This window comes from Ancylobacter sp. G4_0304 (genome assembly GCF_047501495.1).
GTDB lineage: Bacteria > Pseudomonadota > Alphaproteobacteria > Rhizobiales > Xanthobacteraceae > Ancylobacter.
The window spans coordinates 1-55,842 of sequence record NZ_JAZDRM010000014.1; the positions used below are offsets into that span (position 1 = coordinate 1).

Annotated in this window: 58 protein-coding genes and 2 pseudogenes (1 of these 60 only partly in view); 33 read left to right on the forward strand and 27 right to left on the reverse strand. The window is 63.9% G+C overall.

Annotated features, from left to right (window positions below):
* Positions 1-239 precede the first annotated feature (239 nt).
* Positions 240-1,670: a PLP-dependent aminotransferase family protein gene (locus VRZ77_RS09785; RefSeq protein ID WP_414592469.1), complete on the reverse strand. Its 1,431-nt coding sequence runs from the start codon at positions 1,668-1,670 to the stop codon at positions 240-242.
* 60 nt (positions 1,671-1,730) lie between these two features.
* Between VRZ77_RS09785 and VRZ77_RS09790 the strand changes: the two genes are divergently transcribed.
* Positions 1,731-2,186, forward strand: coding sequence for an Lrp/AsnC family transcriptional regulator (locus VRZ77_RS09790; RefSeq protein ID WP_414592470.1), 456 nt, complete (start codon positions 1,731-1,733; stop codon positions 2,184-2,186).
* 200 nt (positions 2,187-2,386) lie between these two features.
* Here VRZ77_RS09790 and scpB read toward each other — a convergent pair whose 3' ends face one another.
* The 8 genes from scpB to VRZ77_RS09830 all read right to left on the reverse strand — a co-directional run bounded on the left by scpB (position 2,387) and on the right by VRZ77_RS09830 (position 11,781).
* On the reverse strand, positions 2,387-3,109 hold the full coding sequence (gene scpB / locus VRZ77_RS09795) for an SMC-Scp complex subunit ScpB (RefSeq protein ID WP_414592471.1): 723 nt from the start codon (positions 3,107-3,109) through the stop codon (positions 2,387-2,389).
* Between the two features lie 4 nt (positions 3,110-3,113).
* Positions 3,114-4,070 carry a DUF1403 family protein gene (locus VRZ77_RS09800; RefSeq protein WP_414592472.1) on the reverse strand — a complete coding sequence of 319 codons (957 nt, stop codon included), beginning with the start codon at positions 4,068-4,070 and terminating at the stop codon, positions 3,114-3,116.
* Between the two features lie 227 nt (positions 4,071-4,297).
* Positions 4,298-5,305, reverse strand: coding sequence for a TniQ family protein (locus VRZ77_RS09805; RefSeq protein WP_414592557.1), 1,008 nt, complete (start codon positions 5,303-5,305; stop codon positions 4,298-4,300).
* Between the two features lie 29 nt (positions 5,306-5,334).
* On the reverse strand, positions 5,335-6,216 hold the full coding sequence (locus tag VRZ77_RS09810) for a TniB family NTP-binding protein (protein ID WP_414592473.1): 882 nt from the start codon (positions 6,214-6,216) through the stop codon (positions 5,335-5,337).
* Entirely contained in the window at positions 6,209-7,828 is a 1,620-nt protein-coding gene (locus tag VRZ77_RS09815; RefSeq protein ID WP_414592474.1) for a Mu transposase C-terminal domain-containing protein, read from the reverse strand. Before VRZ77_RS09815 ends, VRZ77_RS09810 begins: the two co-directional genes overlap by 8 nt.
* Positions 7,829-8,326: 498 nt before the next feature.
* Positions 8,327-9,271, reverse strand: a complete 945-nt coding sequence (locus tag VRZ77_RS09820) for a TniQ family protein (protein ID WP_394092601.1) — start codon at positions 9,269-9,271, stop codon at positions 8,327-8,329.
* Between the two features lie 36 nt (positions 9,272-9,307).
* On the reverse strand, positions 9,308-10,186 hold the full coding sequence (locus VRZ77_RS09825; RefSeq protein ID WP_394092600.1) for a TniB family NTP-binding protein: 879 nt from the start codon (positions 10,184-10,186) through the stop codon (positions 9,308-9,310).
* A complete protein-coding gene (locus tag VRZ77_RS09830) occupies positions 10,183-11,781 on the reverse strand; it encodes a Mu transposase C-terminal domain-containing protein (protein ID WP_394092599.1) in 1,599 nt (532 codons plus the stop codon). Before VRZ77_RS09830 ends, VRZ77_RS09825 begins: the two co-directional genes overlap by 4 nt.
* A gap of 137 nt (positions 11,782-11,918) precedes the next feature.
* Here VRZ77_RS09830 and VRZ77_RS09835 point away from each other — a divergent pair, with 137 nt between their 5' ends.
* The gene (locus VRZ77_RS09835) at positions 11,919-13,073 is read left to right on the forward strand and encodes a site-specific integrase (protein WP_414592475.1); all 1,155 of its coding nucleotides are present in this window, start codon (positions 11,919-11,921) and stop codon (positions 13,071-13,073) included.
* 99 nt (positions 13,074-13,172) lie between these two features.
* On the opposite strand, the gene VRZ77_RS09840 is transcribed toward VRZ77_RS09835, so the two are convergent.
* Positions 13,173-14,009 (reverse strand): N-acyl homoserine lactonase family protein, encoded by an 837-nt coding sequence (locus VRZ77_RS09840; protein ID WP_414592476.1) that lies wholly within the window; start codon positions 14,007-14,009, stop codon positions 13,173-13,175.
* A gap of 84 nt (positions 14,010-14,093) precedes the next feature.
* Here VRZ77_RS09840 and VRZ77_RS09845 point away from each other — a divergent pair, with 84 nt between their 5' ends.
* On the forward strand, positions 14,094-14,708 hold the full coding sequence (locus VRZ77_RS09845; protein WP_414592477.1) for a TetR/AcrR family transcriptional regulator: 615 nt from the start codon (positions 14,094-14,096) through the stop codon (positions 14,706-14,708).
* Positions 14,698-15,192: a hypothetical protein gene (locus VRZ77_RS09850; protein WP_414592478.1), complete on the forward strand. Its 495-nt coding sequence runs from the start codon at positions 14,698-14,700 to the stop codon at positions 15,190-15,192. Before VRZ77_RS09845 ends, VRZ77_RS09850 begins: the two co-directional genes overlap by 11 nt.
* Positions 15,193-15,282: 90 nt before the next feature.
* Here the strand turns inward: VRZ77_RS09850 and VRZ77_RS09855 are convergent, their stop codons facing one another.
* The 5 genes from VRZ77_RS09855 to repA all read right to left on the reverse strand — a co-directional run bounded on the left by VRZ77_RS09855 (position 15,283) and on the right by repA (position 20,154).
* Positions 15,283-15,765, reverse strand: coding sequence for an RES family NAD+ phosphorylase (locus VRZ77_RS09855; protein WP_414592479.1), 483 nt, complete (start codon positions 15,763-15,765; stop codon positions 15,283-15,285).
* Entirely contained in the window at positions 15,762-16,193 is a 432-nt protein-coding gene (locus VRZ77_RS09860) for an antitoxin Xre-like helix-turn-helix domain-containing protein (protein WP_414592480.1), read from the reverse strand. The genes VRZ77_RS09855 and VRZ77_RS09860 overlap by 4 nt, the downstream gene beginning before the upstream one ends.
* A 174-nt stretch (positions 16,194-16,367) precedes the next feature.
* Positions 16,368-17,687, reverse strand: a complete 1,320-nt coding sequence (gene repC, locus VRZ77_RS09865) for a plasmid replication protein RepC (RefSeq protein ID WP_414592481.1) — start codon at positions 17,685-17,687, stop codon at positions 16,368-16,370.
* Positions 17,688-17,844: 157 nt separating this feature from the next.
* A complete protein-coding gene (gene repB, locus VRZ77_RS09870; RefSeq protein WP_414592482.1) occupies positions 17,845-18,843 on the reverse strand; it encodes a plasmid partitioning protein RepB in 999 nt (332 codons plus the stop codon).
* Positions 18,844-18,921: 78 nt separating this feature from the next.
* Positions 18,922-20,154 carry a plasmid partitioning protein RepA gene (gene repA, locus VRZ77_RS09875; protein WP_414592483.1) on the reverse strand — a complete coding sequence of 411 codons (1,233 nt, stop codon included), beginning with the start codon at positions 20,152-20,154 and terminating at the stop codon, positions 18,922-18,924.
* A 327-nt stretch (positions 20,155-20,481) separates the two neighbouring features.
* Here repA and traI point away from each other — a divergent pair, with 327 nt between their 5' ends.
* The 13 genes from traI to VRZ77_RS09940 all read left to right on the forward strand — a co-directional run bounded on the left by traI (position 20,482) and on the right by VRZ77_RS09940 (position 31,355).
* A complete protein-coding gene (gene traI, locus VRZ77_RS09880; protein WP_414592484.1) occupies positions 20,482-21,120 on the forward strand; it encodes an acyl-homoserine-lactone synthase TraI in 639 nt (212 codons plus the stop codon).
* Positions 21,117-22,088 (forward strand): P-type conjugative transfer ATPase TrbB, encoded by a 972-nt coding sequence (gene trbB, locus VRZ77_RS09885; RefSeq protein WP_414592485.1) that lies wholly within the window; start codon positions 21,117-21,119, stop codon positions 22,086-22,088. Before traI ends, trbB begins: the two co-directional genes overlap by 4 nt.
* A complete protein-coding gene (locus tag VRZ77_RS09890) occupies positions 22,078-22,476 on the forward strand; it encodes a TrbC/VirB2 family protein (RefSeq protein WP_414592486.1) in 399 nt (132 codons plus the stop codon). Before trbB ends, VRZ77_RS09890 begins: the two co-directional genes overlap by 11 nt.
* The gene (locus tag VRZ77_RS09895; RefSeq protein ID WP_414592487.1) at positions 22,469-22,765 is read left to right on the forward strand and encodes a conjugal transfer protein TrbD; all 297 of its coding nucleotides are present in this window, start codon (positions 22,469-22,471) and stop codon (positions 22,763-22,765) included. Before VRZ77_RS09890 ends, VRZ77_RS09895 begins: the two co-directional genes overlap by 8 nt.
* An 8-nt stretch (positions 22,766-22,773) precedes the next feature.
* Positions 22,774-25,236, forward strand: a complete 2,463-nt coding sequence (locus VRZ77_RS09900) for a conjugal transfer protein TrbE (protein WP_414592488.1) — start codon at positions 22,774-22,776, stop codon at positions 25,234-25,236.
* Positions 25,237-25,264: 28 nt separating this feature from the next.
* Positions 25,265-26,017, forward strand: coding sequence for a P-type conjugative transfer protein TrbJ (trbJ, locus tag VRZ77_RS09905; protein ID WP_414592489.1), 753 nt, complete (start codon positions 25,265-25,267; stop codon positions 26,015-26,017).
* Positions 26,014-26,244 (forward strand): entry exclusion protein TrbK, encoded by a 231-nt coding sequence (gene trbK / locus VRZ77_RS09910; RefSeq protein ID WP_414592490.1) that lies wholly within the window; start codon positions 26,014-26,016, stop codon positions 26,242-26,244. The genes trbJ and trbK overlap by 4 nt, the downstream gene beginning before the upstream one ends.
* On the forward strand, positions 26,238-27,437 hold the full coding sequence (gene trbL, locus VRZ77_RS09915) for a P-type conjugative transfer protein TrbL (RefSeq protein ID WP_414592491.1): 1,200 nt from the start codon (positions 26,238-26,240) through the stop codon (positions 27,435-27,437). Before trbK ends, trbL begins: the two co-directional genes overlap by 7 nt.
* A gap of 15 nt (positions 27,438-27,452) precedes the next feature.
* Entirely contained in the window at positions 27,453-28,115 is a 663-nt protein-coding gene (locus tag VRZ77_RS09920; RefSeq protein WP_414592492.1) for a conjugal transfer protein TrbF, read from the forward strand.
* A gap of 17 nt (positions 28,116-28,132) precedes the next feature.
* A complete protein-coding gene (gene trbG, locus VRZ77_RS09925; protein ID WP_414592493.1) occupies positions 28,133-28,978 on the forward strand; it encodes a P-type conjugative transfer protein TrbG in 846 nt (281 codons plus the stop codon).
* Positions 28,978-29,433: a conjugal transfer protein TrbH gene (gene trbH / locus VRZ77_RS09930; RefSeq protein WP_414592494.1), complete on the forward strand. Its 456-nt coding sequence runs from the start codon at positions 28,978-28,980 to the stop codon at positions 29,431-29,433. Before trbG ends, trbH begins: the two co-directional genes overlap by 1 nt.
* A 10-nt stretch (positions 29,434-29,443) precedes the next feature.
* Positions 29,444-30,754, forward strand: a complete 1,311-nt coding sequence (trbI, locus tag VRZ77_RS09935; protein WP_414592495.1) for an IncP-type conjugal transfer protein TrbI — start codon at positions 29,444-29,446, stop codon at positions 30,752-30,754.
* A gap of 292 nt (positions 30,755-31,046) precedes the next feature.
* Positions 31,047-31,355: a transcriptional repressor TraM gene (locus VRZ77_RS09940; protein ID WP_414592496.1), complete on the forward strand. Its 309-nt coding sequence runs from the start codon at positions 31,047-31,049 to the stop codon at positions 31,353-31,355.
* Positions 31,356-31,358: 3 nt separating this feature from the next.
* Here the strand turns inward: VRZ77_RS09940 and traR are convergent, their stop codons facing one another.
* The 5 genes from traR to traA all read right to left on the reverse strand — a co-directional run bounded on the left by traR (position 31,359) and on the right by traA (position 38,053).
* Positions 31,359-32,063, reverse strand: a complete 705-nt coding sequence (gene traR, locus VRZ77_RS09945; RefSeq protein ID WP_414592497.1) for an autoinducer-binding transcriptional regulator TraR — start codon at positions 32,061-32,063, stop codon at positions 31,359-31,361.
* A gap of 323 nt (positions 32,064-32,386) precedes the next feature.
* Positions 32,387-32,989: a conjugal transfer protein TraH gene (locus VRZ77_RS09950; RefSeq protein WP_414592498.1), complete on the reverse strand. Its 603-nt coding sequence runs from the start codon at positions 32,987-32,989 to the stop codon at positions 32,387-32,389.
* 18 nt (positions 32,990-33,007) lie between these two features.
* On the reverse strand, positions 33,008-34,243 hold the full coding sequence (locus VRZ77_RS09955; protein WP_414592499.1) for a conjugal transfer protein TraB: 1,236 nt from the start codon (positions 34,241-34,243) through the stop codon (positions 33,008-33,010).
* The gene (gene traF, locus VRZ77_RS09960; protein WP_414592558.1) at positions 34,164-34,745 is read right to left on the reverse strand and encodes a conjugative transfer signal peptidase TraF; all 582 of its coding nucleotides are present in this window, start codon (positions 34,743-34,745) and stop codon (positions 34,164-34,166) included. The genes VRZ77_RS09955 and traF overlap by 80 nt, the downstream gene beginning before the upstream one ends.
* Positions 34,745-38,053 carry a Ti-type conjugative transfer relaxase TraA gene (gene traA / locus VRZ77_RS09965; protein ID WP_414592500.1) on the reverse strand — a complete coding sequence of 1,103 codons (3,309 nt, stop codon included), beginning with the start codon at positions 38,051-38,053 and terminating at the stop codon, positions 34,745-34,747. Before traA ends, traF begins: the two co-directional genes overlap by 1 nt.
* Positions 38,054-38,308: 255 nt before the next feature.
* Here traA and traC point away from each other — a divergent pair, with 255 nt between their 5' ends.
* The 4 genes from traC to VRZ77_RS09985 all read left to right on the forward strand — a co-directional run bounded on the left by traC (position 38,309) and on the right by VRZ77_RS09985 (position 41,098).
* Positions 38,309-38,605 (forward strand): conjugal transfer protein TraC, encoded by a 297-nt coding sequence (gene traC, locus VRZ77_RS09970; protein WP_414592501.1) that lies wholly within the window; start codon positions 38,309-38,311, stop codon positions 38,603-38,605.
* Between the two features lie 4 nt (positions 38,606-38,609).
* Positions 38,610-38,825: a type IV conjugative transfer system coupling protein TraD gene (traD, locus tag VRZ77_RS09975; RefSeq protein WP_414592502.1), complete on the forward strand. Its 216-nt coding sequence runs from the start codon at positions 38,610-38,612 to the stop codon at positions 38,823-38,825.
* Positions 38,812-40,698 carry a Ti-type conjugative transfer system protein TraG gene (traG, locus tag VRZ77_RS09980; RefSeq protein ID WP_414592503.1) on the forward strand — a complete coding sequence of 629 codons (1,887 nt, stop codon included), beginning with the start codon at positions 38,812-38,814 and terminating at the stop codon, positions 40,696-40,698. The genes traD and traG overlap by 14 nt, the downstream gene beginning before the upstream one ends.
* Before the next feature lie 118 nt (positions 40,699-40,816).
* Complete coding sequence (locus VRZ77_RS09985) at positions 40,817-41,098, forward strand: WGR domain-containing protein (protein ID WP_414592504.1); 282 nt, start codon at positions 40,817-40,819, stop codon at positions 41,096-41,098.
* A 38-nt stretch (positions 41,099-41,136) separates the two neighbouring features.
* Here the strand turns inward: VRZ77_RS09985 and VRZ77_RS09990 are convergent, their stop codons facing one another.
* From VRZ77_RS09990 to VRZ77_RS10000, 3 genes are all read right to left on the reverse strand, one after another.
* Positions 41,137-41,451 (reverse strand): DUF736 domain-containing protein, encoded by a 315-nt coding sequence (locus tag VRZ77_RS09990; RefSeq protein WP_414592505.1) that lies wholly within the window; start codon positions 41,449-41,451, stop codon positions 41,137-41,139.
* Between the two features lie 603 nt (positions 41,452-42,054).
* Positions 42,055-42,348 carry a type II toxin-antitoxin system RelE/ParE family toxin gene (locus VRZ77_RS09995; RefSeq protein ID WP_414592506.1) on the reverse strand — a complete coding sequence of 98 codons (294 nt, stop codon included), beginning with the start codon at positions 42,346-42,348 and terminating at the stop codon, positions 42,055-42,057.
* On the reverse strand, positions 42,345-42,653 hold the full coding sequence (locus VRZ77_RS10000) for a type II toxin-antitoxin system RelB/DinJ family antitoxin (RefSeq protein WP_414592559.1): 309 nt from the start codon (positions 42,651-42,653) through the stop codon (positions 42,345-42,347). Before VRZ77_RS10000 ends, VRZ77_RS09995 begins: the two co-directional genes overlap by 4 nt.
* Positions 42,654-43,517: 864 nt before the next feature.
* Here VRZ77_RS10000 and VRZ77_RS10005 point away from each other — a divergent pair.
* Positions 43,518-43,706, forward strand: a pseudogene (locus tag VRZ77_RS10005) (ATP-binding protein); the annotation flags it as partial.
* Positions 43,707-43,770: 64 nt separating this feature from the next.
* Here VRZ77_RS10005 and VRZ77_RS10010 read toward each other — a convergent pair.
* Genes VRZ77_RS10010 through VRZ77_RS10020 form a run of 3 tightly spaced genes read right to left on the reverse strand, consistent with a single transcriptional unit; the run spans position 43,771 to position 45,289 of the window.
* A complete protein-coding gene (locus VRZ77_RS10010) occupies positions 43,771-44,175 on the reverse strand; it encodes a 3-hydroxyacyl-CoA dehydrogenase NAD-binding domain-containing protein (RefSeq protein ID WP_414592507.1) in 405 nt (134 codons plus the stop codon).
* The gene (locus VRZ77_RS10015; RefSeq protein ID WP_414592560.1) at positions 44,172-44,669 is read right to left on the reverse strand and encodes an acyl-CoA thioesterase; all 498 of its coding nucleotides are present in this window, start codon (positions 44,667-44,669) and stop codon (positions 44,172-44,174) included. The genes VRZ77_RS10010 and VRZ77_RS10015 overlap by 4 nt, the downstream gene beginning before the upstream one ends.
* Entirely contained in the window at positions 44,666-45,289 is a 624-nt protein-coding gene (locus VRZ77_RS10020) for a TetR/AcrR family transcriptional regulator (protein WP_414592508.1), read from the reverse strand. Before VRZ77_RS10020 ends, VRZ77_RS10015 begins: the two co-directional genes overlap by 4 nt.
* A 154-nt stretch (positions 45,290-45,443) precedes the next feature.
* On the opposite strand from VRZ77_RS10020, the gene VRZ77_RS10025 reads away from it, so the two are divergent.
* Genes VRZ77_RS10025 through VRZ77_RS10035 form a run of 3 tightly spaced genes read left to right on the forward strand, consistent with a single transcriptional unit; the run spans position 45,444 to position 48,560 of the window.
* Positions 45,444-46,532 (forward strand): catalase family protein, encoded by a 1,089-nt coding sequence (locus VRZ77_RS10025; protein WP_414592509.1) that lies wholly within the window; start codon positions 45,444-45,446, stop codon positions 46,530-46,532.
* A gap of 40 nt (positions 46,533-46,572) precedes the next feature.
* The gene (locus VRZ77_RS10030) at positions 46,573-47,184 is read left to right on the forward strand and encodes a hypothetical protein (RefSeq protein WP_414592510.1); all 612 of its coding nucleotides are present in this window, start codon (positions 46,573-46,575) and stop codon (positions 47,182-47,184) included.
* Positions 47,088-48,560, forward strand: coding sequence for a Dyp-type peroxidase (locus VRZ77_RS10035; protein WP_414592511.1), 1,473 nt, complete (start codon positions 47,088-47,090; stop codon positions 48,558-48,560). Before VRZ77_RS10030 ends, VRZ77_RS10035 begins: the two co-directional genes overlap by 97 nt.
* 216 nt (positions 48,561-48,776) lie before the next feature.
* Here the strand turns inward: VRZ77_RS10035 and VRZ77_RS10040 are convergent, their stop codons facing one another.
* Positions 48,777-49,676 (reverse strand): LysR family transcriptional regulator, encoded by a 900-nt coding sequence (locus VRZ77_RS10040; protein ID WP_414592512.1) that lies wholly within the window; start codon positions 49,674-49,676, stop codon positions 48,777-48,779.
* 144 nt (positions 49,677-49,820) lie between these two features.
* Here VRZ77_RS10040 and VRZ77_RS10045 point away from each other — a divergent pair, with 144 nt between their 5' ends.
* The 8 genes and pseudogenes from VRZ77_RS10045 to istA all read left to right on the forward strand — a co-directional run.
* A complete protein-coding gene (locus VRZ77_RS10045) occupies positions 49,821-50,594 on the forward strand; it encodes an SDR family oxidoreductase (protein ID WP_414592513.1) in 774 nt (257 codons plus the stop codon).
* 72 nt (positions 50,595-50,666) lie between these two features.
* Complete coding sequence (locus VRZ77_RS10050; protein WP_414592514.1) at positions 50,667-52,043, forward strand: aldehyde dehydrogenase family protein; 1,377 nt, start codon at positions 50,667-50,669, stop codon at positions 52,041-52,043.
* A 20-nt stretch (positions 52,044-52,063) separates the two neighbouring features.
* Positions 52,064-52,324 carry a hypothetical protein gene (locus VRZ77_RS10055; RefSeq protein WP_414592515.1) on the forward strand — a complete coding sequence of 87 codons (261 nt, stop codon included), beginning with the start codon at positions 52,064-52,066 and terminating at the stop codon, positions 52,322-52,324.
* 6 nt (positions 52,325-52,330) lie between these two features.
* A pseudogene (locus VRZ77_RS10060) lies at positions 52,331-53,035 on the forward strand (low temperature requirement protein A); the annotation flags it as partial.
* A 56-nt stretch (positions 53,036-53,091) separates the two neighbouring features.
* Positions 53,092-53,532 (forward strand): low temperature requirement protein A, encoded by a 441-nt coding sequence (locus VRZ77_RS10065; RefSeq protein WP_414592516.1) that lies wholly within the window; start codon positions 53,092-53,094, stop codon positions 53,530-53,532.
* Between the two features lie 13 nt (positions 53,533-53,545).
* Positions 53,546-54,124 carry a DUF924 family protein gene (locus VRZ77_RS10070; RefSeq protein WP_414592517.1) on the forward strand — a complete coding sequence of 193 codons (579 nt, stop codon included), beginning with the start codon at positions 53,546-53,548 and terminating at the stop codon, positions 54,122-54,124.
* Between the two features lie 122 nt (positions 54,125-54,246).
* Positions 54,247-54,639 (forward strand): hypothetical protein, encoded by a 393-nt coding sequence (locus tag VRZ77_RS10075; protein ID WP_414592518.1) that lies wholly within the window; start codon positions 54,247-54,249, stop codon positions 54,637-54,639.
* A 363-nt stretch (positions 54,640-55,002) separates the two neighbouring features.
* On the forward strand, positions 55,003-55,842 hold the 5' portion of the coding sequence (istA, locus tag VRZ77_RS10080) for an IS21 family transposase (RefSeq protein WP_244450770.1). It continues 690 nt past the right edge of the window; only the first 840 of its 1,530 coding nucleotides appear in the window; its start codon is at positions 55,003-55,005; its stop codon lies off the right edge, out of view.

Here is a 55,842-nt window from a genome sequence, read left to right on the forward strand (position 1 = left end):
GGCGCGCGACATGCCCACGGATCCGCGCAGCGGCCGCCTCGATCTCAGCCAGGGTGACCGGGAGCGTGCTGGCGGTTGGACTGAATGAACCGATGTCGGCGAGATGCGCCATGTCTCATTGCTCCCTCTCACCTGTGATGGTGGGAGGAGCACAAAATCATGTCAATTATTATATTGTAATGATTCAATCATCGAATGTCACGGCCGACTTGGGCCGCGACTCCGCGCGCGGCAACCCGTCAGCCGATCGCGCCAATGTCGAACACCGGCGGAAGCTGGTCGAATGTCCTGCGAACGGTCTCCAGCACCTTGCCCAGGGCGACGTGAGACAATTGCCCGCCCAGGCATATCCGAATGCCGCCGCCATGATTGGGCCCGGCGATGAAGGGGTCGGAAGGCGTCACGGCCACTCCGCGATCCGCCAGTGAGCGCACCAGCCCATCCTCCGTCCACGGCGCCGGCACACTCAGCCAGGCGCAAAGCGACAGCGGATGGCTCGATGCGACATAGGGGCCGAGCGTCGCGGCGACGATCTTCTGGCGCGCGCGCGCCTCATCGCGCTGGACCGAAAGCAGATGGTTCGCCGTGCCATCCTCGATCCAGCGTGTTGCGATCTCCGCCGGCAGATAGGTGCCGCTCCAGCTCGTCACGCGCAGGATCGAGGCGGCGCGGATCGAATAGTGCGGCGGCACCACGAGATAGCCGACCCGCAGCCCCGTCAGCACGGTCTTGGTGAAACTCGTGACGAAGAAGCCGAGATTGGGCAGCATCTCGGTGATCGAGGGAAGCTCCGCATCGATCAACGGCTTGTAGACCTCGTCCTCGACGACGAACACGCCGTAGCGCTGCGCGATCTCCGCGATGGCCTGCCGGCGCTCCGGCCCGGAGACGTGGCTGGTGGGATTGTTCAGCGTCGGAATCAGCACCAGCGCCCGCACGCTTCCCGCCCGGCACGCCGCCTCGAAGGCATCGGGGAGCAAGCCCTCCTCATCCGTCGGCAAGCCCTTGAGGCTGAAGCCGAGAATATTGGCGAGGCCGATCACGCCGTGATCCGTCAGGTTTTCCGTCAGCACGATATCGCCGGCGCGAATGATGCAGGTCAGCGCCAAGAAAAGTCCGTGCGCGGCGCCGTTGGTGACCAGGATGCGTTCCACCGGGACATCGACACCGAGCGGCTTCAACCAGACACGAGCGGCCTCGCGATGCTGATCGAGCCCCGCAATGGGCCGGCACGGGCGCATGAAGGCGCTGTTGTCGTCCGCCGCCAACGCCGCCAGCGCCGCGCGTGACGCTTCCTCATGGGCTTCGGTATAGACCCCCCGAACGATGGAGAGGTCGATAGCCTCGTCGGGGTTGCGGTCGAGCATCAGGCGGCCGGCCCGCTCGGTGACGCGCGCCTTAACGAAGGTGCCCCGGCCGATCTCGCCGCTGAGATAGCCGAGCCGCTCGGCCTCCTTGTAGCCGAGGCTCACCGTCTGGACCGATATCGCAAGCTTGCGGGCCAGATCACGATGCGTCGGCATCCGGTCCATCGGCTTCAACACGCCGGCATCGATATCGGCGATGATGCGCCCGGTCAGCGCCGAGTGCTTGGTCTCGCCGCGCTGCTTCGCCAGTACAGGATGCCATTCCACGGTCGTGTCGTTCGGCCGGTCAGCTTGACGTAGCATTAAAATTGTCTCGTTTTTAGCAGACGTCTTTCATGACATTATGCATGGTCAATTGCCAACATGAAGCTCGATGCCATTGATCTGAAGATCGTCGAAGCGCTGCGCCGCGACGGTCGCATGACCAAGCTCAGGCTGGCGGCGGCGGTCAATCTCTCGCCGGCGGCCTGTTGGGAACGACTGCGCCGGCTGGAGACCAGTGGCGTCATAAAGGGATATGCGGCGATCATCGATCTGGACGCTGGCGCGCCCCGCACCATCGTCATCGTCCAGATCAGCCTCAAAAGTCACCAGCAGACCGATTTCCGCCGCTTCGAGGAGGCGGTGGCCAAGGAATCCGCGATCGTGGCGTGCGATGCGACGGGTGGCGGCGTCGACTACATCCTGCGCGTGATGGTGCCCGATATCGATAGCTATCAGCGGCTGATCGACCGGCTGCTGGACCCTCAACTGGGAATCGAGCGCTATTTCTCCTACGTAGTAACGAAAAGCGTGCAGCTGGAGACGAGGTCAAACTGAAAAAAAATCGCCCATCTCCAAGGATGCGCGGGTGATGGATCTCGGCCTCGCCGTCGCGTTGAGCGAGACCGCGCCTCAGCGTATTCTACAGAGCCCAGTTTGCCGAGAGCGCGCAAGACCAGAGCGTGCGGAACGCTGACCTTGAAATTCTGAGAAATAAGTTCTCTGCGGAAGCCGACCATGTACAGGTCAGCAGTGGGTCAAAAGCGGCCCCAATCATCCTCCGTAAGGGCTGGCGCCTCGATATCCAAAGTGCTGTCCTCTAATTCGCCGCTCGAATCCTCCGCCATGTCCCGCGCGAGCGGAAAATCCCCCGCCAGCAGACGGTCCCGGCTCAGCAGTCCTGCATCTTCCAGCGCCTCCATGTCGGGCAAATCGCGCAGCGTGTTCAGGCCAAAATGGGTCAGAAACGCCTTAGTTGTCACATAGGTGTAGGGCGCGCCCGGTGTAGGGCTGCGTGGACCCGCCGTGATAAACCCCAGCCTTCGCAAGGCCCCGATGACGTCGCGGCTGATCTCCTTGCCGAAAAACTGACCCAACTCGGCGCGGGTGATCGGCTGATAGAAGCCGATGCACATCAGCACCAGAGAGTCCGATTTCAACAATGGTGGGGTCTGCGTGCCCAGACCAGTGGCGGTGCGGATGGCGTCGGCAAAGCCCTTCTTGGTGCGGTGCTGCCAGCCGCCGGCAACCGCGGCCAACTCATAGGGCCGGCCCACCAGCTCGGCACGGATGTCGTCGAGAAGGAGGTCAAGATTGCACGCCCGTCCTACCACCCGTGCCAGCGCCTCGCGGCTAACTGGCTCCGGGGAAGCGAAAATCACCGCCTCGACCCGGCCCATCCATTCGCGCCAGCGCAGCTCGGCCGGCAGCTCGGCCAGCTCAAGATCCAGTCCTTCCTGGCTTGGTTTGCGCCGTGCCATGATGTCAGAGCCCGTAAAGTTTGAAGGCGGAGCGACCGGAGAGCTCGCGCACCGCATCAAGGGCCAGCAGACGCTCAAACAGCCGGCGTGAGCCCCATCGCGTCAGCTGGGCGGTGTGTAGCGTCCCTGGCACCGCATCGTCGTCCAGCAGCCTCTGGATCGCCTCCCCGGCGCCCTTGGCGCGCAGTTTGGGCACAGTCGCCTCGAGCCGCGCCGCGCGCGGCGCGATCTCGGCCGCCAGCCGGCAGGCCTCGGCCGCGGCCTGCGCCAGCGCCACACAGACGCCGCGTTCAAAACCTTCTTCGCCGGGGCGAATGCGCCTGCTGCGACCGCCCTCCTCCCGAAAAGCGCTGCTGCGCGCCTGGCTCACCAATAACGGCACCGGCAGCGGCCAGCGCAGCTTGAGCGCCATCACCTGGTCCGCCAGCCACCAGCCGAGCAGTTCAGCGTCCGGGCGGATCGCCATCACCTCGATGACGATAGCGGCGGCGGCGATTGGTGCTGGCTCGCTGGAGCGGCCCAGCGCGGCGACCCGCTCGATCAGCGGCTCGAGCTCGTCGCCCCCGTGAAGTCCCAGCCAGCCGACGGTTGATTTGAGAGAGGCGGCATCGATTCCGGGTGAGCGGTCGGCCAGCTGCTTCCAGGCCTCAAAAATTCGACCGGCGGGACCGGGATCGCCATTGGTGGGGCGCAAATACCAGGCGTCGCGCAACGCCGCTTCATCCTCGGTGCGACCGGCCATGGATACCGCCGTCGCAGCACAGCGCAGCGCCAGCCGTTGACGCCAAGCCCCCGCCCACGGTCGCACGTTACGCACCAGATTATCTAATGAATTCAATGCGGCACCGGCGAGGAAGGCAGCTTCCACATCGCTGGTCACCGGGCCACGCGGCCGCGCCCAGCCCGGTACGCTGGGCAGTGGCGCGAGTGCAGGGAGGGCGCGATGAGGCGTCGGAATCATCAGCGCAGCCTAGCCGATCTGTGCGGTTTAAGCCATCTGATGGCTTAATATACGCACACCCTGTCGTCGAGTTAGAATGAATGATAAGATTGCATTATCGGTCGTTTTTCTTTTTATAGAGGAGATGACCGATGTCACTCGGCCGAGATGGCTGGAATCGCTGTCAGCAGTGTCGGATAGGCGGAATTTGTGAGACTCAAGGGCTTGGGCGGACATCTCGCGCATAATTATGAGACTCCCGGAGCACCCTTGTGAGACTGGCTGAGTCGGAATTTATGAGACTGGCGGGCTTTCCGGGACGGCCGGGCCGTTGCGACGACCGCTGAGGCGGCGTCTCTGGCGACACGGAGGCGCCCGAGCCGGGCATAGATGCACCGCCGCAGCGCCGGCGGCCACGCCCGCAGGACCTCCCGCAGCCGCTCGTCCCCTTCCTGATCGCTCGCCAGCAGCACCGAAGCGGCGCATCCAACGGGATCCGCGCACAGCCGCCCGACGCCAACGGCCAAGGCATAGTTCTGCAGCAGCGAGCCTTGCGCGAGCGAAAACAGGCCTGGGCGCACCGGCTTGGCGAGCACAGGCGCCACCCGATCGTACTCGGGCACGACGACCTGAAGTGCCTGCCGGGCAATCGGCCGCGTGAGGAAATCGTGATTGGCCCGGCGCGCGGCGAGCGACAGGATCGGCTGCTCGGCCAGCGACGGGGGCGAGGACCTGCGATGCCGCGTCGTCAGGAGGTCCAGCAGCGCGGGCACCGCGGGCGCGCCCTCCTCCTTCCCCTGCGCCCAATCGGCCAGCCGCAGCGCTCCGCTCCGCGCACTGGGATCGAGCCTGGTCAACTGTGTTTGCGTCAGCCGCGCATCCAGTCCTGTCCCAGCCTTCCCTCCGAACCGGACACCGTGTTCATCGCACCAGAAATTCCAGGGAAAGGCCGTGGCCTTGCGGTGGAGCCCGGCCGGACAACGCGGACAGACATAGCGGCTTGCCGCGGCGATCATCAGGCGCGCCTGCGGCGTGATCTCGTCGAAAGTCAGCCTCCGCAGCCCCTCAACGGTCATGCCGGTGCGGCCAGCCAGCACGGCCCCCTCCCCTGCCCCGAGGCGCCATTCGAGCTCGCGAACGCTGAAGCGGCCGAGGCCGCAATGCGCCAGAAGCGCCTCCGCCGGCATGCCGTAGAGCCGCGCAAGCCGCCCCAGCCAGGACGACAGACGCTCGTCGGGGCCCGGCCGCGGCACCACCGGCAACGGAGCCGGTGCCGGTGGGTCCCTCACACGGGCTCTCCCACGAGAGCCAGCACGCTGCGCTTGTCTGCGACCGCGCCGGGCGTGATCCTTTCCTCGCCGCTCTCGATCGCGGCGATGGCGAGCGCGCTCACCAGCAAGAAGATGCCGGCCGTGATCCCTCCCGTCACCTCGATGAGGCGCTTCAGCGTCGCATCGGCGAACTCGCTGGGCTGCCGCAGCGGCAAACTGCGCTGCAAGCTGCCGATCAGACCGCCGAAATCCTCGTCATTCTGCCAGGGCGGCAGCGCGAAGGCCTCGAACCGGCGCACCAGCTGATCATCGGTGCGCAGCGCGTTTCGCGCCTGCTGCGTACCGACGCAGACGAGCGGAATCCGCAGCTCATTGCCGAGAAAACGCAGCATGTTCAGGAAGCGGGTCTGCTCCCGCACGGTGCCGGCCTGCAGGCTGTGCACCTCGTCGATGACCAGCAGCCCCGGCCGGATCTCGGACAGCAGGCGCAGCGTCAGGCTCTCCAGTACCGACAGCGTCGCCCGCGGCGGTTCAGGTGCCCCGATCGCCGCCAGGAGCCGCTTGTAGAAACGGGCTTCGTCGGGGCCCGGCACCATCTGGACGGCGATGACCGGCATATGCATGCGCCCCGTCACCGTATCGAACTGCGAGGGGTGGTCGCGGGCGAACTTTTCGACGATCATGGTCTTGCCCATGCCGCTGGCGCCGACGATGAGCAGGTTGGGCATGCGCGCCCGTGGCGGGAAGGCAAGCAGGGCTTCGAGCTTCTGGAGCGCCTGTTCGGCGCGCGGATAGTTGATCCAGCGGTCGGCGCGAATGCGCCGGATGCGCTCGTCCGCGCTCAGCGCGGCGATCGGCCGGCTAGCGGGGAAGAGATGCGAGAACGCCTCAGTCATCCTCCCATTCCTCCACCGCGAAATAAGGCAGTTGCAGGGGCTTTTCGTCCTTGTTCGGCCCCACCTCCGGTGTCACGTCGATGATCCTGTCCGGTGCGAGATGCGCGCGCCGGGCGACATCCCTTCGCATCGCCTTGGTCAGGCGCGTTGCCTCATCGACCAGGGATCGCTGGGCGAGGATTGTGGAGAAGATGAGCTCCTCATCGACGGCCTCGCGGCCTTTTTCCCGCAAGGCGCGCACGGCAGCCCGGTGCTCCCACAGCCCAATAGGCGGGCGGGTCCGATCGGCTGGACGCGCTTCCAGATACCCCTGCCCTGTCGCCACGAACACGCAGGACAGGTCGCGCGGATCAAATTTGACGGTCAGTCGTTGCCGGTCGCGCCCCATCAGCCAACGCAGCTCGTCCGACCAGTAGCGGATGTGAAACAGGTGCAGCCCGTCGCGCTGCAAAGTGCGCTGCTCGAAAGGCAGAAAATCAATCAGGAACCGCCGCGGATCCGACGGAACCCGCACCGTGACGTCGCCGATGCGGGCTTGCCAGGCGGCGGCCGGCGGCAGATCCAGGGCCTTGTGGATGCGGGCATGATAGGAGCCGATGATCTCGAGGGCGAGATAGCGTTCCAGGTCGCGCAAAGTCATGACCGCCTCAGCCTCCGGATCGAGGTCGCCGCGTTCGTCGATGTTCGAGAAATGCGAGCCCGGAATGAGGTGAACGGCACCCATCATCGTGCCGATCAGCCGCTCGATATGGCCGCCGAAACGCGGCGTGCCAGGTGGACGGTAGCTCAGGTCGATGCGATGCTCGCCGCAGGCGCGTTCGAAGGCGCGCGCATGGAATTCGGCGCCGTTGTCGACATGAATGGTCCCAGGAATTCCGTGCGCCGGCCACGCCGCCACGATCCCCCGTGAGGTCAGCCAGGCCGTCTTGTCCATCACCGCATGGGTCAGGCACAACGCCACGGCTGCCAGGGACGGCGCTTCCAGCGACAGGTAGAAGCCCATCGCCATGCGGGTGTTGACGTCGACGGCCAGCGTGAGCGTCGGCCGGCCGATCGGCAATCGGGTTACCGGATCGACGACCGTGACGTCGACCTTGGTGTGGTCGATCTGGAGGATTTCAAGCGGAGCCGCCGCCTCCAATCCGCCTGGCGTCGCCAGAAACACCGCCTCCGATTTGCCGGCGCCCTCCCGTCGGCGCATCAGATCGGCCTGATCTTTCATTTTCAGCCACCGGCCGAGACGGCGGATCGATGGCGGCTGCAGGCCTTGAAGCTGGCAGTCCGCCGCAACCTCCTGCTGAAAGCGCGTCAGGGTGGGCTTGCGGCGCGTCGCATAGAGCTTCCGGAAATGCTGCTCGACGATCGTGAGCACCACCGGATCCAAAGGCTGCATGCCAGCGTTTGGGCCACGCCGGCGCGGCAGGAGTGTGCTGGTGCGGTCATCCTGCCGGAACCGCTTCAGCCAGCGAAACAAGGTTGCCCGGCTGACGCCAAGCGCGTTCAGGGCGTCGCGGACTTCCGCATCGCCAAGGTGCTTCGATAGGTTCGACAGGATCTCGGCGCGATGTCGCCCCTGCGCCCAGGCCTCAGGATCGATGTCATCATCGTTCATGGACAGCCTCGCCGTCTGGCTGCAAGCTGGTCTCACAACTACCGACTCAATACCGTCGCCAGTCTCAATTACCTTGAATCGGTCTCATAATGACGACACGGCCAAGTCATTGAAATTGCGCAGGCGCCAGTCTCATCAACCCCGGTAGTCCGACAAGCAGACCGGAATTAGTGAGACTCGGCCGCCGTCGAGCCGCTTTTTGAAGCGGTTTTCGTGAGACAGGCGCAGTCTCACGATTTCCGGCTTGGATGAACATTGTCTCGGGAATACCGCCCCGGTCAGCACGGAAGCCCGGCCAATCGCGGTTCGCGCATCGTGAAGAGGGCCTGCTGTTCGGTGCACATCGCCGGATGCAGACGCAGATCCGCACTTTATCGACCTCGTCAGGAGCCCGCTGAGGCCGATCGAATGATTTCGACGAGGCAAAGGTCGGAAAACGGCTAGTGGCAGCCTGCGGGCTTCTGAGTGGCTTTGGCGGACCTCCAGCTTTTTTGGGGCTCAGGAGAGCGCTCGAACCCGTTGATGGCTGAGACGGGCACCTGTCACCGCTCTTCCGGCATTCCCTCTTTGCCGGGTGCAGGGAGCAGCACGCCCGACAGCGTGGCGGATTGCCGCCGGCCATCCTTCGATCAGATCCATCACCTTCTTTCGGCCGAACTCGTCGGAAGCCTCCAGGACACGAATGATCGTGCCGACCGGATTCTTCAGAACCCGGGCAACGCCGATGGCAAGCGCGTACCGCTCTGCCCGTGGCGCATTCGGCACATCGGCGATGGTTGAAGACAGACGCGGATCGCTAGTCGGCACCGCAGCCCTGAATTCCGGCACCACGACACTCAGAACCGGACGCCGGCAGGGTCGCGACAGAACGGAAGGATCGTGCTGACGCGGGAGCGGCAAGTACGCGAGTTCCCACGGTGCCGGAGGCGACAATTTCCGAGACGGCAAAAGCAGCAGCGACAGCACCGAGCCGACAGGAATCGCGGCAATCTCCCTCTCCATTGCCCATTGAAGCAGGATTTCCGCGCCCCGACGGCCTGATGCTTCATCGCCGAGCGCGCTGACGCCGCTCATTTCGCCGCCGAAGAGTGGCTCACGGTGACGATCACACCAGAACGCAAAGGCAAACGACCAGCCTCTCAGACGCTGCGGTCGTTGCATGCCGCGCGAGCAGGCCGGACAAATCTCTCTGGAGCTGGGTCGAAGCAGGCTGCGATAGCGCGGCGATGCGCCACGGAAGGTCATGGCGAACAGACGTTCGGCCGAACGGTTCGTCGCGACTGCGATGCGCTCCATGTCGGCCTGAACAGGCTCGAACTCAAGCTGCAATGCCGGACGAACGCAACCAATATGCGCTTGCAGCTCGTCCAGGGACACCAGATAGACGTCGGCGATCCGCTCCAGCCAGGAACTCAGCCGCTCGTCTCGAAAGGGCGGCGGCACGATAGGCAGCGGCGCCCTTCCCTGCCCCGTCACGGTTTAGGCCGCGGCGAAGGTCGCCGGCGCGGCGACACGATGATCGAGGATCGCAGTCGGCGTGATCCGCTCGGTTCCCGAGAGGATGGCATCCGTGGCGAGCTCGATCACCATCCGGAAGATCGATGCTGTGATGCCGCCATTGGCCTCGACAAGCCGCTTGAGCGCGCTGTCCGTCATCTCGGACGGCAGGCGCAGAGGCAAGGAGTAGAGGAGACCTCCGATCAGGCCATGGAAGTCGGCATCGTGCCGCCACGGCGGCAAGCCGTACGGCTCGAAGCGGCTGTTGAGATGGGCATCGCCGCGGATCGCATCACGCGCCTCGTGCGAGCCAAGGCAGATCAGGGGAATCCGCAGTTCGTTACCGAGGAAGCGCAGCAGATTGAGCATTCGGCGCTGTTCCCGGTAGGTGCCAGCGATCAAGTTCTGCACCTCGTCAATGATCAGCATGCGTGGCGCGGTCTCCTGAAGCAGCCGCAGCGCCTGCGTTTCGAGCTGCCCGAGTGTGGCGCGGGTTGGCGGCGGCGCGCCAATCACCGACAGAAGGCGATGATAAAACCGCCCCTCATCCGGGGAGGGGACCATCTGCACGACGATGACAGGCCGGTGATGGATTCCGCTGCGCTGATCGAACCGAGGCGGATGAGCGCGCACGAACTTCTCGATAATCATCGTCTTGCCCATGCCCGAGGCGCCGAAGATCAGCAGGTTGGGCATGCGGGCGCGCTTGGGAAACAACAGCAGCTCTTCGAGCTTGTCGAGCGCCTGGCGGGCACGCGGATAGTCGATCCATCGATCCACCCGGATGTGCTCGATGCGCTCCCGCGCGGGCAGATCGGCATAGGCCTGAACGGCGGGATCGAGATGCGGATAAGCCGTCATTCCCATACCTCCACCGGAAAATGCGGCAAGGCGATCACCGGCTCGTCCGCCGGCGCGCTGGCTGGAAGCGCTGGTATTTCTTGCAGATGAGCGCGCCTCGCGCGCAGCCTGCGGGCTTGCGTGGTCTCCTGGATCGCCTGATCCACCAGCGCACGCTGAGCGGCGATCGTCTGGAAGATCGTTTCCTCATCGATCTCCCGGCGGCCGCGCGCCCGCTGCACGCGCAACGCCGCCTTCTGCTCCCACAGCGTGATGGCCGGGCGCCCGGAATTGCGCGTGGGCACCATGATGTAGTTCTCGCCCAGCTTAACGAAGACCCGATGCAAATCTCGCGGATCGTACTTGACGAGAACCTTGTCGCTGCACCGGCCGATCCAGGGCGCAAAGCCGTCCGACCAGTAGCAGATGTTGTTGATGTGGATGCCGGTTCGCCGCAGTACACGCGGCTCAAATGGCAGAAAATCGATCAGGAAGGCGAGCGGCTCGCGCACCTGCCGCGGAGGGCGCCCGGATATGGCCTCGTTCCAGGCCGCGCCGGGCGGCCGGCCGATACCGCGGTGCAGATCGGAATGGTAGGCGATGATTTCCAGCGCCAGCCAGGCCTCAAGCTCGCGCATGGTCATCACGGCGCGCGCCTCGGGATCATAGTCGCCCTTGTCCAGCACATTGGAAAAATGCGTGCCGGGCAGCATATGGACCGCCCCCATCATCGTGCCGATCAAGCGCTCGACATGCCCGCCGAACCTGGGGGTTCCCGGCGGACGGTAGGAGACGGCGATATTGTGATCATCGCAGCCGCGTTTGAAGGCGCGCGCATGGAATTCGGCGCCATTATCGACATGAATGCACTCGGGCAGGCCGCTCGTCGGCCAATCCAGCGAAATCCCCCGATCCTGCAGCCAGCGGGTCTTGTCGACGATCGCGTGCGTCAAACAAAGCGCCACCGACGTCACCGACGGCGCCTCCAGAGACAGGTAAAAGCCCAGCACCATCCGGGTGTAGACATCGATCGCGATGGTGAGGATCGGTCGACCGATCGGCTGCCTCTCGATCGGGTCGACGACTGTCACGTCGACCTTCGTATGATCGATCTGGACGATCTGCAGCGGATGCTGCGCTGAAAGCTCGCCGGGTAATGCCAGGAACTGCGCGTCGGCCCGAGCCTTTCCCTCGCGACGGCGCGTCATAGCTTCCGTATCGAACGTCGCAAGGTATCCTTTCAGGCGTCTGATTGAGGGCGGCGCCAACTCGCTCACCCGGCAATCGGCCGAGATTCGCTTCCACAGGCGCGTCAACGTGGGCTTCTCGGGTGTGGCGTAGAATGTCGTGATGTTGCGGTCGACGATCGCCTTCAGGGTAGGATCAAAGGCGTCGATTCCGGCACGGCGCCCTGGCTTTCGACTAATGAGCGCAGTGGCGCGCTCCTCCACCCGATACCGCTTCAGCCACCGAAATAAGGTCGCGCGACTGACGGCAAGCTCCGCCATAGCGTCCGCGACATCGGCTGCACTCGGGCGTTGTGGCATCCGTCGCAGAACATCTGCATGCCTGAGCGCGCTTTGCCATTCCTGTTCGTCGAGCTGGTCGCGTTCCATGCCTCTTCACGCGGATTGTCGATCAATCTAGTCTCACCATAACTGAATCGCGTGACGGTTCCGTCTCAGCAGATCCGACTCGGTCTCACAAATTTCTGAATCGGCTAACCCATTGAAAATAAGCGATCGCCAGTCTCATGAAAAACGGTCGGCTGACACAAACCGCCGAAAATCGCCCTTCGGAGCGCTCCGCGTCATCTCAGGACCCGGGCACACCCGTCGTTGTTTCCGATGGGAGGACAGCGGACGACACCAGCGCCCTCCCCTCGCCGCTTCCGGCAGATGTCCCTGCCCTCCCTGCCCTCCCCGCGCATCTCGAACGGCTAGCCGGCCGCGCCCGCGATTACGTCGAGGCGTCGAGCTCGGCCAATACAAGGCGGGCCTATGCCAGCGACTGGGCGCATTTTTCCTCGTGGTGCCGGCGTCAGGGGCTCGAGCCGCTTCCCCCCTCCCCGCAAGTCGTCGGGCTCTACATCACCGCCTGCGCCTCCGGCGCCGCGATTCCCGGCGGCAAGGCGAACTCCGTCGCCACCATCGAGCGCCGGCTCTCCGCCATCACCTGGAACTACGCCCAGCGCGGCACCCCGCTCAATCGCCGCGACCGCCATATCGCCACCGTGCTCGCCGGCATCCGCAACACCCATGCCGCCCCGCCCCGGCAGAAGGAGGCGGTGCTGCCGGAAGACCTCATCTCCATGCTGGAGGTGCTGGAGCGTGGCACGCTGCGCGGTCTGCGCGACCGCGCCATGCTACTGATTGGCTTCGCCGGCGGGCTGCGGCGCTCGGAGATCGTCGGGCTCGATGTCGGGCGTGACCAGACGCAGGACGGGCGCGGCTGGGTGGAGATCCTCGACAAAGGGCTGCTGGTGACGCTGCGCGGGAAAACCGGCTGGCGCGAGGTGGAGATCGGCCGTGGCTCCTCCGACGCCACCTGCCCGGTGGTCGCTCTCACCACCTGGCTGAAGCTGGCAAGGATTGCCCATGGTCCGCTGTTCCGCCGCGTGACCGCCCGGGGCAAGGATGTCGGCGTGGACCGACTGAACGACCGCGAGGTCGCCCGCCTCGTCAAGCGCACGGCACTGGCCGCCGGGGTGCGCGGCGATCTGACCGAAGGCGAACGGGAGGAAAAATTCGCCGGCCATTCGCTGCGCGCCGGTCTCGCCTCTTCCGCGGAAGTCGACGAGCGCCACGTCCAGAAACAGCTCGGCCACGCCTCCGCCGAGATGACCCGGCGCTACCAGCGCCGCCGCGACAGATTCCGCGTCAATCTCACCAAGGCTGCCGGGCTGTAGACAAGGCCCCTCCCCTGTCAGCCCCAATTGCCGCACACCCCAGCCACGCGAGGACCAGCGGGATCATGGACAGGAGCCGGATAGTGCCAACCGGCGCCTTCACGCGAGTACTTCCTTCGCAGCCAGCCGTCGGGCGGCATCGGGATCGTGGGCCGGCAGGAGGATCGTCGGCTGTTGGCCGGCGAAGGCCTTGATTGCGCGAAGCGTCGCGAGCGCCGTCGAGGGATCATTGGTGACGCCGTCGGTGCGCTCGGCGCGCAAATTCTCCTGCGAGTAGGTCGCGTCGCCGGCGAGAAAATAGGTGACGTCGTCGTCCCGCACCACCACGGCGCAATGCCCCGCCACATGGCCGGGTGTCGGCACCAGCGCGATCCGGCCGTCACGTGTCAGCGGATGCGAAGCCGGGAACGAGCCTATGGCGGGGCCGTCCATCTGCACCAGTTCCGGCTTCAGCCAGATCGGCCAGCGCTGAGGCAGGCAGCCCATCATCATGCCGCGCAGCCCGGTCGACACCGCGTGGTTCTCGCCCGGGCCGATGATGCGATTGTGCGGGAAATGGTCGAGCCCGCCAGTGTGGTCGTGATGGAAATGGGTGAGGACGACGGCGGCGAGATCCCGCGCCGGGTCGAGGCCCATGTTGCGTAGGCGAGGGCCGATCTCCTCCTCCGGCGCGACCCGGATCGAGACCTGCCGGTAGAACGGATTCCAGCCGGGCAGATAGCCCGGCACCGAGTTGCGCCACGTATCGCCGGTGTCGACCAGGAAGCGGCCTTCCGGATGCTCGATCAGGAAGCACAGGATCGGCAGTGGCTCGACCCATTCCCGATCGCGGAAAATGTCGATCTTGCGCCCGATGGGTCCGCGGTCCGGGCGCCCGGTGCGCTGTGCGGTCTTCATGCGGGCCTTGCCCGTCTCGATAGCCGTCACGCGAATCATAGATATCCCCATAAAACGAACAACCGTTCTTTTATTATCAGCACACGCGCTTGTAAAGAACGGTTGTTCGTTTTAGGAAGGGGCGTGCCGAAGATCTCCGACGAAAAGCGCGTCGCCCGCCGCCTGCAAATCCTGGAGGCCGCATGGACCTGCTTCGACGCGCAGGGCCTGCACGCCACCACCATGAGCGACATCATCCGCGTCTCCGGCCTCTCGGCCGGTGCCGTCTATTCGTATTTTCCGAGCAAGGACGAACTGATCCTCTCCGCCGTTTCGACCTCGCTCAGCGGCTTGAGCGGGCGCGTCGAGCCGATCTTCTCGGCCAACCCGCCGCCCCCTCCGGATCTCTTCATCCGTCAGGTCTGCGAGACGATCGCCCTCTTCACGGTTCGCGAAGGCTATGACCTGCGCCGCCTCGCCCTGCTGGGGTGGAGCGAGGCGCAGCGCAACGAGAAGCTCCGCGCGACGATGCGAGGCTTCTATCTGGCCTTCCGAGAACGTCTCGCCGATCTCGCCGCCCGCTGGCAGCGCGACGGCATGCTGGGGAACGACGCCTCAACACCCGACGTGGCGAAAACGATGCTCGCGATCATACTCGGCTATGTGGTGCAGTTCGGGATCCTGGGCGACGTCGCTCCTCCGGATCTCGCGCGCGGTCTTCGGGACCTTGCCGGGCAGGGACAGACCGATGCCGCTTGATCCCGCCAGCAAGACCGGAAAGCGATGCCGAGCCGCTTACCCGCTTCTGCTGGGCATCCACGCGCTCGCCGCGGTCCTGCTATTCCTGACCATCTTTCCGTTGTTCCAGCAGATCGTCAGCCAGATCGGCCGGGCCCAGCCTCTGGACACCTCGACCGCTGTCACGGCCATCGTCCTCGCGCTTGTCATGCAGACCTGCTACTGGGCTCGCTACTTACGCGTGCCGGTGCCGGCCCCGTTCCGTGGCGCGTTCGCCGGCCATCTGCTGATGTTCGCCAGTCGCGTCAGCTTCTTTTTCGGCGGTGCGCTCTTCGCGGCTATCTTCTTTCGTCACGTGCCGCAACTCGACGTGCTGCCTCCGGTCGGGCAAGGCCTGGCGAAGGCTCTCGGCGTGATGGGGCTGCTGTTCGCCGCGTTCTGCTTCTCGCTCGAGCTCGAGCGTCTCGGTCGCGCCATCGAGGAAGGTCCAGCGCGAGATTCGTAGGTTCTCCTCGCATTCATTCCGTCGGCTACGAAATGAAACCGCGATCGGGCCCCCACCCGCTTCCGCTGCAGCGGGATTGCCTGTTCGTCCCTATGCCCCGAACAGGCGCCTGTCCCAGAAGACCGGCTGATGCAGGCTAGCCTCGATCGTCCTGAATTCCGGATGGCCGGGATTGACGAGGATGTTGCTGTCGATGCGCGCGACCACACTCGGCACTAGCAGGATGGCGCTGCGCCTTTCCAGACACCAGCGTTCGCCGAACGCCTGGCTGGCCTTCGCGGGCATGCTGTCCCAGCCGGGAAGCGCCGGTGGCGAGAATATCTCGTAGGAAAGGCCCCGTGGCAGGGTGACTTCGACGTAGTGCTGGTTCGGAGGCAAGCGCCCGCTGCCATGCACCAGCTTTTCCAGCAAGGCTGTCGAATAGTGCTGGCTGGTGTAGATCAGCGGGCTCCCAGGTGTGTTCCATCGCCCCGGCGCAAGGGTCGAGCCGGTTGCGTCGAAGATCGGATAAGCCCCGTTGGGATCCCCAATCCTGAAACTCGACAACGTGCGATCAAGAAGCTCCGCCATCACGCAGCGCTGCCGTATTTCAGGCGGCCGAGAACATCGAGAACCAACTCAGCTCCGATCTCGCTCTGAATGACAACATCGATCGGGCGCTTGTCCTCGAGCATCGAATGCGACCGGAAGAGAAAGTCACGGGCCTCCATCTCGCTTTGCCATACGTCCAACGCCAGGCTCCAGACTCGTGCCAGACGCGCAAGACGTGTGCCCTCGTCCGAGGACAGACGATGAGCTGCCTTGCGCCTCTCATAAGTTGCCTTCGGCACGAGCCGGTATTTGAAGTGGGCATCGCCCGGCGCCAGAAGCTGGGAGACACGCTCGAGCGCACCGATGGGCAAGCCATCCTCGATCCGGGCGATGAGCCCAAACGGCGAGCGCGCCGCCGCTTCCTTCGCGGGAAGTCCCAGCACATCGGCCACAGTTGTGAATGCGAGCATCACGTCCTCCATATCATATGAGGCTATACATAGACCCACATGAGGCGCAGCACAAGCATCGGGTTCCCAACCGACACCCCCTGCCCTCCCTTCCTGGACGCGACCCAGTTGATTGGCTAACAGGCTTACTCGTTGAAAACAGCGCCGCGCCGCATCCCGTGCGTTCTCCAGTCATCACCGTTCCCTCGGCCTCTTCAGGCTTTTCAGCAGCGCCTCCGAAGCCCGGAGTCGACTACCCCCTTCAACCGGCTCGTCGGATCGCCGCGGACCCAACCCAGTCGATGTCTTCTGCTCATCGAGCTTGGCCCTGAGCAGTGCCATGATCATCGGCCAGGTCGAGAACTTCCCGTCCTTCGCCCGATCCGTCAGGCTTCGCAGATAGCCGCCGGGCGAGCCGATCTGGTCAGCGCGCTCGTAGATCGCAGCCAGTGTGATTGCCGCATGCTGCTCGCCCAACGCCTCCTGTGCTTCCCGCCAGGCGCTCGGGCTAATTCCCAACATCGGCCGGACCAGTTCCGCGACGGCCAGGAAGTCCCGCCAGTGCCGGATTTCGTCGCCCTGCACCAGTTCCAGCACGCCTGGGCAGGCGTCGAGCACGATCCCAAGAGGCAATTCCCGCTTCGGCAGGCTCCGCACGTTGTCGGCTTTCGCGACGCTGCCGCCCGCTCCTTTTTCATTTCGGAGGCTATATTCAGATTCAGAGAGAAGATCTGGGTTTGAATTCTGTATGTGGCGACCGGAATGGGACTCATTGGCATCCGGATTCTGCGTTTTCGTGAAGGTTTCCAGAGCCTCGCGGATATCCTCGTAGAGAGCAAAAAGCTCGGCGCTAATCGCCTCCACCAGCTGGCGGGGAGCTGAGCGGGGGAGGCGGGCGATGATTGCCTGGTAGTCCAGCAGCACCTTCCCCCAATTGCCCGGAACACCTTCCTCGATGCCGGTGTCGATCAGCTTGACGATGTCCCGTCGCAGCAGTGTGAGGCGTTCCTTCGCCACACGGAACGCCTTCCTCTCCGCATGAACTGCCTCGGCCAGATCATGCAGCTCCTGCGCCCGCGCGACCAGCGGCGAGAGATCGAAACCATAGGCCTGCTCGATCTCCCCGCCCCTGCCCTTTCGCGCGAAGCGCTTGCCGTTCGGGCTGTCGCGCCGGATCACCAGCCCGCAATCGACCAGCACGGCGATGTGTCGGCGCAGCGTCGTCGCCGGCATGCCGTTGGCTCGCGACGCCAACTGCTCATTGGATGGCCAGACGATCAGTTCGGTATCGCCGGTGAGCGCGGTTTCCGGATGGAAAGTCAGCAGGGCGTTGAGGATCGCCAGCGAGCGATCGGTAGCGCCGAGCAGTTCCCTCGCCTCGCGGATGTCCTGGAACACCTGCCATTTATGCGCGACGGCATCCGGCTTCACCGCCTTCGCCGTCATCTGACTTGAAATCTGGCCGAGCGTCATCGGCCGCCGCCCAAAGGGCGTCGTCGAAACATGCGTCTGCATTGTCCTTCACCTATCGCTAGGCAAAAGAATCCAGCGCGCCCGAGCAAGGTCGTTCGCTAAAACGCTTGACGGTGATTCCGGGAGGTGCGATTCTCAATGCGCCAACAACGAGAAGGGCTTCCGGGACACCGTTTCGGGGGCCTTTTTCTTTTGCGGTTTAGTGCGTCTCCTGTTTTGATCCGTTTTTCTGATATTCCTCGTAAAGGCGCTCCAGATTATCAGAGAGATAGGCCCCGAAATCCGAAGCGTCCTTTGCCTTCAGTGCGAGCGTGAACGAGCGACCTGCGGCCTTCGTCACCACCTTCACCGAATCCCCAGCCAGTGCCCAGTCTCGTTCGGTAGGACGAGCGACCACCGGCTTACGAGTTTTCGCCTGCGCTATTCCTTCCAGAACGAGCGCGAAGCGCTGCTCTTGAGGCGCATCCTTGAAGCTAGGCGTGTGCACCAGCTCGACTGCGGCACTGGCCTTCGCGGGATGAAGCAGTTCCTTCTTTAAATGCTCCCAGCGATCACGACCGACTCCGCGCGCAGCGCCTAGCGCGTCAAGCACCGGGGCCGGGACGGCTTCGACAACAGCCAGCATGCGCGAGAGCAAGGTGTCGTCGATCGTCAGCGCACGCTTTATGTCGTCCTTCGATATTCCCGAACGGAGCAACTTCTTCGCGAAAAGCGATTTCTCAATGAAAGTCAGGTTGGCGCGAGCCGTATTTTCCTGCCCCTGCGCAATGACATGAGCGATATCCGCAAGCGGCTTCACAACCGCCCTTACCGGTATTCCAAGCTGCCGTGCCGCTTTCGCCCTGCGATGCCCATAAACGATCACGTAACGCTGGGCATCATCCGGATGCGGCCGGACGAGGATCGGTGAGGCCTGGCCGACATCCTTGATCGCTGCGACAAGCGCATCGAATTCATCAGCTTCTTCGCCGATGCGATCAGCGAAAGGGGAGGGATCAAGCAAAGCTGGATCTAGCTGAACGATCGCCTCCCCCTCCAAGAGGCGCATCGAATTCTCCGCCATCTCGTCAAGAGTTTGCATCATGGACCGGGAAGCTCCACGCCGCGCATACTCCGCACGAGACTCCGATGCCGTAGCTACGGGTACCTCTTCCTGTTTCGGATCGGCAAATGACGCCAGTAGGTGTTTCCTAGCCAAGACGCCCTCCCGATACAGGACGCATCCCTTTGCTGTACCTAGACTTTTCGGTGATTTGCACGGCTGTCAAACCAACGGTCACTTTCGCCCCCACGATTTGTGAATTAGCTCAGCGATCTCGCCGTTCACGGCGTTGAGGGATTCGACGGCCCGATCATAGGTCGACCGAGTGAACTGGCTGCGCTCAACCTCGTAAAGCGTTTGCTTGGTGATGCCCGCGTCGGAAATCGCCGTCGATTTGAGCATCTGGTTCCGCAGCATGCGACGATTGAACATCGCCTGCATGAATCCGACCATCTGCGCTTGCGGCCCATCCGTTGGCTCATAGCGCGTGACCAAATATCGGAACCAGTTCAGCCTGACCCGCGCACCAGCACTTTTGATCGACTGAAGAATGCCGCCAAGCATCAGCAGGAACTGGCTCATCGACATGATATCAAGCATCTGCGGATGGACCGTGATCAGAACGGACGTCGACGCGGTCAATGCCGTCAACGTCAGGTAGCCGAGTTGTGGAGGACAATCGATGACCACCACATCGTATTGGTCATCGACTTCCTTAAGCGCCTGAGTGATCCGGGTGAAGAACATCCGCCCCTCTGACGACCCCTTATTGGACGCCGCCAGAGGCGTTTCATACTCGTACTCCTGCAATTCGAGATTCGCCGGCACGATATCGAGGCCAGGGAAATTGGTAGGCCGAATAATCGTTTTGATCGACTTGCGCTGGTCATCGTACCGCAGCGCCTCGAAGAGGGAGGGGTTTTTATCCAGTTCCGGCTGAACCCCATGTAGAGCCGTTAGCGATGCTTGCGGGTCAAGATCAATAGCCAGAACACGGTGGCCGGTAAGGGCAAGATACTGTGCCAGATGCGCGGTCGTCGTGGTCTTGCCGCTGCCACCCTTGAAATTGACGACGGAAACCACCTGGAGTTCATCACCCGGCCGACGATGAGGAACATACCGCTTGATGTCGCTCCGGCCGTGTTTGTCAAGGAAATGGCGCAGTTCCAGCATCTGCGCAGCCGTGTAGCTGCGCCGGCCGGAGGATGACACCTGTGGATCAGGCCCTTTCCCCTCAAGATGAAGCTTCTTGATGTGGTTCTGCGTCACTCCGAGAAACTCGGCGACCTCAACGGATGAGAAAAGGCGAAGCCCTTTCTCCGCATTAGGCGGATACTGCTCCAAGCGCAGCATATTGAGCTTATCGGAGATGAGTTCCCCCTGCTGGAGAATCTCCTCGTCAAAGTCCGTTTCCGTAGGGTGCCCTGTGCTCACTTCCGCCAACTTCTCTAGAATAACGCTTTTCATGCTGCATTCACGCTGAAAGCGTTATTACTATGGTCGATTCGAGAAGGGTCGCAAGCCGTTTTTGGTTAACGAGACCTTAATGCTCAAATCTGCAGCTCCCAAGTCCGCAGGCCATTTCGCTACTTTTTCCGAGACTTACCGTGAGTCGGCCGGAAGCGGCTGCCCCATGGGAACTGCAAATTTGCACCCGCATGCAAGACGATCCGCGCCTCCCGGATCGTCCCCTCGATCCCCCAGGCACCAGAATCACCCGCTGCAAATCTGCACATAGCCGGCCCCCGCCACCGGTGATCTGTCTCCACACAGCCCGTTCATGTGGAGACGTTGATGCGGATTCAGGTTGTAGTCCCGGCCCAATATGAGGCGTACGCCGACCTTCTCGCCCAGATGCGACGCCTGCGCGCCGCGATCTTCTCGGGACGTCTCGAATGGGACGTCATCATCGAGAACGGAGAGGAGCGGGATCAGTATGACGACCTGCGGCCGTCCTACATCCTGGCAGTGACCGCCTCGGGACAGGTTGCCGGATGCTGTCGTCTGCTGCCCGCGGTCGGACCGACGATGCTGGAGCGGACATTCCCGCAACTGCTCGCGAGTGGTTCGCTCGATGCTCACGCGGCGATGGTCGAGAGCTCGCGCTTCTGCGTCGACACCACACTGGCCTCCGATAGGGCAGGGGGGCTGCTGCACGAGACCACGCTGTTCCTGTTCGCCGGGATCATCGAATGGTCGATGGCCAATGGCTACAATGAACTCGTCACCGCCACCGACCTGCGCTTCGAGCGGATCCTCAAGCGCGCGGGCTGGCCGATGCAGCGGCTGGGCGAACCGGTCCGGATCGGCAACACCACGGCGATCGCCGGCGCGCTGCCCGTCGACGTAGCCAGCTTCCGGAACGTGTGCCCGGCTCACTATCGCTCGGAATTCAGCGCAGACGCCCCCGCAACGCTGAGGAGCGCGGCGTGACCCAGCTCCGCTCCCATTCCCGGCTGGTCCGCAAGCTCCAGGAGGCATTGGGCGACCAGCTCTGCGTCGCCCTCGACGACGCGACCGTCGTCGAGATCATGCTCAATCCCGATGGCAAGCTGTTCATCGAACGGCTCGGCCAGGGAGTCGCCGAGGTGGGAGCCATGAACCCGGCCGCCGCCGAGGTCGTGATCGGCAGTGTCGCCCATGCCCTGCAATCGGAGGCCGACGACGAGCAGCCCATCATCTCCGGCGAGCTGCCGATCGGCGGCCATCGTTTCGAGGGGCTGCTGCCCCCGGTCGTGGCCGCCCCCACCTTCACCATCCGGCGGCGCGCCTCCCGGCTGATCCCGCTCGACGACTATGTGAAGGCGAAGGTGATGAGCGAGGCTCAGGCCTCCGTCCTGCGCAGCGCGATCGCCTCGCGGATGAACATCGTCATCTCCGGCGGCACCGGCTCCGGCAAGACCACCTTGGCCAATGCCGTCATCGCCGAGATCGTCGCGGAGGCTCCCGATGATCGCCTTCTCATCCTCGAGGACACCGCCGAGATCCGCTGTCCGGCGGAGAACGCCGTGTGCCTTCACACCAGCGACACCGTCGACATGGCGCGCCTGCTCAAGAGCACGATGCGCCTGCGCCCGGACCGCATCATCGTCGGCGAGGTCCGCGACGGCGCGGCGCTGACGCTGCTCAAGGCCTGGAACACCGGCCATCCCGGCGGCGTCACCACGATCCACTCCAACACCGCGATGTCGGCCTTGCGCCGTCTCGAGCAACTCACCGCCGAGGTCAGCCAGCAGCCGATGCAGGAAGTCATCGGGGAAGCGGTCGACCTCATCGTCTCGATCGAACGCTCGGGCCGGGGGAGGCGGGTGCACGAGATCCTCCACGTCGAGGGCTTCAGCGCCTCCCGGTATCAGACCGAACACTATGGGAAAACCGACGGGGACAGCCATGTCGCGTAGCCTTCACCTTGCCCTCACCGGCGCCGGCCTTGCAGCCCTCGCCGCGACCGCGCTCATCGAGCCGGCCTTCGCCTCTTCGGGCGGCAGCCTTCCCTGGGAAGGTCCGCTCGAGCAGATCCAGCAGTCGATCACCGGGCCCGTGGCCGGCTTCATCGCACTCGCGGCCGTCGCGGTCGCCGGCGGCATGTTGATCTTCGGCGGTGAGCTGAACGATTTCGCGCGGCGGCTGATGTATGTCGTGCTCGTCGCCGGCATCCTGTTAGGGGCCACCCAGATCGTCGCCCTGTTCGGATCGACCGGCGCCTCCATCGGCACACCGGTCGCACCTGCGCAGACGGCGGCTCCCGCGTCCTCCCATGGCGGGGCAGGGGAGGGAACCGATGGCTGACACTTCCAGCCTCGCGCGATCGCGCATCCACCGTGCCCTGTCCCGGCCGAACCTGTTGATGGGCGCCGACCGGGAGCTGGTGCTGCTGACCGGCCTTGCCTCCGCGATCCTGATCTTCGTCGTGCTCACCTGGTACGCGACACTGTTCGGCGTCACGATCTGGCTGGTCGTGGTGGCAGCGCTGCGCATAATGGCCAAATCCGACCCGCTGATGCGACGCATCTATGTGCGCCACATCACCTACCAGTCGCAGTACCGGGCAACCTCGACGCCCTGGCGGCGGTTCTGAGGTCGCCCATGGTTGCGCTCAGATCCTTTCGTCATGCCGGTCCGTCCTTCGCCGATCTCGTGCCCTATGCCGGCCTCGTCGACAATGGCGTGCTCCTGCTCAAGGACGGCTCGCTGATGGCCGGCTGGTATTTCGCCGGGCCCGACAGCGAGAGCTCGACGCCGACCGAGCGCAACGAGGTGTCGCGCCAGATCAACACCATACTGGCGCGGCTCGGTTCCGGCTGGATGATCCAGGTCGAGGCCGTTCGTGTGCCGACCTCGGATTATCCCGACGAGCAGGACTGCCATTTCCCCGACCCGGTGACCCGCGCCATCGACGCCGAGCGCCGGTCACATTTCCAGCGCGAGCGCGGCCACTATGAAAGCCGCCACGCGCTCATCCTCACTTGGCGCGCGCCGGAGCCGCGGCGCTCCGGGCTCACGCGTTATATCTATTCCGACGAGGCAAGCCGCACCGCCTCCTACGCATCAGTGACACTCGATGCTTTCCGGACCTCGATCCGGGAGATCGAGCAATACCTCGCCAATGTCGTCTCGATCCGTCGGATGGTGACGCGCGAGACGGAAGGGGCCGACGGCTTTCGTACCGCCCGATACGATGAACTGTTTCAGTTCATTCGCTTCTGCATCACCGGCGAGAACCATCCCGTCCGGCTGCCGGACGTTCCGATGTATCTCGACTGGCTGGCCACGGCCGAACTCCGGCACGGGCTCACGCCTCTCGTCGAGAACCGCCATCTCGGCGTCGTCGCCATCGATGGACTGCCGGCCGAGAGCTGGCCCGGTATCCTCAACGCGCTCGACCTGATGCCGCTGACCTATCGCTGGTCGTCGCGTTTCGTCTTCCTCGACGAGCAGGAGGCCCGTCAAAAGCTCGAGCGCACACGCAAGAAATGGCAGCAGAAGGTGCGCCCCTTCTTCGACCAGCTGTTCCAGACCCAGAGCCGATCGGTCGACCAGGACGCCATCATGATGGTGGCGGAAACCGAGGATGCCATTGCCGAAGCCTCCTCGCAGCTCGTCGCCTATGGCTATTACACACCGGTCATCATCCTGTTCGACACGGAACAGATCCGCCTGCGGGAAAAAGGCGAGGCGGTGCGCCGGTTGATCCAGGCCGAGGGTTTCGGGGCCCGGATCGAGACGCTCAACGCCACCGACGCCTTCATCGGCAGCCTGCCCGGCGTCTCCTACGCCAATATCCGCGAACCGCTGATCAACACCCGCAACCTCGCCGACCTCATCCCGCTCAATTCGGTCTGGTCAGGCAGCGTCGATGCGCCGTGCCCGTTCTACCCGCCCGGATCGCCGCCGCTGATGCAGGTGGCGAGCGGCAGCACGCCGTTCCGCCTGAATCTCCATGTCGACGATGTCGGCCACACGCTGGTCTTCGGGCCGACCGGCTCCGGCAAGTCGACGCTGCTCGCGCTCATCGCCGCGCAGTTCCGCCGCTACGCCGATGCCCAGGTCTTCGCCTTCGACAAAGGCCGCTCCATGCTGCCGCTAACGCTGGCGATCGGCGGCTCGCACTACGAGATCGGCGGCGAGAGCACCGGAGCAGGGGAGGGGGCTGCGCTCGCCTTCTGCCCTCTCGCCGAGCTGACGACGGAAGGCGACAGGGCCTTTGCGAGCGAATGGATCGAGACCCTCGTCGCGCTGCAGGGCGTGACGATCTCGCCCGACCATCGCAATGCCATCTCCCGGCAGATCAGCCTGATGGCCGGCTCGCGTGGGCGCTCGCTCTCGGATTTCGTGTCGGGCGTCCAGATGCGCGAGATCAAGGATGCGCTCCACCACTACACCGTCGACGGTCCGATGGGGCAGCTGCTCGATGCCGAACAGGACGGTCTGTCGCTCGGCACCTTCCAGTGCTTCGAGATCGAGGAGCTCATGAACATGGGCGAGCGCAATCTCGTCCCCGTGCTCACCTACCTGTTCCGGCGTATCGAAAGACGCCTGACCGGCGCGCCGAGCCTGATCATCCTCGACGAAGCCTGGCTGATGCTCGGCCACCCGACCTTCCGCGCCAGGATCCGGGAATGGCTGAAGGTCCTGCGCAAGGCCAATTGCGCGGTCGTCCTCGCCACCCAATCGATCTCGGACGCCGAGCGCTCCGGCATCATCGACGTGCTCAAGGAAAGCTGCCCGACAAAGATCTGCCTGCCGAACGGATCGGCACGCGAGCCGGGCACCCGCGAATTCTACCAGCGCCTCGGCTTCAACGAACGCCAGATCGACATCGTCGCGAGCGCACTGCCCAAGCGCGAATATTACGTCGCCTCCCCGGACGGAAGGCGGCTCTTCGACATGGCGCTCGGGCCGCTCGCCCTCTCCTTCGTGGGAGCGTCCGGCAAGGAGGACCTTAAGCGCATTCGCGCATTGCACTGCGAACAGGGGGCCGGCTGGCCCCTCTCCTGGCTCCAGCAGAGGGGGATCGCCCATGCCGAAACCATCCTTGCCACCCCATAGATCCCAGTTCGTCCTCACGAGCGCAATCATGCTGTTCATGGCGAGTCTGCCTCGGGAGGCACCTGCCGGCGGTGCAACGGGCGGCGCGACCGAATGGACGCAGCTCGCCAACAATGCCGAGCTGGTGAGCCTTGTCGGCCAGTCCGCCGAGCAGGTGAACAACCAGATCAAGCAGATCTCCCAGCTTGCCGAGCAGATCCAGAACCAGCTGAACATCTACAACAATATGCTGCAGAACACGGCGCAGCTGCCGAACCATGTCTGGGGCCAGGTCGAGAACGACCTGAAGAGCCTGCAGAACGTGGTCTCGCAGGGTCAGGGCATCGCCTTCTCCATGGGCAATGCCGATGACGTGCTGCGGCAACGCTTCCAGAGCTTCGCCGAGATGAAGAGCAGCCTGCCCGATGGCGCTTCCTTTTCCTCCACCTATCAGGGCTGGTCGACCACCAATCGCGACACCATCGCCGGCACGCTGAAGGCCGCCAACCTGACCGCGCAGCAGTTCGGCAGCGAAGAGACCACCATGTCGTCCTTGCGCACGATGTCGGAAAGCGCCGATGGCCAGATGAAGGCGCTGCAGGTCGGACACCAGATTGCGACCCAGCAGGTTGCGCAGATGCAGAAGCTGCGCGGTCTCGTATCCCAGCAGATGACCATGATGGGCACCTGGCATCAGTCCGACCAGGCGCAGAAGGACCTCGCCCAGGCTCGCCGCGAGCAGTTCTTCAACGCTCCCACCCGCGACATTCGCGGCGGGCAGACCATGGAGCCGCGCTGGTGAGCTCCCGTCTTGTCGTTCTCATCCTGCTCGCCGGAGCCCTTGGCCTGTGCGCGACGCTCGCCATCCGGATGGTCGGGCCATCGTCCACCGAACCTGCCCACGCGACAACCGAACCATCGCCACCTCCGGCATCCAATGCTGCACGTCGTGAACATATCGAGCGCTTTTTCGGTGGCGATCCGAACAGGGATGTTCGCGGCGGCCAGGAGATGAAGCCGCGATGGTGATCCCGCGCCCGTGCCGTCTGCTCGAACTCGCCATTGCGGTCGCAGCGATCGTCCTGCTCGCGAGCGCTCCCGCGCTGGCGCAGGAGGGTTCCGTTCTCACCACGCTGGAGAATTCCGTCGTGACCGCGGCCCGCGGCTGGGAAACCACGGTCATGGATGCCGCCCGGTCGCTGTTCTGGATCCTCGCGGGGATCGAGATCGGCATCGCGGCCGTATGGCTCGCGATCAATGCCGCCTCGCTCGACGCCTGGTTCGCCGAACTCGTGCGCCGCATCATGTTCATCGGCCTGTTCGCCTTCATTCTCGACCAGGGCCCGGACTTCGCGAAGGCCGTCGTCGACAGCCTCTTCCAGATGGGCGGCAGCGGAGGAAGCGCTTCGCCCGCCGACATCTTCGATGCCGGTATCCGCGTTGCGTCCAAGATGTCGGAACAGGCCAAGTTCGGCCTGTTCGAGGACAATGCGCTGGCGATCGCCGCCGTCTTCGCCATGGTGGTGGTCGTCATCTCCTTCTCACTGGTCGCCGCGATCTTCGTCGCGGTGATGGTGGAGATGTATGTCGGCCTGCTCGCCGGCATGATCATGCTCGGCCTCGGCGGTTCGTCCTTCACCAAGGACTTCGCCGTCCGCTACCTCGTTTATGCCTTCTCGGTCGGCATGAAACTGATGGCGCTGGTGATGATCGCCAGGATCGGCTCGGACATCCTGCTCGGCCTTGCCGAAGCCCCGACAGCGACCTCGGACCAGTTCATCACCACGCTGGCCATCGCCGGCATCTCGGTCGTCGTCTTCGTCATCGCCATGTATGTGCCGCCCATCATGCAGGGCGTCGTCCAGGGCGCCTCGATCTCCGGCGGCATGGAGGCGATCCGGCACGGCGCACAGGTCGCGACCTTCGCGGCCGGTGGCGCCTTTCTTGGTGCAAGCGCCGCCGGAAAGGGCGCGCAGGCCGCGAGCGATGCCCGGGCCAGCGGCTCCTCATTGGCCGGCGCCGCCCTGCGCGGCATGGCGTCAGGCATTGGCAGCGCCGCGGGAGCGGCCGGCGCGGCGGCAAAGGAAAAAGCGACCGCCGCACCCGGCGCCTATGCCGGCTCACTGCTCGGCCTCGCCAATGCCAAGCTCGACCAGAGCCGCCAATCGGGCGGCACGCGCTCATCCCGCCCCGTCCCGCCGCCGATCGACGACAGCAAATAAGGACACGGTCCGACCATGGCCTCCGGCAATCCACCCGAAAATCCCTACATCGCCGCTCGACAGGAGTGGAACGAGCGCTACGGCTCTTATGTGAAAGCGGCCGCCGGCTGGCGCGTCGTCGGCATCACCGGCATGGTCATGGCGGTGATCGGCTTCTCCTATGCCCTGTTCCAGAGCACGCAGGTCAAGCTCGTTCCCTACATCGTCGAAGTCGACAAACTCGGCTCCGCCTCGAGCGCCGGCTATCCGCAGCAGATCGAATATGCTGATCCGCGCGTCGTGCGCGCGACACTCGGAAGCTTCGTCTCGAACTTCCGCAGCGTGACGCCCGATGCCGTGGTGCAGAAACAGTACATCGACCGCACCTATGCGCATCTGCGCACCTCCGATCCGGCGACCGAAAAGGTCAATGCCTGGTTCCGTTCCTCCTCGCCCTTCGACAAGGCGAGAAACGCGACGGTTGCCATCGAAGTGAACAACATCGTCGCGCTGTCGAACCAGAGCTACCAGATCGACTGGACCGAGTTCGAGCGGGACCGCAAGGGCAAGGAGACCGCGCTACGCCGGTTCCGTGGCATCGCCACCGTCACGCTCACGCCGCCTCAGGACGAGGCGAGCATCCGCCTCAACCCGATCGGCCTCTATCTGCGTGACTTCGATTGGACGGCCCAGCTTTGAAAGGCTCGCACGCGCGCATGCACGAACACCACGCAGCAATCCGGCCTTTTCTGCCGACCACCATCGCCTTTGCCATCATGGCCACCCTCCTGACATCCCCCACCTGCGTGAAAGCGCAGGGCCTCAGCGCCAACGAGGCCAAGGGCACCGGCATTTCGGGGCGCTGGCGGGGCAGCCCCGGCGTGGTCACGCGAGGCCCCGACGGGAAGGTCGTCTTTCTCTATGGCGAGATCCAGCCCTCCGTCGTCTGCTCCCCGCTGCAGGTCTGCGACATCGAACTCCAGCCGGGCGAAGTGGTCCGCGACGTGCTCGTCGGCGACACCGTCCGCTGGAAGGTCGAGCCGGCGACCTCGGGAGCGGCCGATGGTCAGGCGATCCATCTGATCGTCAAGCCGTCGGAACCGGGGCTCGTCACCTCAATGGTGGTGACGACCTCACGCCGCACCTACCACATCCAGCTCAAATCGCATCAGAGCCAGTACATGGCCCGCGTCGGCTTCGCCTATCCCGAGGATGTCTCCACCAGAATGGCGGACATCAATGCCCGGATCGAGGCCAGCACCATCCCCGGCGCCGGCGTGCCGGCCGAGCAGCTCCAGTTCGAATATTCGGTCTCCGGCCGGGCCGGCTGGCGGCCGAGCCGGGTCTATAGCGACGGGCAGAAGACCTACATCCAGTTTCCGCGCTCGATCGCCGGCCAGGATGCGCCGGTCCTCTTCGTGACCTCGGGCGGGCAGAGCCGCATCGTCAATTACCGCATGAAGGGCGACATGATGATCGTCGACTATCATGTCGACAGGGCCGTGCTCGTCTCGGGTGTCGGCTGGAACCAGGAGAAGGTGACGATTCGGAGGGGTGGCTGATGCTCCTTTCTCCCAGATTGCGTTCCCTGGCCGGCGCGGCAGTGCTCGCGCTTGTCCTTGCCGGATGTCAGACCGCCGGACAGGGCAGCCTCATTGCCAGCGACGCACCCACTGACGTGTCCGGTCCTGCCGCAAGCGCCATCGCCGGTGAAATGGTGAGCCGGCTGGCCGAACAGGTCGGGCCGGGAACCGCCACGATCGCGCTCAAGCAGGATGGTTCGCCTTTCGGAGAAGCTATTGAGACCGCCCTGAAGGGCTGGGGCTATGCCGTCGTCACGGACCAGAAGACCGAGGGCGACACGAGCATTGTCCCGCTTGCCTACATGATCGTTCCCTTCGAGGGCCAGGTTCTGGCCCGGCTCTCGACAGCCGATGTGGAACTCGGGCGGGCCTATAGCGTCACGGCGGCCGGCGCTACACCGGCGAGCCCGGTCTCCGTCATGCGGCGCGGATAGGAAGAATGTCATGACACAATCCCTCAAGCTCGGTGGTGCTGCGACTGACGGGACCGAAGCCGGCATGCGCCGGATCAACCGGCTGCCCGTCATCATCGTCATCGTGCTGGTCGTCGCCTTCCTGGGTGTGATCTTCTACGGCCTGGCCTCGCGCGGCCTGCGCATGGGAGAAGCGAGTAGGCCCCGGGAGAGTACCGGCAACCCGGCATCCACCTTTGCCGACCAGCTCAAACGCGGCGTCGGCGACGCGATCATTGGCGAACCCCAACCGGCGACATCCCTCCCGGCTGTCCCGGTCGCGACCAGGGAGGAGACGGCGGCCAACCCCTTCAGGACCCCGCCGACGCCGCAAGCCGGCGGACGTCCGGAACCCGCGCTGGAGCCGGAAGCGGTCTGGCGGGCACGGCTGCAGCGCGAGCAGGAGGAGCAGTATCTGCGTGAACGTCATCGTCAGGACATGGCGCGGATGCAAGCAAGTGACGCGGCCTATGATGCACCCATCGCGATCGATCGCAGCAAGCTCGATGCGCGAAGCACCAGCTCGACGTCCCGTCCGGGCGAGCCGTCTCAGCCTGCCCGATCGGGGACGAGTGGCGCCCCGGATCTTCTCGCCGCTGCCCTGCGCGCGGGCGCCGGCGGCATCAATCCGGATCCCAACGGTCAGCGTGCCAAGGAAGACTTCTTCAATGCCGACCTCAAAAGCCTCGGTTACCTGCCGAACCGGGTGGTGCCGCAGCTCTCGCCCTTTGAGCTGAAGCGCGGCTCGGTGATCCCCGCCACCCTGATTACGGGCATCAACTCCGACCTGCCGGGGCGCATCACCGCGCAGGTGAGCCAGAATGTCTATGACAGCGCGACCGGCCATCGCCTGCTCATTCCGCAGGGCACGAAGCTCCTCGGTCGCTACGACAGCAAGGTGTCGTTCGGGCAGAGCCGTGTCCTCGTCGTCTGGACCGATATCATCTATCCGAACGGCTCGACATTGCAGATCGGCGGCATGGCGGGAACGGACGCCGAGGGCTATGGCGGCTTCCGCGACAAGGTCGATCGCAAATGGCTGGAAACCTTCGGCTCCGCCATACTGATCGCCCTGATCGGCACCGGGATCGACATGGCGATCCCGCAGAACAATGACCCGTTCAATTCCAACAGCCCCGAGGATGCCGCGCGGATCAATTTCGCCGAGACCTTCGGTCGGACGGCGGAACAGACCATCCAGCGCAACATGGACGTCCAGCCGACGCTCGAGATCCGTCCAGGCTACCAGTTCAACGTACTGGTCGACCAGGACATCGTGTTCCCCGGCGCCTATCGGGGATAGGGGATCGCCACCCAAGGCACTGTTCCCCTGACAGATTTCTTAGGACACAGGTCGTCTTGCTGCGGCCCGCCACTGGCGTGGCGGCCCCGTGGTCCTTAAAAGCAGCACAGGGCAGGGAATCTCCTCATGCGGGATTGATCCTCTGACCCTATGGTTGGGGTTCATGATGGTAGTTTGGATGCTTCGATGCCGCTGATCGCAGGGTCGTTTCATCTTGGATTCTCCCCCGGCTAGAGCTCATGGGATTATCGTCGGCGGGGGAGTACCGCGGACAACTTCAGGCGAGCAGGAGATGGAAACCAACGAGTCCGCAGCGGAGACCAAATTCGAGCTCCGTCCCCTCATCGGACTGACGCGAGGACTGCCTCAGTCGGATCTCGAGGCCATCACGGTCAATGCGATCCGCATCCACAGGCAATTGGTCGATCGCGCCGATGAGCTGTTCCACGAACTTCCCGACACCTGCAAGACCGGGAAGACGCATGGAGGTGAACAGCATGTCCGATATATTGAGGCAGCCATCGAGATGCACTCTCAAATGGCTGCCGTCGCGACGCTTATCGCGCTTCTCGGATATACGCCGAGTGTTTCAGTGAACTAATCGTCAGATCAGCTTCCGGCGGATCGCCACGGCAACAAGCTGTGTAATCGTGTAGACGTTGAACCGCTTTTTTGTTTCAGAAAGCTTCACCCGCACGCTGTTATATTTGACGTTGTGGAGATCGGCAACTTCCTCCACCGTCTTGCCCAGGGCAATCCAGCGTAAATACGCGGCCTCCTTCGCATCGAGCCATGCGTGTTCCTCGATCGTCGGCGTCGCCTGCAGATGCGCAATGCGCGCATGAAGCTGCCCCACGGCAGCAGCCGCGGCGATAGCATCGATGTCCTTTTCGGGATCGATCCTGCGTTTGCCGGATGCCAGCGTGAACATCGACATGAAGCCGTTCGCGGTATTCACCGGGATCGTAAAGCCTGACCGGATCGCGAAGTCGGCAGCATGCGAGAAGAAGGATCGCTGTTCTCTGGACAGGTGCGAGCGGTCCGACTCCCCATCCCAGGAAAAGGCCCGCCTGAGTCTCCTTGCCCGCTCCACGACGGGATCGATCACGGAGTAGCACTCATCGAAATAAACACGTTGCCATTCAGGACGATAATTCGAAATTGCAAATGTATTGTTCATTTGCATATGCAGGTACGCATACCCGCCAAAGCCAAAGGATTCAGAAAGGTCCGTCAAAGCCGATTTGAGACCGGTTTCGTCCAACCCAACTGCCGCCAGGTCGGTAAGCCTGTCAACCCAATGCTTCACCAGGTTCCTCCGCTCAACGTTTCATTTTCATGCAGCTGAGTTTTGAACTTCGGATTGGTCAACTCAAAATTGCGCCTTCTCCACACACCTTGCATGACGGCGGTATCCTGTGGGGCACTGGCACACTCCAGCACCTCCTTCGTCGACGGGCACCTCGATCGTTCCGACCACCCGTATCCGCTCACGGTGCAATCCATGAAGCACCGCGAATATCGCTGTTCCGCCGCAGATCACCGTGGACAGCGCACTGGGAACTTGGCACCCGCATGTCGGGCAATCAAGAAACCGCCTTACGAAATCGCACGGCACCCCGGAATGGTCTTCTATTTCCGATCCATGGACGGCTTCACGCCGATCCTGGACAGATCGACGCGGATATCGGCCCCGTTGGGATCTCCGGCCGGAGGCTCCGATGGGCTGCCTGCCCTATCGGCTTCCTCAGCCGTGGTTTCCGGTGGCGTGTGCGGCATCGAGCCATCGGGCGGCAGTTCCATCGCCGTGAACACGAAATCACCCTCGAAGTACCCGCTTTTCCACGCGAGGATGGCGTCCTCGAGCGCCTCGTCCGTCTCCCGACCGTACCACCTGACCACCATGGCGTAGACCTTTCGGAACAGCGCGCTGCCCATGCGGATGTTCGCGCACGGATCGACCAGGTCGGAAGTGAGTTCCGCAACGTCCTGCGCCCCAAGGCCTGCGGGGAACTGGGTAACGCCGACACGCACGACGTGGCGGCCAACGTGCTCGCGGATCAGAGCCAGCGCTTCGGCGGGCGAGCCCGGCTTCGGTATCAGTACAACCCGATCGCCCGCGCGGACCGTCACGGCAAGAGGATCCAGCGTTCCAGCCCGCTCAACGAGCTTCTCGACGATCGCCGGTTTCAGGTTGGGGTCGGCGCATTGCTGGATGAGGGCGGCATCCACCATTCCCGTCTCTCCGTTGGTTCAGGTGTTGAACGACATCGCCAATGGAACCGCGAATAGCCGTCCCCACGCGGTCACACTCGCCTTCTGGATGGCGATGATCGAGGAGCCTTGAGTCCACCAGCCATTGCCAGTCGCGACGATCGTCTCCGCGCCAAACCACATCGACTGAAGAATGGGCCAGACGATGAGCTGTTCGTAGCAGATGAGCGGCGCGGCCCGGATGCCAGCGAGTTCCACCACCGGGTTCGCAAAGAAGTAGGCACGGGCGCCGCCACCCGCTCCGGTCCATGTTGCCCAGGGCTGCCACATGGACACGGGTACCGGCATTCGCTCGCGGTAGAGGACACTCGCCTTACCGGCAGAAATCGCCACCATCACGTTGTCATAGCCATGCCGTTCGAGCACGGCGGCGCCGGCGAGGAGCGTGACGTTCGAGTCACGTAACGCGTTGATCCAGAAACCTTCGAGGGTCGGGGTCCAGAACCCGAGCGCACTTTCCGGCAAGATCACGACGCGGGCACCGCTGGTGGCCTGCTCGCGGACCAGGGAGGCGAGCGCTTCCTGATAGGCAAGAGAATGCTCGCGGCCGAGGCTCCGACCGAGAGAGAGGTCAACGCCCCTCCATCCCGCGGGCGGCGCCTGTTTAGCCGTGTTCGCCGCCGACCATAGCCATAGCCCAGCGAGGACGATCATCATGACCGGCCAGGCGCGCGTCGTCATGACAAGTAACATCGCGACGGCAGCCGTGAGGCCCCACCAGCCCCAACCGGGGAAGAGAACACCGGCAGCCGTCACGGGATGCGCCCACCCCGTGATCCCAAACGGGGGAAACGCCATCAGGACAGCAGCCACCAGATAACGCACCGCGCGCGTCCATCCCGGTAGTCTCAACCACAGCGCAGCGTGCACCCCGACAAAGAGGCACGACGCGCCGATCCATAGCCCCAGTCCGGGCCAGATATCGGCAGCGTAGAAGGCGGCAATGCCCTGTGGCAGGCCGCGTGACGCTGCGAGGAAATACCCCATCGACACCGCCGCCGCCGTGACCCGGTTTGGCGCCCACGCCCAGAGCGCCGGGAACAACATGGCGAACGGAAGGGTGAGCGCATGGCCGCTCCAGCCCACCCAGCCGATGGCGACGGCAGCAGTGACGAGCAAGGCAGGGCGCCAGCGATCAGGGATGGAGGGTGAAGATCGGCCGCGCCAGGCCGAGAAGGCCGGCGTCGGGGATCGGCCCGAAGTAGCGGGAGTCATAGGAACCTGCGAAGGGAGAGTGAACGAAGATCTGGCCGGCAGGAACGATGCCGCCGGTCCAGGGAGTGAGCAGCCGCCCTGCGCCGTCGCGAGCGATCAGTTCGGAGCGGGGCAGGGCATCGCCATCGATCTCGACGCGCGCGCCAACCTCGATGCGGCTGCCGGCAAGCGCCGCGACGGTCTTGATGAGGGGCGCTGCGCCGCTCGGGCATAAGCCCTGCCGGAAGTAGCCGCGTTCGAGGCCGAAGGCCGAGACCGGTCCCGGCGGTGGGCAGACGAAGACCAGATCCCCGATGGCGACGGGACGATCGAGCGGCACGATGCGCCACAGCCCCAGCGGCTCGCTCGGCGTGAGATTGATGCGGAACCCGCCCAGCCAACCAAGGCCGGCGATCGCGGCAATCGCGATCACACCGCCGACCAGGATCGCGAGCGCACAACGCCGCGTTTCGCCCTTCCTCCTTCCGGCTGCCTTAGTGATATTTGCACGCGCACCGACCATCATTTGAGCGACAATCCCTGCCGCTGCCCCTGGCGCATCGCCTCGACCTGTTTCAGCCCCTCGGCGGTGCGCTGCTGGGCGGCGAGTTGCTGCGCCGTGCGCATCGTCGGCCAGGCCGATTTCAACTCATCGCGCTGGCCGGCGCTCATGCCGGCGGCGAGTTTCTCGAAGGTGGGTCCGTCCGGTGTCTTCGCGCTGCTGGCAAGCATTGACCGCTCGCCAAACCGCTCGCTGACGACCCGAGCGAACCCTTCGATCTCGGCCTTCACCATCTTGTCCTCGAGGGAGAAGGCGAGCGCAGCGGGAAGGTCGTTTCGGTCGATCGCGTCGCGGACCTTTTCAAGAGTTTGCCTGGCCATCGATGACAACGCCGGAATGTCGACCGCGACCTTGACGCGCGCCGCGCGTTCTTCCGTCTCGTGCTTATGCTCGGCCTCGGCGCGCAGCCGCAGATAGCGCTCGAGGTCACGGGCGAGCGCCGGCACGTTGAGGTTCGCGCGTTCGCGATCCTCCCGGTCGGCACGACCGGTGAGAAGGCCGGTCTTGCCCCTCAGCGCACCGAAGCTCTCAGGCCTCGTGGCGATCGTCGACAGGGTGGATCTGGCCGTGTCGGCGTTCCTGATCATGCCGTCGACGTCGACCTTGCGGAACGCACTTTCCGGCTCGGCGAAGACGAAGCGGAAGCGGGTCGAGACCTCCTCCCATTGCCTCGATAGCCCGGGATCGGCAGCGAGCCTGTCCTCGACCGCCTGATCGACGGATTTGGGGAATGCGGTGATGCCGGCGACCATCGGCCTGGCCTCCTTCTGTGTTTCCGGGATGGTCTGTTTCGAGGCCACGCCAAGGCCGAGCCTCAAACCGAGGGCCAGAAGCCGCGTGCCGAGATCGGCGAGCTTGTACTTCTGCCGGATGGTCCAGCGGAGCCTGTCGGCGACGAGCGTGCGGGCGACGCGGACGAGATGCAGGCCGCGCGCTTCAGTGAAGCGCAGAGCGGCGCGATAGGAGCCGGCGCGCTCATAGTCGAGCGTGGTTTCCTTGCCCCGATGCTGTGACAGGATCTTCGTCAGGCCACCGGCCTTCCGTAAGGACAGCGCCCCGTAATAGAGGCCGACATCCTCGCGATGGCGGGTCAGCGCCACATAGGACAGGTGACGGTCCAGCGAGAGCGTGGCCAGCACCTTCACACGGTCGACGGTCGCGCCCTGCGACTTGTGGATGGTGGTCGCATAGCCATGGTCGACATGGGCGTAGAAGCGCTGGTCGACGTCGACATGGCGACGGTGTTCGCCCTCACCGACCATGGCCTTGAACCCGCCCGGCCGCGCCTCGACGACATGAGCGATCATGCCGTTCTTCACGCCGAGCGCCGCGTCGTTCTTTAGGAACACGATCTGGTCGCCGGCGGCGAAACGGCGGGGGCCGTCCTCGGTGCGGAAGGCATGACCTTCTTCCACGAGGCCGCGCTCAACCAGCTTGCCCCGCGCCATGTCGTTAAGCACGCGCACGTCACGCCGGAGATGGGCGAGGATCAGTGTCGATTTCGCCGGATCATAGTCGCGGTTCCAGTCCTCGATCAGCGCCGTAACGGCATCGGTCTTAAGTTTGCGCGGCTGGAGCTTGCCGTTCGCCTCATAGCTCTTCAGCGCCGCGGCGACATTGCCGCGCGCGAGATCGAGCGAGGCGCCGCGCATCCATTGTTCGCGCTGGCGATAGATGGTCTCCAACTCGGCATAGCCGGTGCGTTCGACGATGGCGCGGAACGCGGCACCCGCCTCGATCGGCTGGAGCTGATCGGGATCGCCGACGAGCACCAGCTTGGCGCCGGCCTTCACCACCGTCTCGACGAAGAGCGCCATCTGCCGGGATGACACCATGCCGGCTTCGTCGAGCACGAAGACGCATCTGTCGTCGATCTGATCACGGCCCTTCGACCAGGCGAGCTCCCATGACGCCAGCGTGCGCGAGGCGATGCCGGCCTCGCTCGAAAGGCCCTCCGCCGCCTTGCCGGCAAGCGCGGCGCCGACGACACGATAGCCGGCCGCTTCCCAGACTTCCCGCGCGGCCTTCATCATCGTGGTCTTGCCGGCGCCGGCGCGCCCGACGACAGCGGCCAGCCGTCCACCGCCGGTGACATGGGCAATCGCCACGCGCTGCTCTTCCGAGAGCCGGTCATGGCGCTGGAACACCGCCTCGAGCACGGTCTCGCGAACACCATGCGAGGACCGCGCGGCAAGCCAGATCGCGCGATGGGCCATGTCGGCTTCAAGCCGGATCAACTCGCGCGTCGTATACTTGGCGGGCTCACGGATGCCGGTCGCAAAGCCGATGCGCTCACCTTCCAGCCGCAGCACATCCGGGCTCTGAAGGATGCGCGCCATCAACCGCTGGAACGTACCGGCATCATCGACATAGCGATGCAGAACCTTGGCGATGTCGCGCTCGGTGAAGACGCTCATCTCGCGCGTGACGAGGTCGAGCACGATCTCCGGCCGGCGCAGGATACGCTCGCGGTTCTCCGCCCTTCTCTCCTCATGGAGCGCGACACGTTCCAGCCGGGGCGACCACCCGGTCGCCGCCTCCTTCCGGTCGATCGCCTTCGCCGCCACGCCGATATGGGTCGTCGTCACGAGGTCGATGCCGCGCTCGGCGTAGGAGCGGCCATCGACGCGGATGTCGAGGCCGGCCAGCGCCAGATGCTTGTTCTGGAGATCGAGCCAGCCCGCGCGCTGCTCGAGGAACTCGGTCTTCTCACCAGACCAGAGCCGATAGACGATCTTGCCGGCGTCATTGCGGAGTGGCTGCCCATCCGCGCCGATCAGCGACACCTTCTTCGACCCAAACCCGCCATCGACGAGAGGCCGCAACGTAGTCATCAGGTGGATATGCGGATTGCCGGGTTCATCATGGAATACCCAGTCCGCAACCTGCCCGCGGGCGAGCATCTGCGTCCCGACAAACTCCTGCACCAGAGCGATGTTCTGGTCCACCGACAGCTCGACCGGCAGCGCGATGATGAATTCCCTAGCGAGCTGCGCGTCGGAGCGCTTCTCGAAGGCTTCGACCGCATTCCAGAACGCCTCGGCCGCCCCCGCGACCGAGCGATCGGCGATCAGCGCTCGTGCCCATTCCGGTGCACCGGCCGGCAGCAGGAATTCCTCATGCCGCAGCCCGCGCTTGGCGGAATAGTCGACGATCCGCCCTTCGGCCTCGTGCTCCATCCGCGCGCAATGACGGTACGCCGCCGACAGCACGGCGCTGCGGCCGGAGCCGCGCGAGATGAGCTGGGGCGTGAAATGCGTGATGGCCAAGACGGCACGGGCTCCCGAACGACGACAAGACAGGCGTGTTCGTCGGGAGCGGCGGCCGCTGGTCGGGGCTGAAGCAGGGCGTCGCGATAGCGACGTATTACTGCGCCCTTGGACCATTCCTTCGGAACGGCCGGGATCATCCGCCAAAGTGTCGGCTGCGCCGACGTGCAAATCTGCACCTTTCGATCACGGGGCATCCGGAGGAGCCTTACCCGATGCGATCCGCACCGGGCGCAACAGGAGGTCCAACCGGAAATGAAGAAACCGTCGTCAAAGATCCGCGAGGAAATCGTCCAGCTCCAGGCCCAGCTCAAGCTCGCCGAAACACGCGAGGCCGAGCGGATCGGGCGTGTGGCCCTGAAGGCGGGGCTCGGTGAGATCGAGATCGACGAAGGCGAACTACAGGCCGCGTTCGACGAAATTGCCGGCCGGTTTCGCGGGAAGGGTGGAAAGGCTACCGGAAAAAGAGATGGCGGCGCCGTGGAGGAGCCCACAGCCACGACCACGACGGTCGCGGCTGGCGCGACTGCGGATGGCACTGGCGAGGTGTGAGCGCATGCGTCAGGCCTCATCATCCGAAGCCCGCAGACAAGACACCCGCGAGAAGATCGAGCTCGGCGGCCTGATCGCCAAGGCGGGGTTGCGCTACGAGAAGCGCGCCGTCCTGCTCGGTGCACTGATCGAACTCGGCCAGCGGCTGAAGGCCGACGGTGCCGAGCGAAGCCGCCTCGCGGCGATCGGCGCGAAGGCCTTCGGTCATGACGGCGAATAGGCTTCTGCTCGCCTTAGTGCCGATCGCACTGATGATCGGTGCGCTGATTGGCCTCTCCGGTTTCGAGCACGCGGCCGCCAGCCTCGGCAAAACGGATGCGCAACGAATGATGTTCGGCCGCGCCGGTCTCGCGCTGCCCTTCCTCGCCGCAGCTGCGACCGGCGTGATCTTCCTCTTCGCCGCCGCTGGCGCCGCCAACATCCGCACCGCCGGATGGGGCGTCATCGCGGGATGCGCGATGGCGATCTTCATCGCCGTGCTGCGGGCGCCATCGCGGTCGCCAGCGCTAACTCAGGTCGATCCGGCATACCCGATCGGCGCGAGTGCCGCTCTGATCGTCGGATGCTTCGCCCTGCGCGTCGCCGTGAAAGGCAATGCCGCCTTCGCCGCATCGGCGCCGAAGCGCGTGCACGGCAAGCGTGCCTTGCATGGCGATGCCGACTGGATGACAATGGCCGAGGCCGGCAAGCTCCTTCCCGACACCGGCGGTATCGTCGTTGGCGAGCGTTACCGCGTCGACCGGGACAGTGCGGCAGCGGCGGCGTTTCGCGCGACAGATCGGCAGAGCTGGGGAGCGGGCGGGCGCTCGCCGCTGCTTTGCTTCGACGCTTCCTTCGGTTCGTCGCACGGCATCGTCTTCGCCGGTTCCGGTGGCTACAAGACGACCTCGGTGACGATCCCCACAGCCCTCAAATGGGGTGGCACGCTCGTCGTGCTTGATCCCTCGAACGAGGTCGCACCCATGGTGATCGATCATCGCCGCGCAGCCGGGCGCACCGTCCATGTGCTCGATCCGAAGCAGCCCGCCACCGGCTTCAACGCGCTGGACTGGATCGGACGCTTCGGCGGCACCAAGGAGGAGGACATCGCGGCCGTCGCCTCATGGATCATGAGCGACAGCGGCGGGGCGCGCGGTGTACGCGACGACTTCTTCCGTGCCTCGGCCTTGCAGCTCCTGACCGCGCTCATCGCCGATGTCTGCCTGTCCGGGCATACGAGCGAGGCGGACCAGACGCTGCGCCAGGTGCGCTCCAATCTGTCCGAGCCGGAGCCGAAGCTGCGGTCGCGCTTGCAGGAGATCTACGATGGCTCGGGGTCGCCATTCGTGAGGGAGAACGTCGCCGTCTTCGTCAACATGACGCCGGAGACGTTCAGCGGCGTCTATGCCAATGCGGTCAAGGAAACCCATTGGCTGAGCTACCCGAACTATGCCGCGCTTGTATCGGGTCACTCCTTCGTCACCGATGATCTCGCCGGGGGCGACACAGACGTCTTCATCAATCTCGACCTGAAGACGCTGGAGACCCATGCCGGTCTCGCCCGCGTCATCATCGGCGCGTTCATGAACGCGATCTACAACCGGAATGGCGAGATGACGGGGAGGGCGCTGTTCCTGCTCGACGAGGTGGCGCGGCTCGGCTTCATGCGCATCATCGAGACCGCCCGCGACGCCGGCCGCAAATACGGCATCACCCTCATCCTGCTGTTCCAGTCCATCGGCCAGATGCGCGAGACCTGGGGCGGACGCGATGCCGCGAGCAAATGGTTCGAGTCGGCGAGCTGGATCAGCTTCGCCGCCGTCAACGATCCCGAGACCGCCGACTACATCTCCAGCCGCTGCGGCGCGACCACGGTCGAGATCGACCAGGTCAGCCGCTCCTCGCAATCCTCCGGCTCCTCGCGCACGCGCTCGAAGCAGCTCGCGTCGCGCCCGCTGATCCAGCCGCACGAGGTGCTGCGCATGCGTGCCGACGAGCAGATCGTCTTCACCGCCGGCAACGCGCCGCTACGCTGCGGCCGCGCCATCTGGTTCCGGCGGGAGGACATGACGGTCTGCGTGAAGGCGAACAGGTTCCAGCCGGAGAAAGGTTGAGCGGCATGGGCTCAATGCTGACCGGGTCACACAAACCTTCACGGAAATGAATCGATGAGTCCGGATCGATTCATAAGTGTCGTTGGACGCCGAATCTCCTCGATGGGATTCTGGCGTCATGCTCGCCCAGCCCTATCAGCTCTATGTCGAACGCCGGGATGCCGCCAGGAACATGGCCCGGTTCTACGCCATGTCGATCGAGCGGACCCTGTTCGGACAGGCCTGCCTGATCCGGCGCTGGGGACGCATCGGCGCATATGGGCAGACCCTGCAGCATTCCTTCGACTGCGAGGACGAAGCCGTGCAGCTGTTCCTTGAACTGCTCCGGCAGAAGCGCGATCGCGGCTATCGACCGAAGAGAAAACCGATCTCGTCCGACAGCTCAGCTCCGGAGGGGTAAGAGGTTGGCCCCGCCGTGCAGGCGGGGCCAACTCAGGATCAGTCCCTGTTGGGCCGGGACCAGATCAGCTGGAGGCCATCCTCACCTTCGACCTCGACCAGGGTGGCGTAGATCGGAGCCGGGAAGCTCGGATCGTCCAGCTTGACCGAGAGGTAGTCGCGGCCGCTCTGCTCGGAGTGCTTCTGCCACGCCGCGCCCAGCTCGACCGAGCCGCTGGCGAAGAGGCGGAAGTGCGGACCCTTGTCGGAGGGGTTCTCGATCCGCTCGAAGCGGGCCTTGACGTTGAGGGTGAGAGTCTTGATCGAGCCGGTGAAGCCGTTCGAAGTGGAGGTGAAGGTGCCGATGGTCGCCATGGTGCTTGTCCTTTTCCAAAGTCTCGGGCTGCGCCCTCCGCGGCCTCGATGGCTGTCGACAAGACCGGTGACGATCGGACCGCACCCACCAGGGTCCCCGGCGCGCCTGCGCGATGGGGTGGTCCTTAGGGGCTGGAATGCAATGGAGGGCGGCAACAAGCGGTTTTGTTAGCGGGTGAGGAATGGCGGCGCCCGCAGGGTCCGCCAGGGGTCAGAAAATCGCCTGATGCCGTTGCAGGAAGACGATCGAGGCGAAGCCGGTCTACGGTCAGACATGCCCCATCGAGCCCGCAGGAGGGCCGGCCGGTACAAGAGAGAAGGGCGGGCCGTGGCTGAACCAGAACCTCGGCACTCTCATCCTCGCCACCACGCGGACGAGCGATCAGGCCACGGCCCTACCGAATTCGAGCACCGGCGGGTTCTGACGAATATCCCTCCAGGCAGGCGCATCACGAACCATCGTCGCGGCCGCCTGAGAAGGGATGCCCTCGCCGGACAGTACGCCGATCGCCGCGGCGCCTTCTCCAACGAGGCTCGCCCGGATGGTGCCCGTCAGCCGACACCCGAGCCAGTCCCTCCTCGTCGAGACCCGTGGCGCTAACGTCAAGCCTCAGGCAAGGTCTCCGGCCATCGCTGCGCGCCATGCAGGACGCGAAGGATACGGACCGTCGTTTCCGTCACGACATAGGCCGCGACATAAGGCGTGCCGGGGATCACCAGTTCGCGCGTCCCGTCGATCCGTCCGGGACGGCCGCTTTCGGGAAAATCACACAGCCGGCGCGCCGCACCGGCTATACGTTCATCGATGGAAACAGCGGCGGACGGATTATCCGCCTCGATATGAGAGAATATGCCGTCGCGATCAGAGAGCGCCCAGGCTGACCAAACGAGCTTCACGATTGAACGTCACCCGCGCGGCGCCGTGCCGCCGCCCGGCGCGCCGCGAAATGCACCTCGGCCTCATCGTCGGAAATATCGGGCCGGGTGTCGCTCAGCGCTTCCAGCACCTTGGCCCGAAACCAGGCATCATGCGCCTCGCCGTTCGCCATCAGTTCCAGCGGAAGCGCACCCTCATTGGCAGTCCGGGTGAGCAGGATGCGCACGGCATCGGACACCGTCAGGCCCATTCTTTCGAGCACGGCCGACGCACGGTCCCGGATGTCAGCATCGATGCGGGTTTGAACGAGAGCATTTGCGACCATCGGCGCCTCCTCTATCAGCCAATGTAATGCGGTTGAATGACGATTGCCAGCTTTCTCCTGGCCGCGCATCCTTTGCCTGCGCTGGCGGGTGCAATGATCGGCCGTCAGAATGGAGGCTCTCCAGATCGCGGAAAAGATCGGCATTCAGGGCTGTCCACGACGCTGACGCCCGGCGCCAGGCGGAACTGGCCCGAAGTCACGACGCGGTCGCCGGGGGCGAGACCGGAGGTAGTGACCGCGCCGCAGGCGATGCTCTCGCCCTGTTGCCGTGGCGCGTGGCTCGCGTCATGCGCTATGTCGAGACGCATCTCGATCGGAGAATCAGGCTCGCAGACCCTGCAAAAGAGGCGCCTCTTTCAAGGATACATTTCGCGGCTCAGTTCAACGTGGCCACTGGTTTCAGTCCGCTCGAATATTTGATGCACCGACGCATAGCAGAGGCAAAGGACCTGTTGCGCCGCACAGACGAGTCCATCGTGTAGATCGCGTTAAGTTGGTTTCCAGAACCAGGCGCATTTTACCACCGTGTTCCGCCGTCTCGTGCATCAGACACCGCGAAGATGGCGCCTCTTGGGTGATGCGGGCCAACGCGATGCTTTGGGCTCAGACTACCGGCTGGCTGGCCACCTCTCCGAGGTTTCGCAACAACGTCTCTAGCTCGACCGCAGCCACCGCCCCACGCAGGCCATCGTAGTGAACTCGCTCAAACTGCGGGCGGGAGCAGGAAACAATGGAGCAGTCATGTCGGCGAGGGCATGACCGGGGCCGAGTTCGAGGAAAGCGGTCGCGCCTGCTTCCCGGCAGGTCTGCAGGCAGGCGGACCAGCGAACGGTCTGACTGATCTGAGCCGCCAGCTTGTTCCACACCAACCTCAGCTTCTCCGAATGGGCCACGGTCTTCGGCGATGCCAAGATGACCACGGCCCTGCTCGACCGGCTCACCCACCACTGCCATATCCCCGAGACCGGCAACGACAGGTTCCGCTTCAAGAGCAGCTCGGCAAGGCCACCCAAACCCACCAGGGAGAAGCCGCGAAACTTGACCGCCACCTGACCCAACACCACCATTAGCCCGGATCACTTCTCAGTGGAAATCCAGGGTCACTTCTCGACGGAAATCAACAGGCGAAGGCTTTGAGGTCGCTCGGAAGCAAGGTCGAGGAATTTGTGGCGAAGATCGTGCTGCCCGGCGCGAGCCCCGCCAGCTTCTCGTAGAGCGCCTGCTTGATCGCCAGCACTTCGGGCACGGCCTCGATCACGAGGTCCGCGTCCCCGACGGCCGAGCCGAGATCGGCGGACAGGGTGATGCGCTGCAGGGACTCGACGGCCTTGCCGTCGTCGGCACCGGCCACCTCCTTGCCATAGGTCTCGACGAGCATGGCGAAACGCTGCCTCGCCTGTTCGAGCGCTTCCTCGCTGATGTCATAGTCGGTGACGTCGAGGCCGCTATAGGCCGTCTGGAAGGCTATCTGGCTGCCGAGCACCCCAGTACCAAGAACCGCCACTTTCCTGATATCGCTCATTCAATTTCCTTCTGCGTGGTATCGTCAACGAGAAACGGCGCCGCGACCTCCACCGGGACGCGGGCCAGCTTGCCGGTTTCCCGATCGACCAGGGCCCATTGGGTCAGCGAGGCGACAATCGTCCGGCCGTCTTCGTCATGGAATTCGACACGTCTCACATAGCGTGCACCGCGTGGTGCTCCGACGACCCATGTAGTAGCGCTGACCGTGTCTCCCGCCCGGACATTCCCGCGATAGTCGACCTCATGGCGCAGCACGACTGCAACGAAACGGTCGCGATCCTGCGGACGCGCGGCCGTCAGCCAGTGCGCCACCGACGCATCCTGAATCCAGATCACCCACACCGCATTGTTGACATGGCCGAGTTCGTCGATGTCGGCGTCCCGGGCGCGGAAGCGGATACGGAAGCGACGATGCTCATCCACCTCGCCAACGAGTGGATGTCCGTGCTCATCGCAGCCGATACGTCGGCGATCTGACACCCTCCCGCTCACGAACAAGCCTGCTCCTGATGCGACGCGCCCAGTCCTGCCATGGCGCGAAAAAAGCCGACCAACATCTCGTCGCGCGGCATGGCGCCTTCGACATCGCCTTGGACCGCCAGTCCCATCCAGAGCGCGTAAAGGCCGATACCGGTCTGCATCGGCGGCAAGGTGGGACGCAATGCGAAGCGCTGCGTCAGGTCGGCCACCAGCTCGCTGAACATCCGATAACAGGCGGCCTTGCCCTCCCGGTGCCGCTCGGCGAAAGCCCGATCTCGCCGCGCATGCAGTTGCAACTCTATCGAGAGCAGCGACCATTGAGCCTCGTCGGCCAGCTTCGCGAGCCGGGCGGCGAGCACCTGCAGTGTGGCTTCGATATCGTCACCGGAGCAGTGCGCGACTATGTCGCGAAGAAGCGTGACCTCGTCCTGGATATGGCTCTGCAGGATCTCGACCAGGAGATCGTCCTTGCTCGCGAAGTTCGAGTAGAAGGCGCCCTGCGAATGCCCCGCCGCGCTGCAGATGTTGCGGATGGACATGGCGGCGACACCCTCCTCGACGATCGAGGAGTGCGCAGCGGCGATCAGTTTGTCGCGGGTCTGTCGCTGCATATCCTTGCGCGTGAGCCGCATGGGTTCGTTCTCCAACCAATGGGCGAGACGCTGAAACCTTTTCGGGAGTTCAGCGTTCTCCATAAAATCAGATATCATCTGATATTCGAAATCCAGGAAGATTTCGACCCGAAATCGTTCATCGGCAATGAAATTCGAGCGTGAAGGAGTGCCCTTGGCTCAGACCTACATTGGTTATTCCCCGGACGTGGAGGTTCTCGGAGAGGACGAAGAGCGACTGACCGCCGAAATCCTCGAGATCATGGCGAGCACGAACGGCAGGGCGTTCGAACGCCATCGACATGCGGTGCGTGACGCCCATGCCAAGAGTCACGGCTTCCTGAAGGGCGAACTCATTGTTCCCGAGTTGCCCGCGCATCTGCGCCAAGGGCTTTTCGCGCGCCCCGCCACCTATTCGGTAGTGATCCGCCTGTCGTCGGCGCCCGGCGACATCCATTCGGATACGATCCCGGCACCTCGAGGCATGGCGATCAAGGTGATCGGCGTCGAAGGAGAGCGGCTGCTGCCCCGTGATCAAGGCGGCAATCAGGACTTCCTGCTGGTCAATATCCCGATCCTGAGCTTCGGCACGATCGGCAAATATCGCCAACTCATCGGCCTTCTGGAGAAGAATGCGCAGAATCCCGCTTTCCTCCAGCGCGCCATGGCCGGTGTGGCGCGCGGCGTGGAAGCCGCGGTCGAAGCGGTTGGCGTCGAGCCCGGCGCCACGCTGCGCGGCCTCGCACGCGACAACGACCATCTGCTGGGCGAGACCTATCATTCGATGGCCGCGATCCGCTTCGGCGACTTCATCGCCAAGATCAGCGCTGCGCCGCTGTCCGACAATGTCCGCGCGCTCACCGGCAAGGATGTCGGCACGGTCGGGGATTCCACCATGCGCGACCTGGTGGTCGAGCATTTTCGCGAGCAAGGCGCCGAGTACCAGATCCGGGCACAACTCTGTACCGATCTCGAAAAGATGCCGGTCGAGGATGCGGCCGTGCTCTGGCCGGAAGAGCTGTCGCCGCACCAGCCGGTCGCGACGCTGCGCATTTCGCCGCAGGACGCCTATTCGCCGGCGCGGCGCGTCTATGGCGACGATGTCCTGTCCTTCAACCCCTGGCATGGCATTTCCGAGCACCAGCCGCTCGGATCGATCATGCGGGTGCGTATCGCCGCCTATGAGCGGTCTGCCCGCTATCGCCACGAGATGAACGCCCAGCCCCGCGTCGAGCCGGCGAGCATCGATGCCATCCCGGACTGACGATCCGATCATCACCCGTCATCACGAAAGGAGGCCAGCCATGGCCGAGACCGACGAAACTCCGCAGATCGACGAGACTCGCCTCCAGGCCATCCGGCGCCGGATTGAGGAAGTGGTGGGCGACGCACCGCAGCTCGCCAAGCTCGCCCTCGAGCAGATGGTGACGAAACACAATCCCGACCTGAAAGGCACGGCAGGGTCCGCAGGTCGTGTCGGCGCCCAGTCGGGCAACGTTTCCGAACTCACCGCCATCGCCAACCTCAAGCCCGGCGGCGCGGACCGGCTGAAACGCATCTTCGGGCTGGTGAACGGCAATTTCGACGGCGCTCAGAAGGTCGGCACCCTCCACAACATGCGCTTCGTCTTCTTCGACAATGACACGCGCATCCTGTTCGCCACCGCCTATGACGGCGACTGGGACACCTATATCAACGACTTCGCCACCAAGATTCCCGACCTGATGGACCTGCTTTTCGCATCGGTCGAGGGCTGGCCCGGCATCGCCAGCCCGAAGGTCAAGGACTTCATCGCCGAGCATCAGATCACAGCCGCCGGGTGGTTCGTCGCCAACCCGCAGGTCACCGTCGTCGATGTGCGCCGGCTCCAGCGCATGGAGCACGCCGTCAACGAATTCCTCGACAAGGTGGGCTGAACATGACGCTTCTCCAGAAACTCAAGCAGCGCTTCCGGCGCGACAGCGTCACGCTCGATCTTCACGACATTCAGGCATTGATCCTGAGGAGCCGGCCGGAACCCTATGTCGGTGTCCACGCCATGCTCCATTTCAACGAGGCGGAGGGCGCGCGCGCCCTGCTCGGACGGCTGGCGCCGCATATCGCCTCCGCCGACAACTGGAGCGAGGATCTCGATTTCTGGATCGGGGCCGCGCTCAGCTTCGAGGGGCTGAAGGCGCTCGGCGTTCCCGAAGCCCAGCTCAAGACCTTCCCGCTGCCTTTTCAACAAGGCATGGCCGCGCGCTCGGAGCAGCTTCGCGACTTCGGGCCCAACGCGCCGGAGAACTGGGACGAGGTTTTCAAGGCCGGCAACTGCCATCTCGCGCTGACCATCTACGCGGTCGACGATACGGCGCTGGACAAGGCTCTGGCGACGGCGCGCGCCGAACTGGACAAGAGCAGCGGTGTGACTTTGCTCGGCGAGCATCGCTTTGGTGCGCCAGATGGCGCGAAAAACCCGTTCGGCTTTCGGGATTCGATCTCTCAGCCCGCCGTCGATGGCAGCGGCGTCGACCCGCTGCCCGGCGAGGAACGTGCGATCAAGGCCGGCGAGTTCATCCTGGGATACGAGAGCGAAAACGGCCAAGCGCTTGGCATGCCCGAGCCGGCCGCGCTCGGGAAGAACGGCACTTTCGTCGTCCTGCGCAAATACAACAGCCGGGTTGGCTGCTTCAACGCCTTCCTCAAGGCACATGGCGAGACGCCCGATGAGCGCGAGCATCTCGCCGCCAAGATGTTCGGCCGCTGGCGCTCCGGCGCGCCCTTGACGCTGGCGCCTGACCGCGACGATCCGGACCTCGGCGCCGACCCGCAGCGCAACAATAATTTCAGTTTCAAGGGTGATTCCAAGGGACGGGTCGTCCCGCTCGGCTGCCATATGCGGCGGCTCAATCCGCGCGATTCCGAGCTCACCCTGCTCACAGACGTCAATATCCACCGGATCATCCGACGCTCCTCGACCTTCGGACCGCCCTATTCCGAAGACGTCGCCCCCCAGGACGACGCTCAAGGCGATCGCGGCTTGTTCTTCATCTTCATCAGCGCGCGCGCCTACGACACGATCGAGTTCATGCAGCAGGAGTGGATCAACCGCGGCAATTTCGTCGACCTCGGCGAAGAGCGCGATCCAATCGTTGGCCTGCACGACGAGGATGGGCGGTTCACGATTCCGCAGGCGCCAGCACGCAAACGGATCGACGGCGTGCAGACCTTCAACGTCATGAAGGGCGGCGAGTACCTGTTCATGCCGAGCCTATCAGCACTCGAATGGCTGGCGGCCGGGAACTGGAGTTAGGAATCCGCTCGTCGATGTCAGTCTTTGCGAAGATAAGCGTGCAGTTCGTCAGGATAGCTGCGCTCGGCCTCGCCATGATCTTCGCGAGTCGCGTCTGACCCGATCGGACATTCCTAGGTGTGCCAAAACTGCCTCGAACGCACGACCCGCGAGGATGCTTCGGTCATCTAGATCGCTTCAGCGCGGGTGTTTCGGACCCCGGGTGGTTTTTGCTCTTCATAATAGCTTGTCCTTCAGGAGCGTCTCAAGCCAATCGGTAAATACCTGCAGCCGGCGTGAAAGGTGCTGGCGGTGGGGATAGAGTAACGTCATAGGCATCAGCTCTGCTCTATGGCCGGGCATCACCTCGACCAGCTCTCCCGCAGCGAGATGCTGTTTCACGTCATAGGCCGGGATCTGGATCATGCCGAGGCCCGCAAGGCAACAAGCGATGTATGCTTCGGCGCTGTTGACCGTGACCCGCCCGCGCAACGGAACGCTATGCAGCTTCGCTTGCTCCAGCCACTCCCAATCCTCAACCCGGCCGCTGGTCGGCGAAGCATAATTGACCGCCCAGTGATCTCCCAGATCCTCAGGAGAGCTTGGCGTTCCATGCCGCGTCAGATAGGCTGGGCTGGCGACATTGATCAGTAGCAACTTTCCAATCGGCCGCGCGATCAGCCCTGAGTCATTGAGTGGACCGACACGCAGCACGCAGTCGATGCTGTCCTCGACCAGGTTTACCGCGCGGTCGGTGACCCCGAGATCGATGTCAATCTGGGGATAGCGGTCAAGGAACTCGGGAAGCGCCGGGGCAATGATGAGCCGCCCGATCCGACCGGGGACGTCGATCCTTAGCCGGCCCGATGGCTGTGCCGCCGTCTGCCGGAACAGGTTTTCCGTATCCTCGACATCGGCAATGACCCGCTGGCAACGCTCATAGAAGGCCGCGCCGTCCTGGGTAGGAGACACTTTCCGCGTCGTGCGATGAAGCAGCCGCGCACCGACGCGGCCTTCCAGTTCCTGAACCGCCGCCGAGACGGAGGATCGGGGAACCCCGAGCGTATCGGCGGCACGGGTGAAGCTGGCGCATTCGACGACGCGGGAGAAGATGCGGAACAGGTCGATGCGGTCCAAATGGTCGACACTCCAATTGCACGGATTTCTGACAAGTGATGTCAGAATGATCGTCTTTATCGTGCAATCCTAGACGGTATTGTCGTCTTCAGGAAGCGGCCCCGACATCGATGAGGTCGTGCAGCCGGCAAAAGGAGGCCGCCCATGACCGATCACACCATCAAAGGCAAAACCGTCATCATCGCCGGCGGGGCGAAGAATCTTGGCGGGCTGATCGCCCGCGACCTCGCTGTGCATGGCGCCAAGGCGATCGCGATCCATTACAACAGCGCGGCCAGCAAGGCCGATGCCGACGCGACGGTTGCCGCGGTGAAGGCGGCCGGATCCGAGGCCGTGGCCTTCCAGGCGAACCTGACGACGGCTGGCGCGATGGAAAAGCTGTTTGCCGATACAGTTGCCGCCATCGGCAAGCCCGATATCGCCATCAACACCGTCGGTAAGGTGCTAAAGAAGCCGATCGTCGAGATCTCGGAAGCCGAATATGACGAGATGACCGCAGTCAATTCCAAGACGGCCTTCTTCTTCCTCAAGGAGGCCGGCAAGCATGTCAACGACAACGGCAAGGTCTTGACCGTAGTCACCTCGCTGCTCGGCGCTTTCACGCCCTTCTACGCCGCCTATGCCGGCACCAAAGCCCCGGTCGAGCATTTCACACGGGCAGCGTCCAAGGAGTTCGGCGAGCGCGGCATCTCGGTGACGGCGATCGGTCCCGGGCCAATGGACACGCCTTTCTTCTATCCGGCCGAGGGCGCAGATGCGGTCTCCTATCACAAGACGGCGGCGGCCTTGTCGAAGTTCTCCAAGACCGGCCTGACCGATATTGAGGACATCGTCCCCTCCATCCGCTTCATGGTTTCCGAAGGCTGGTGGATGACCGGTCAGACCATCCTCGTCAACGGCGGCTACACCACGAAATGAAGCTGTGGCGCCCCGGCAGAGCTGCCATTGCCGGGGTGCTTCTCTTCACTTCGGAATTGAAGGGAGGTCGTCATGACCAATCCGTTCCAGTCCGTGTTCGACGCCCAGCGAGAACATTTCCTGAGCGATGCGACCAAGAGCTTTGAATGGCGCATTGACCAGTTCGACCGCATGGAGCGGATGCTCACTGGCAACAAGGATGCGCTCTGCGCGGCGCTTCATGAGGATTTCGGCAAGCCTCCCTTCGAGCAACTGTTCGAGATCACCGTGCCGATGGGCGTGATCCGCTATTACCGGGAGAACCTGAAGGCGCTGATGGCGCCGGAGCCGGTGAAGATTCCGGACGGCCTCGAGGCGACCGGCAATCGCGGCGTCCTCTACAAGGAGCCCTACGGCGTCACGCTGGTGATCGGCCCGTTCAACGCGCCGACCCTGCCGCTGCTCGACCCGGCCATCGCTGCGCTCGCCGCCGGCAACACGGTGATCCTCAAGCCGGCCAACACCACGCCGCGCACCGCCGGGCTGCTGGCCGATCTCGTCCCGCGCTATTTCACGCCGGAGAACGTCAGCATCGTCACGGGCGGGCGCGAACAGATCTCGGCGCTGCTGGAGCTGCCGTTCGACTTCATCTTCTTCACTGGCTCGTCGGCCGTCGGCAAGGTGGTAATGCGCGCCGCCGCCGAGCATCTGACGCCCGTCCTACTCGAACTCGGCGGACAGAACCCGACTATCGTCGACGTCACCGCCAATCTCGACACCGCCGCCGGCTGCATCGCCTGGGGCCACAACGCCATCTCCGGCCAATGGTGCATCGCGCCAGGCTATGTCTGCGTGCATGAAGGTGTCGCCGACAGCTTTATCGCCAAGCTCAAGGCGGCGATCTCCAAGATGTACGGCGAGGATCCGAGCCGGAGCCCGGATTTCGCGCGGATGATCAGCACGCACGACGCGGAGCAGGTCGCGTCCTACATCCTGCCTGAGAAGGTCGTGCATGGCGGCCGCTTCGATGTCGAGGCGCGCTATGTCGAGCCGACCATCCTCTATCCGTCCGAATGGAGCGATCCGGCGCTGCAACAGGAGGTGTTCGGCCCCGTGCTGCCGGTGCTGGTCTATTCTGACCTCAAGGCGACGATCGACATGATCAAGCGCAAGCCCAAGCCACTGGCGGCTTATATCTTCAGCAAGGATCGGGGGACGATCGACCAGGTGCTGGCAAGCCTTTCCTTCGGAGGAGGTTGTATCAACCAGACCAACCTGCATTGCTGGATCGACGGCCTACCCTTCGGTGGCGTCGGCAACAGCGGCATGGGCAAATATTACGGCAAGGCTGGCTTCGACGCGCTGAGCAACACCAAGGCCATGCTGATCGGCAATCCCGATGTCGAGCTGGATGTCTTCCCACCCTACAAGGGCAAGGACATCGCGAAAAACCTGAGCGTGTTTTCCTGAGGGGGGATCGATCGATGCACATGGCGATGGTGATTGGCGGCGGTCTCGTCCTGCTCGGCCTGTTCCTCCTGTTTGGCAAGCTCTGGGGCGGCGTCGATCCCGATCTCGCCATAGCGGCCAAGCTCTTCATTCCGGCCTGGCTCGTCGTCTCGCTCGTCAATATGTGGGTGGGCGTAACGAAGGCCGGCTATTCGGTGCGCGATGAACTGCCGATCCTGCTCGTCATTTTCCTCGTGCCGGCGGTAGTCGCCGGTCTCGCTGCCTGGCGGCTGGCGCGGTGAAGAGCCATGTCTGATCACGCGTTCGCCCATCACCCGCTGCTACGTTGGCGCGACGGCCATCATGCGAGAGTCAGCTTCGCCGAGCTGTTCTTCGACCTCGTCTATGTGTTCGCTGTCACCCAGCTCAGCCACGAGCTTCTGAGCAACCTGACGCTGACCGGCGTAGTCCAGACGCTGATCTTGTGGTTCGCGGTCTGGCTCGGCTGGCAATACACCTGCTGGGTCACCAATTGGTTCGACCCTGAGACCCCGCGCATTCGCTCGCTGCTCTTCGCCGTGATGCTGGTGGGCCTCGTCATGGCTGCGGCTATCCCTGGCGCGTTCGGCGAACGCGGGCTGATCTTCGCGCTTGCCTATGTCGCGATCCAGGTGGGACGAACAGCCTATATCGTCTTCGAGCTCGGCAAGGACCATCCGCTCGCCGCCAATTACCGTCGCATGCTCGGGTGGCTGACGATCGCGGCCTTGTTCCGGATTTCTGGCGCTTTCATGGAAGGGTGGTCCCGCGCAGCGCTGTGGGCGGTCGCCGTCCTATGCGAATACGTCTCTCCGATGTTCGGCTTCGCGCTTCCCGGCCTCGGCCGCTCCAGAACCAGCGACTGGACGATCGAGGGCGGACATCTCGCCGAACGCTGCCAGCTCTTCGTGATCGTCGCGCTCGGTGAGACGGTGCTCGCCACCGGGGCGACGCTCGGCCGAGCGGAAGGCTGGGATGCGGCCATTCTCTCCGCGATGCTCGCCACCTTCCTGGGTACGCTTGCCGTGTGGTGGCTGTATTTCTGGACGTCAGCGAGGACGCGACCGACACGATCACCCACTCCGACGATCCGGGCCGTATCGGCGCCTATTTCCACTATCTCCACGTTATCCTGGTCGCTGGCATCATCGCCACGGCCGTCGGCAACGACCTCGTGCTCGCTCATCCACACGACGCGGTGAAGACAGCTTATGCGCTCGTCCTGTCCGCCGGGCCCGCGATCTATCTGCTCGGCAGCGCCATCTACAAGAAGGTCGTTTACGGGGTCGTACCAGCTTCCCACATCGCCGGTGTCGTTCTGCTGACGACGATCGTTCCCCTCACATCGTACGTGGATCTGCTCACAGTCGGCTGGCTCACTACCATCATCATGCTGGCGGTAAGCTTCTGGGAAGGACGTCTGCTGCGCAAGCACCGCTCGGATCAGGTCGCACGGCAAGGAGCGCATTAAGATGGGAAGCGCCATGGAGATCCGCCAGACGTTGACCTCGCAACCGGCGTGGGCCACGCCAGCTGAGTCGAGAGCTGTCGTTGCTTTCTGGGCGGCCTCGTCTGCGCGCTGGTTCCACAAGGATGCCAGCTTCGATCACGCTTTCCGCAAGCGCTTTCTCGCCCTGCACATAGACGTCGCGGCACGGAAGCACGATGACTGGATGGCGTCTCCAAATGGCGCGCTCGCCCTCCTCATCCTGGCCGACCAGTTTCCGCGCAATGCATTCCGCGGCACCGGCCACATGTATGCCACCGATCCATTGGCGCGCCATTACGCTCGTCAGGCGCTGCAGACGGGGTACATGGAGCACATCGAGCGGGAAATGCGCCTATTCTTCTGCCTGCCTTTCGCCCATTCGGAAGACTTAGATGATCAGGATATCTCCGTCAGCCTGAACGGACAGCTCGGACAGCCCTGGCTCGACCATGCGCAAGATCACCGCGACATCATCCGCCGCTTCGGACGCTTCCCGCACCGCAATCCAATGTTGGGCCGCGCCACAACGGCACAGGAAGCAGGGTTTCTCGAAGCGGGCGGCTTTCAGGGATAGTGATAGAGAGAGGGAAATCCATGAGAAAATCCAGTAGCAGAACTTTGACGGGTAGATTCGCCGTAGCGTCCTTGGGCTTGTTATTGGCCTTCGGTGCCGCAGCAAAATCAAAAGGCGATCCCATGCCGACCGATATTGCGCGCTCCTATTCGGCCCTGTCCAATGGCACGTCTTCGACTTTGGGGACGACAATGAAGCTCAGTCGCACGTCGGCCAGCTTCTCCAAGCTCAAAGGGGAACTGAAGCTGCAGTATTCCGACGTTTGGAATAACGGAAACGATACGGAGTACGGCGGAAACGTGTACAAGGTCCTCAACGCTGACGCGTTCTTCTCGCAAAACAAGGACAAGAATGGCTTTTGCGACGAGCCCGTGCGATGGCTTACCGTCATGGACGTGAGCAATCAACTTGGTGCTGGGGCTGTTCGCATTGGCATGCTCAGCATCGATGACTGGCGCAAATACAGACCGGACGCTTTAGGCGCGTGCAGTGCCGATACGTTCACGCTGAAATAGTATCGGTGACAATAGTTTCCGGCCCGCAGCAGCAACATTGCTTGGGAATGCTGAAGGTCATCACGGCATCATCGCCGCTTCGGGCGCTTTCCGCACCGAGTTTCTCGAGATGGCTTGCAGGGATGCAAGCCATCGCAGCCGCTATCAGCCGCTAGGCTCAGGACTCATTAATTCAGAGCCAGAAGATGACAACGGCTGCGATGCAGATGGCTGAGAAGAAGGTGTGAGCGCATCGGTCGTAGCGCGTGGCTGTTGATTTCCACTGAGATCTGACCCTGCAGGAGCGGATTTTTCCATCGAGAAGTGACCCATGTTTTCACCACGTCTCACGCGGCACACGCGGGGGACAGCGGAGTGATCGACATGGAGTTATTGAGCGTCATCCGACGCTGGCATCATAGGGATCGTAGCTCGATCCGGGAGATATCCCGCCGCACCGGGCTCTCACGGAACACCGTGCGTAAGTACCTGCGAGCGGACAGCGTCGAACCCCGGTTTCACGTTCCGGACCGGCCGAGCAAGCTCGATCCCTATGCCGACAAGCTCGCGGCGATGCTGCGGGTGGAGAGCGGCAAGTCGCGCAAGCACAAGCGCACCGTCAAGCAGTTGCACGCCGATCTCGTGACGTTGGGCTATGAGGGCTCCTACAATCGGGTGGCGGCCTTTGCCCGCGACTGGAAGGCCGCCCGGTTGCGCGAGCAGCAGACCAGCGGCCGCGGCACCTTCGTGCCGCTGGCCTTTGTGCCCGGAGAGGCGTTCCAGTTCGACTGGTCTGAGGACTGGGCGATCATCGCCGGCGAGCGCACCAAGCTGCAGGTCGCTCACGTCAAGCTGTCCTACAGCCGCGCCTTCACTCTGCGAGCCTACCCGCAGCAGACCCACGAGATGCTGTTCGACGCCCATAACCACGCCTTCCGGGTACTGGGCGGCGTGCCGCGGCGGGGGATTTACGACAACATGCGAACGGCCGTCGACAAGGTCGGCCGGGGCAAGGAGCGCCAGGTCAACATCCGCTTCTCGGCCATGGTCAGCCACTTCCTGTTCGAGGCGGAGTTCTGCAACCCGGCCTCCGGCTGGGAGAAGGGGCAGATCGAGAAGAACGTACAGGATGCCCGTCATCGGCTCTGGCAACCCATACCGAACGTCCCCTCGCTGGAGGCCTTGAACGAGTGGCTCGAGACCCGGTGCCGGGAGCTGTGGTCG

Bases quoted from the DNA above. Each gene is read 5' to 3' on its own strand.
- VRZ77_RS09990 (WP_414592505.1), bottom strand. From the start codon at position 41,451: ATGGCGACCATCGGCACCTTCACCTCCACTTCGAACGGCTTCACCGGC.
- VRZ77_RS09985 (WP_414592504.1), top strand. From the start codon at position 40,817: ATGCTCGCCCAGCCCTATCAGCTCTATGTCGAACGCCGGGATGCCGCC.
- VRZ77_RS10070 (WP_414592517.1), top strand. From the start codon at position 53,546: ATGGAGATCCGCCAGACGTTGACCTCGCAACCGGCGTGGGCCACGCCA.
- trbL (WP_414592491.1), top strand. From the start codon at position 26,238: ATGGTGATCCCGCGCCCGTGCCGTCTGCTCGAACTCGCCATTGCGGTC.
- VRZ77_RS09955 (WP_414592499.1), bottom strand. From the start codon at position 34,243: ATGACTCCCGCTACTTCGGGCCGATCCCCGACGCCGGCCTTCTCGGCC.
- VRZ77_RS09825 (WP_394092600.1), bottom strand. From the start codon at position 10,186: ATGACGGCTTATCCGCATCTCGATCCCGCCGTTCAGGCCTATGCCGAT.
- traF (WP_414592558.1), bottom strand. From the start codon at position 34,745: ATGGTCGGTGCGCGTGCAAATATCACTAAGGCAGCCGGAAGGAGGAAG.
- VRZ77_RS09890 (WP_414592486.1), top strand. From the start codon at position 22,078: ATGTCGCGTAGCCTTCACCTTGCCCTCACCGGCGCCGGCCTTGCAGCC.
- VRZ77_RS09895 (WP_414592487.1), top strand. From the start codon at position 22,469: ATGGCTGACACTTCCAGCCTCGCGCGATCGCGCATCCACCGTGCCCTG.
- trbH (WP_414592494.1), top strand. From the start codon at position 28,978: ATGCTCCTTTCTCCCAGATTGCGTTCCCTGGCCGGCGCGGCAGTGCTC.
- VRZ77_RS09810 (WP_414592473.1), bottom strand. From the start codon at position 6,216: ATGACTGAGGCGTTCTCGCATCTCTTCCCCGCTAGCCGGCCGATCGCC.
- VRZ77_RS09790 (WP_414592470.1), top strand. From the start codon at position 1,731: ATGAAGCTCGATGCCATTGATCTGAAGATCGTCGAAGCGCTGCGCCGC.
- VRZ77_RS10045 (WP_414592513.1), top strand. From the start codon at position 49,821: ATGACCGATCACACCATCAAAGGCAAAACCGTCATCATCGCCGGCGGG.
- VRZ77_RS09840 (WP_414592476.1), bottom strand. From the start codon at position 14,009: ATGATTCGCGTGACGGCTATCGAGACGGGCAAGGCCCGCATGAAGACC.
- VRZ77_RS09830 (WP_394092599.1), bottom strand. From the start codon at position 11,781: ATGGAACGCGACCAGCTCGACGAACAGGAATGGCAAAGCGCGCTCAGG.
- repC (WP_414592481.1), bottom strand. From the start codon at position 17,687: ATGCAGACGCATGTTTCGACGACGCCCTTTGGGCGGCGGCCGATGACG.
- traC (WP_414592501.1), top strand. From the start codon at position 38,309: ATGAAGAAACCGTCGTCAAAGATCCGCGAGGAAATCGTCCAGCTCCAG.
- VRZ77_RS10050 (WP_414592514.1), top strand. From the start codon at position 50,667: ATGACCAATCCGTTCCAGTCCGTGTTCGACGCCCAGCGAGAACATTTC.
- VRZ77_RS09920 (WP_414592492.1), top strand. From the start codon at position 27,453: ATGGCCTCCGGCAATCCACCCGAAAATCCCTACATCGCCGCTCGACAG.
- traD (WP_414592502.1), top strand. From the start codon at position 38,610: ATGCGTCAGGCCTCATCATCCGAAGCCCGCAGACAAGACACCCGCGAG.
- trbG (WP_414592493.1), top strand. From the start codon at position 28,133: ATGCACGAACACCACGCAGCAATCCGGCCTTTTCTGCCGACCACCATC.
- trbI (WP_414592495.1), top strand. From the start codon at position 29,444: ATGACACAATCCCTCAAGCTCGGTGGTGCTGCGACTGACGGGACCGAA.
- traG (WP_414592503.1), top strand. From the start codon at position 38,812: ATGACGGCGAATAGGCTTCTGCTCGCCTTAGTGCCGATCGCACTGATG.
- VRZ77_RS10010 (WP_414592507.1), bottom strand. From the start codon at position 44,175: ATGAGCGATATCAGGAAAGTGGCGGTTCTTGGTACTGGGGTGCTCGGC.
- VRZ77_RS10020 (WP_414592508.1), bottom strand. From the start codon at position 45,289: ATGCGGCTCACGCGCAAGGATATGCAGCGACAGACCCGCGACAAACTG.
- VRZ77_RS09835 (WP_414592475.1), top strand. From the start codon at position 11,919: ATGAAAAACGGTCGGCTGACACAAACCGCCGAAAATCGCCCTTCGGAG.
- VRZ77_RS10000 (WP_414592559.1), bottom strand. From the start codon at position 42,653: ATGGTCGCAAATGCTCTCGTTCAAACCCGCATCGATGCTGACATCCGG.
- VRZ77_RS09900 (WP_414592488.1), top strand. From the start codon at position 22,774: ATGGTTGCGCTCAGATCCTTTCGTCATGCCGGTCCGTCCTTCGCCGAT.
- VRZ77_RS09940 (WP_414592496.1), top strand. From the start codon at position 31,047: ATGGAAACCAACGAGTCCGCAGCGGAGACCAAATTCGAGCTCCGTCCC.
- VRZ77_RS10055 (WP_414592515.1), top strand. From the start codon at position 52,064: ATGGCGATGGTGATTGGCGGCGGTCTCGTCCTGCTCGGCCTGTTCCTC.
- VRZ77_RS09785 (WP_414592469.1), bottom strand. From the start codon at position 1,670: ATGCTACGTCAAGCTGACCGGCCGAACGACACGACCGTGGAATGGCAT.
- traI (WP_414592484.1), top strand. From the start codon at position 20,482: ATGCGGATTCAGGTTGTAGTCCCGGCCCAATATGAGGCGTACGCCGAC.
- VRZ77_RS09815 (WP_414592474.1), bottom strand. From the start codon at position 7,828: ATGAACGATGATGACATCGATCCTGAGGCCTGGGCGCAGGGGCGACAT.
- VRZ77_RS10075 (WP_414592518.1), top strand. From the start codon at position 54,247: ATGCCGACCGATATTGCGCGCTCCTATTCGGCCCTGTCCAATGGCACG.
- VRZ77_RS09950 (WP_414592498.1), bottom strand. From the start codon at position 32,989: ATGGTGGATGCCGCCCTCATCCAGCAATGCGCCGACCCCAACCTGAAA.
- scpB (WP_414592471.1), bottom strand. From the start codon at position 3,109: ATGGCACGGCGCAAACCAAGCCAGGAAGGACTGGATCTTGAGCTGGCC.
- VRZ77_RS10030 (WP_414592510.1), top strand. From the start codon at position 46,573: ATGGCCGAGACCGACGAAACTCCGCAGATCGACGAGACTCGCCTCCAG.
- VRZ77_RS09860 (WP_414592480.1), bottom strand. From the start codon at position 16,193: ATGCTCGCATTCACAACTGTGGCCGATGTGCTGGGACTTCCCGCGAAG.
- trbJ (WP_414592489.1), top strand. From the start codon at position 25,265: ATGCTGTTCATGGCGAGTCTGCCTCGGGAGGCACCTGCCGGCGGTGCA.
- VRZ77_RS09850 (WP_414592478.1), top strand. From the start codon at position 14,698: ATGCCGCTTGATCCCGCCAGCAAGACCGGAAAGCGATGCCGAGCCGCT.
- VRZ77_RS09800 (WP_414592472.1), bottom strand. From the start codon at position 4,070: ATGATTCCGACGCCTCATCGCGCCCTCCCTGCACTCGCGCCACTGCCC.
- repA (WP_414592483.1), bottom strand. From the start codon at position 20,154: ATGAAAAGCGTTATTCTAGAGAAGTTGGCGGAAGTGAGCACAGGGCAC.